The 56,529-nt window shown below is 46.3% G+C and carries 64 protein-coding genes and 2 pseudogenes (1 of these 66 running past the window's edge); 25 read left to right on the forward strand and 41 right to left on the reverse strand.

What is annotated here, in order from left to right; genetic code table 11:
* Together OVA10_RS24495 and OVA10_RS24500 are read right to left on the reverse strand one after the other, a co-directional pair.
* A protein-coding gene (locus OVA10_RS24495; protein WP_109728069.1) for an ATP/GTP-binding protein crosses the window boundary here: on the reverse strand, positions 1–1,105 show its 5' portion. The gene continues 101 nt to the left of window position 1, outside the view; the window shows 1,105 of its 1,206 coding nt (coding positions 1–1,105); the start codon lies at positions 1,103–1,105; the stop codon falls past the left edge of the window.
* Positions 1,102–1,920 carry a DUF4942 domain-containing protein gene (locus tag OVA10_RS24500; protein ID WP_109728067.1) on the reverse strand — a complete coding sequence of 273 codons (819 nt, stop codon included), beginning with the start codon at positions 1,918–1,920 and terminating at the stop codon, positions 1,102–1,104. Before OVA10_RS24500 ends, OVA10_RS24495 begins: the two co-directional genes overlap by 4 nt.
* 641 nt (positions 1,921–2,561) lie before the next feature.
* Here OVA10_RS24500 and OVA10_RS24505 point away from each other — a divergent pair.
* The 6 genes from OVA10_RS24505 to OVA10_RS24530 all read left to right on the forward strand — a co-directional run bounded on the left by OVA10_RS24505 (position 2,562) and on the right by OVA10_RS24530 (position 5,359).
* Positions 2,562–2,942, forward strand: coding sequence for a hypothetical protein (locus tag OVA10_RS24505; RefSeq protein WP_109728065.1), 381 nt, complete (start codon positions 2,562–2,564; stop codon positions 2,940–2,942).
* A gap of 57 nt (positions 2,943–2,999) precedes the next feature.
* A complete protein-coding gene (locus OVA10_RS24510; protein WP_268197124.1) occupies positions 3,000–3,665 on the forward strand; it encodes a hypothetical protein in 666 nt (221 codons plus the stop codon).
* A 59-nt stretch (positions 3,666–3,724) separates the two neighbouring features.
* Complete coding sequence (locus OVA10_RS24515; protein ID WP_268197125.1) at positions 3,725–4,180, forward strand: hypothetical protein; 456 nt, start codon at positions 3,725–3,727, stop codon at positions 4,178–4,180.
* A gap of 41 nt (positions 4,181–4,221) precedes the next feature.
* On the forward strand, positions 4,222–4,458 hold the full coding sequence (locus OVA10_RS24520) for a hypothetical protein (protein ID WP_024143026.1): 237 nt from the start codon (positions 4,222–4,224) through the stop codon (positions 4,456–4,458).
* A 25-nt stretch (positions 4,459–4,483) separates the two neighbouring features.
* Positions 4,484–4,777 (forward strand): hypothetical protein, encoded by a 294-nt coding sequence (locus OVA10_RS24525; protein WP_139569868.1) that lies wholly within the window; start codon positions 4,484–4,486, stop codon positions 4,775–4,777.
* 177 nt (positions 4,778–4,954) lie between these two features.
* Positions 4,955–5,359, forward strand: a complete 405-nt coding sequence (locus OVA10_RS24530; protein ID WP_001287391.1) for an H-NS family histone-like protein — start codon at positions 4,955–4,957, stop codon at positions 5,357–5,359.
* A 607-nt stretch (positions 5,360–5,966) separates the two neighbouring features.
* On the opposite strand, the gene OVA10_RS24535 is transcribed toward OVA10_RS24530, so the two are convergent.
* From OVA10_RS24535 to OVA10_RS24595, 13 genes are all read right to left on the reverse strand, one after another.
* Positions 5,967–6,824: an HNH endonuclease signature motif containing protein gene (locus OVA10_RS24535; protein ID WP_268197126.1), complete on the reverse strand. Its 858-nt coding sequence runs from the start codon at positions 6,822–6,824 to the stop codon at positions 5,967–5,969.
* A gap of 15 nt (positions 6,825–6,839) precedes the next feature.
* On the reverse strand, positions 6,840–7,148 hold the full coding sequence (locus OVA10_RS24540; RefSeq protein ID WP_001224686.1) for a hypothetical protein: 309 nt from the start codon (positions 7,146–7,148) through the stop codon (positions 6,840–6,842).
* A gap of 549 nt (positions 7,149–7,697) precedes the next feature.
* On the reverse strand, positions 7,698–8,123 hold the full coding sequence (locus OVA10_RS24545) for a hypothetical protein (RefSeq protein ID WP_109728052.1): 426 nt from the start codon (positions 8,121–8,123) through the stop codon (positions 7,698–7,700).
* Positions 8,124–8,374: 251 nt separating this feature from the next.
* Positions 8,375–9,163 carry an HNH endonuclease signature motif containing protein gene (locus OVA10_RS24550; RefSeq protein WP_268197127.1) on the reverse strand — a complete coding sequence of 263 codons (789 nt, stop codon included), beginning with the start codon at positions 9,161–9,163 and terminating at the stop codon, positions 8,375–8,377.
* A 39-nt stretch (positions 9,164–9,202) separates the two neighbouring features.
* Entirely contained in the window at positions 9,203–9,613 is a 411-nt protein-coding gene (locus tag OVA10_RS24555; RefSeq protein ID WP_268197128.1) for a hypothetical protein, read from the reverse strand.
* A gap of 101 nt (positions 9,614–9,714) precedes the next feature.
* The gene (locus OVA10_RS24560; RefSeq protein ID WP_000134171.1) at positions 9,715–9,921 is read right to left on the reverse strand and encodes a hypothetical protein; all 207 of its coding nucleotides are present in this window, start codon (positions 9,919–9,921) and stop codon (positions 9,715–9,717) included.
* Between the two features lie 60 nt (positions 9,922–9,981).
* Positions 9,982–11,307 carry a type II toxin-antitoxin system HipA family toxin gene (locus OVA10_RS24565; protein ID WP_109728046.1) on the reverse strand — a complete coding sequence of 442 codons (1,326 nt, stop codon included), beginning with the start codon at positions 11,305–11,307 and terminating at the stop codon, positions 9,982–9,984.
* A 4-nt stretch (positions 11,308–11,311) separates the two neighbouring features.
* Positions 11,312–11,605, reverse strand: a complete 294-nt coding sequence (locus OVA10_RS24570) for a helix-turn-helix transcriptional regulator (protein ID WP_024143021.1) — start codon at positions 11,603–11,605, stop codon at positions 11,312–11,314.
* A 420-nt stretch (positions 11,606–12,025) separates the two neighbouring features.
* Entirely contained in the window at positions 12,026–12,883 is an 858-nt protein-coding gene (locus tag OVA10_RS24575; RefSeq protein WP_268197129.1) for a hypothetical protein, read from the reverse strand.
* A gap of 715 nt (positions 12,884–13,598) precedes the next feature.
* Positions 13,599–14,987, reverse strand: coding sequence for a hypothetical protein (locus tag OVA10_RS24580; protein WP_268197130.1), 1,389 nt, complete (start codon positions 14,985–14,987; stop codon positions 13,599–13,601).
* Positions 14,988–14,991: 4 nt separating this feature from the next.
* Complete coding sequence (locus OVA10_RS24585; protein WP_268197131.1) at positions 14,992–15,489, reverse strand: hypothetical protein; 498 nt, start codon at positions 15,487–15,489, stop codon at positions 14,992–14,994.
* A 201-nt stretch (positions 15,490–15,690) separates the two neighbouring features.
* Entirely contained in the window at positions 15,691–16,338 is a 648-nt protein-coding gene (locus OVA10_RS24590) for a hypothetical protein (RefSeq protein WP_112823632.1), read from the reverse strand.
* Between the two features lie 1,118 nt (positions 16,339–17,456).
* Complete coding sequence (locus OVA10_RS24595; RefSeq protein ID WP_268197133.1) at positions 17,457–17,888, reverse strand: hypothetical protein; 432 nt, start codon at positions 17,886–17,888, stop codon at positions 17,457–17,459.
* 544 nt (positions 17,889–18,432) lie between these two features.
* On the opposite strand from OVA10_RS24595, the gene OVA10_RS24600 reads away from it, so the two are divergent.
* From OVA10_RS24600 to OVA10_RS24615, 4 genes are all read left to right on the forward strand, one after another.
* On the forward strand, positions 18,433–18,588 hold the full coding sequence (locus OVA10_RS24600) for a hypothetical protein (RefSeq protein WP_251254293.1): 156 nt from the start codon (positions 18,433–18,435) through the stop codon (positions 18,586–18,588).
* Between the two features lie 330 nt (positions 18,589–18,918).
* Positions 18,919–19,260 (forward strand): hypothetical protein, encoded by a 342-nt coding sequence (locus OVA10_RS24605; RefSeq protein WP_251254292.1) that lies wholly within the window; start codon positions 18,919–18,921, stop codon positions 19,258–19,260.
* A gap of 91 nt (positions 19,261–19,351) precedes the next feature.
* Positions 19,352–19,543, forward strand: a complete 192-nt coding sequence (locus OVA10_RS24610; protein WP_251254291.1) for a DUF7706 family protein — start codon at positions 19,352–19,354, stop codon at positions 19,541–19,543.
* 49 nt (positions 19,544–19,592) lie between these two features.
* A complete protein-coding gene (locus OVA10_RS24615) occupies positions 19,593–19,874 on the forward strand; it encodes a hypothetical protein (RefSeq protein WP_000077926.1) in 282 nt (93 codons plus the stop codon).
* Between the two features lie 615 nt (positions 19,875–20,489).
* Here the strand turns inward: OVA10_RS24615 and OVA10_RS24620 are convergent.
* The 3 genes and pseudogenes from OVA10_RS24620 to OVA10_RS24630 form a co-directional block, all read right to left on the reverse strand.
* The gene (locus tag OVA10_RS24620; protein ID WP_251254290.1) at positions 20,490–21,029 is read right to left on the reverse strand and encodes a type II toxin-antitoxin system RelB/DinJ family antitoxin; all 540 of its coding nucleotides are present in this window, start codon (positions 21,027–21,029) and stop codon (positions 20,490–20,492) included.
* Positions 21,030–21,205: 176 nt separating this feature from the next.
* Entirely contained in the window at positions 21,206–21,661 is a 456-nt protein-coding gene (locus OVA10_RS24625) for a hypothetical protein (protein ID WP_268197134.1), read from the reverse strand.
* A gap of 90 nt (positions 21,662–21,751) precedes the next feature.
* A pseudogene (locus OVA10_RS24630) lies at positions 21,752–22,120 on the reverse strand (VWA domain-containing protein); the annotation flags it as partial.
* A 74-nt stretch (positions 22,121–22,194) separates the two neighbouring features.
* Here OVA10_RS24630 and OVA10_RS24635 point away from each other — a divergent pair.
* Positions 22,195–23,369, forward strand: a protein-coding gene (locus tag OVA10_RS24635; RefSeq protein WP_416079273.1) for an IS3 family transposase whose coding sequence is annotated in 2 segments (ribosomal slippage) — positions 22,195–22,453 and positions 22,453–23,369 — 1,176 coding nt in all. Because the reading frame shifts where the segments join, the coding sequence is not laid out codon by codon here.
* Between the two features lie 8 nt (positions 23,370–23,377).
* Here OVA10_RS24635 and OVA10_RS24640 read toward each other — a convergent pair.
* The 7 genes and pseudogenes from OVA10_RS24640 to OVA10_RS24670 all read right to left on the reverse strand — a co-directional run.
* A pseudogene (locus OVA10_RS24640) lies at positions 23,378–24,253 on the reverse strand (TerD family protein); the annotation flags it as partial.
* 431 nt (positions 24,254–24,684) lie between these two features.
* Complete coding sequence (locus tag OVA10_RS24645; RefSeq protein WP_139569170.1) at positions 24,685–25,260, reverse strand: TerD family protein; 576 nt, start codon at positions 25,258–25,260, stop codon at positions 24,685–24,687.
* Between the two features lie 68 nt (positions 25,261–25,328).
* Positions 25,329–25,907 carry a tellurium resistance membrane protein TerD gene (terD, locus tag OVA10_RS24650; RefSeq protein WP_000116680.1) on the reverse strand — a complete coding sequence of 193 codons (579 nt, stop codon included), beginning with the start codon at positions 25,905–25,907 and terminating at the stop codon, positions 25,329–25,331.
* 48 nt (positions 25,908–25,955) lie between these two features.
* Positions 25,956–26,996, reverse strand: a complete 1,041-nt coding sequence (gene terC / locus OVA10_RS24655; protein ID WP_268197135.1) for a tellurium resistance membrane protein TerC — start codon at positions 26,994–26,996, stop codon at positions 25,956–25,958.
* 22 nt (positions 26,997–27,018) lie between these two features.
* Entirely contained in the window at positions 27,019–27,474 is a 456-nt protein-coding gene (locus OVA10_RS24660; protein ID WP_000007449.1) for a tellurite resistance TerB family protein, read from the reverse strand.
* 22 nt (positions 27,475–27,496) lie between these two features.
* Positions 27,497–28,654: a TerD family protein gene (locus OVA10_RS24665; protein WP_112823623.1), complete on the reverse strand. Its 1,158-nt coding sequence runs from the start codon at positions 28,652–28,654 to the stop codon at positions 27,497–27,499.
* The gene (locus OVA10_RS24670) at positions 28,654–29,235 is read right to left on the reverse strand and encodes a TerD family protein (RefSeq protein WP_000254136.1); all 582 of its coding nucleotides are present in this window, start codon (positions 29,233–29,235) and stop codon (positions 28,654–28,656) included. The genes OVA10_RS24665 and OVA10_RS24670 overlap by 1 nt, the downstream gene beginning before the upstream one ends.
* A 322-nt stretch (positions 29,236–29,557) precedes the next feature.
* Between OVA10_RS24670 and OVA10_RS24675 the strand changes: the two genes are divergently transcribed.
* From OVA10_RS24675 to OVA10_RS24735, 13 genes are all read left to right on the forward strand, one after another.
* On the forward strand, positions 29,558–30,616 hold the full coding sequence (locus tag OVA10_RS24675) for an ATP-grasp domain-containing protein (protein ID WP_268197136.1): 1,059 nt from the start codon (positions 29,558–29,560) through the stop codon (positions 30,614–30,616).
* Positions 30,617–30,625: 9 nt separating this feature from the next.
* A complete protein-coding gene (locus tag OVA10_RS24680) occupies positions 30,626–31,768 on the forward strand; it encodes a phosphoribosyltransferase domain-containing protein (protein ID WP_268197137.1) in 1,143 nt (380 codons plus the stop codon).
* A complete protein-coding gene (locus tag OVA10_RS24685) occupies positions 31,761–32,534 on the forward strand; it encodes a hypothetical protein (RefSeq protein WP_268197138.1) in 774 nt (257 codons plus the stop codon). Before OVA10_RS24680 ends, OVA10_RS24685 begins: the two co-directional genes overlap by 8 nt.
* A 1-nt stretch (position 32,535) precedes the next feature.
* On the forward strand, positions 32,536–33,615 hold the full coding sequence (locus OVA10_RS24690) for a cysteine protease StiP family protein (protein ID WP_268197187.1): 1,080 nt from the start codon (positions 32,536–32,538) through the stop codon (positions 33,613–33,615).
* Positions 33,615–34,571: an HpcH/HpaI aldolase/citrate lyase family protein gene (locus tag OVA10_RS24695; protein ID WP_268197139.1), complete on the forward strand. Its 957-nt coding sequence runs from the start codon at positions 33,615–33,617 to the stop codon at positions 34,569–34,571. The genes OVA10_RS24690 and OVA10_RS24695 overlap by 1 nt, the downstream gene beginning before the upstream one ends.
* A gap of 10 nt (positions 34,572–34,581) precedes the next feature.
* Positions 34,582–35,790: a DUF4236 domain-containing protein gene (locus OVA10_RS24700; RefSeq protein WP_268197140.1), complete on the forward strand. Its 1,209-nt coding sequence runs from the start codon at positions 34,582–34,584 to the stop codon at positions 35,788–35,790.
* Between the two features lie 17 nt (positions 35,791–35,807).
* Positions 35,808–36,275 (forward strand): tellurium resistance protein TerW, encoded by a 468-nt coding sequence (gene terW, locus OVA10_RS24705; RefSeq protein WP_268197141.1) that lies wholly within the window; start codon positions 35,808–35,810, stop codon positions 36,273–36,275.
* A gap of 463 nt (positions 36,276–36,738) precedes the next feature.
* A complete protein-coding gene (locus OVA10_RS24710; RefSeq protein WP_001388628.1) occupies positions 36,739–37,377 on the forward strand; it encodes a vWA domain-containing protein in 639 nt (212 codons plus the stop codon).
* Positions 37,378–37,399: 22 nt separating this feature from the next.
* Positions 37,400–38,041 carry a TerD family protein gene (locus tag OVA10_RS24715; RefSeq protein WP_268197142.1) on the forward strand — a complete coding sequence of 214 codons (642 nt, stop codon included), beginning with the start codon at positions 37,400–37,402 and terminating at the stop codon, positions 38,039–38,041.
* Entirely contained in the window at positions 38,041–38,679 is a 639-nt protein-coding gene (locus OVA10_RS24720) for a vWA domain-containing protein (protein WP_001253658.1), read from the forward strand. Before OVA10_RS24715 ends, OVA10_RS24720 begins: the two co-directional genes overlap by 1 nt.
* Before the next feature lie 85 nt (positions 38,680–38,764).
* On the forward strand, positions 38,765–39,805 hold the full coding sequence (locus tag OVA10_RS24725) for a TerY-C metal binding domain-containing protein (protein ID WP_023332846.1): 1,041 nt from the start codon (positions 38,765–38,767) through the stop codon (positions 39,803–39,805).
* A complete protein-coding gene (locus tag OVA10_RS24730) occupies positions 39,805–41,442 on the forward strand; it encodes a PP2C family serine/threonine-protein phosphatase (RefSeq protein WP_268197143.1) in 1,638 nt (545 codons plus the stop codon). The genes OVA10_RS24725 and OVA10_RS24730 overlap by 1 nt, the downstream gene beginning before the upstream one ends.
* A gap of 25 nt (positions 41,443–41,467) precedes the next feature.
* Positions 41,468–42,967, forward strand: a complete 1,500-nt coding sequence (locus OVA10_RS24735) for a helix-hairpin-helix domain-containing protein (RefSeq protein WP_001284314.1) — start codon at positions 41,468–41,470, stop codon at positions 42,965–42,967.
* Positions 42,968–43,132: 165 nt separating this feature from the next.
* Here the strand turns inward: OVA10_RS24735 and OVA10_RS24740 are convergent, their stop codons facing one another.
* Both OVA10_RS24740 and OVA10_RS24745 read right to left on the reverse strand, forming a co-directional pair.
* Complete coding sequence (locus tag OVA10_RS24740) at positions 43,133–44,215, reverse strand: competence protein CoiA family protein (protein ID WP_268197144.1); 1,083 nt, start codon at positions 44,213–44,215, stop codon at positions 43,133–43,135.
* A gap of 360 nt (positions 44,216–44,575) precedes the next feature.
* Entirely contained in the window at positions 44,576–44,788 is a 213-nt protein-coding gene (locus OVA10_RS24745) for an Hha/YmoA family nucleoid-associated regulatory protein (RefSeq protein ID WP_001285422.1), read from the reverse strand.
* A 169-nt stretch (positions 44,789–44,957) separates the two neighbouring features.
* Here OVA10_RS24745 and OVA10_RS24750 point away from each other — a divergent pair, with 169 nt between their 5' ends.
* Positions 44,958–46,133, forward strand: coding sequence for a tyrosine-type recombinase/integrase (locus OVA10_RS24750; RefSeq protein ID WP_268197145.1), 1,176 nt, complete (start codon positions 44,958–44,960; stop codon positions 46,131–46,133).
* A gap of 21 nt (positions 46,134–46,154) precedes the next feature.
* Here OVA10_RS24750 and OVA10_RS24755 read toward each other — a convergent pair whose 3' ends face one another.
* The 14 genes from OVA10_RS24755 to OVA10_RS24820 form a co-directional block, all read right to left on the reverse strand.
* The gene (locus OVA10_RS24755) at positions 46,155–46,499 is read right to left on the reverse strand and encodes a hypothetical protein (RefSeq protein WP_112823611.1); all 345 of its coding nucleotides are present in this window, start codon (positions 46,497–46,499) and stop codon (positions 46,155–46,157) included.
* Entirely contained in the window at positions 46,435–47,340 is a 906-nt protein-coding gene (locus tag OVA10_RS24760) for a hypothetical protein (protein WP_001198595.1), read from the reverse strand. Before OVA10_RS24760 ends, OVA10_RS24755 begins: the two co-directional genes overlap by 65 nt.
* 9 nt (positions 47,341–47,349) lie before the next feature.
* A complete protein-coding gene (locus OVA10_RS24765) occupies positions 47,350–48,312 on the reverse strand; it encodes a DNA replication terminus site-binding protein (protein ID WP_268197146.1) in 963 nt (320 codons plus the stop codon).
* 90 nt (positions 48,313–48,402) lie between these two features.
* A complete protein-coding gene (locus OVA10_RS24770; RefSeq protein ID WP_268197147.1) occupies positions 48,403–48,849 on the reverse strand; it encodes a hypothetical protein in 447 nt (148 codons plus the stop codon).
* Between the two features lie 16 nt (positions 48,850–48,865).
* Entirely contained in the window at positions 48,866–49,402 is a 537-nt protein-coding gene (locus tag OVA10_RS24775) for a hypothetical protein (protein WP_268197148.1), read from the reverse strand.
* Between the two features lie 73 nt (positions 49,403–49,475).
* Positions 49,476–49,733 (reverse strand): hypothetical protein, encoded by a 258-nt coding sequence (locus tag OVA10_RS24780; RefSeq protein WP_001371933.1) that lies wholly within the window; start codon positions 49,731–49,733, stop codon positions 49,476–49,478.
* Between the two features lie 7 nt (positions 49,734–49,740).
* Positions 49,741–50,331 carry a hypothetical protein gene (locus OVA10_RS24785; RefSeq protein ID WP_000578892.1) on the reverse strand — a complete coding sequence of 197 codons (591 nt, stop codon included), beginning with the start codon at positions 50,329–50,331 and terminating at the stop codon, positions 49,741–49,743.
* A gap of 36 nt (positions 50,332–50,367) precedes the next feature.
* A complete protein-coding gene (locus OVA10_RS24790) occupies positions 50,368–50,643 on the reverse strand; it encodes a hypothetical protein (protein WP_001004201.1) in 276 nt (91 codons plus the stop codon).
* 265 nt (positions 50,644–50,908) lie between these two features.
* On the reverse strand, positions 50,909–51,865 hold the full coding sequence (locus OVA10_RS24795; RefSeq protein ID WP_268197149.1) for a hypothetical protein: 957 nt from the start codon (positions 51,863–51,865) through the stop codon (positions 50,909–50,911).
* Between the two features lie 170 nt (positions 51,866–52,035).
* Positions 52,036–52,974, reverse strand: a complete 939-nt coding sequence (locus OVA10_RS24800; protein ID WP_268197150.1) for a hypothetical protein — start codon at positions 52,972–52,974, stop codon at positions 52,036–52,038.
* Between the two features lie 66 nt (positions 52,975–53,040).
* Complete coding sequence (locus OVA10_RS24805) at positions 53,041–53,961, reverse strand: hypothetical protein (RefSeq protein WP_268197152.1); 921 nt, start codon at positions 53,959–53,961, stop codon at positions 53,041–53,043.
* Between the two features lie 68 nt (positions 53,962–54,029).
* Positions 54,030–54,965, reverse strand: coding sequence for a hypothetical protein (locus OVA10_RS24810; protein ID WP_268197153.1), 936 nt, complete (start codon positions 54,963–54,965; stop codon positions 54,030–54,032).
* 69 nt (positions 54,966–55,034) lie between these two features.
* Positions 55,035–55,913 carry a hypothetical protein gene (locus tag OVA10_RS24815; RefSeq protein ID WP_268197154.1) on the reverse strand — a complete coding sequence of 293 codons (879 nt, stop codon included), beginning with the start codon at positions 55,911–55,913 and terminating at the stop codon, positions 55,035–55,037.
* Between the two features lie 78 nt (positions 55,914–55,991).
* Complete coding sequence (locus OVA10_RS24820) at positions 55,992–56,513, reverse strand: hypothetical protein (RefSeq protein ID WP_251254269.1); 522 nt, start codon at positions 56,511–56,513, stop codon at positions 55,992–55,994.
* Positions 56,514–56,529 lie beyond the last annotated feature (16 nt).

Consider the following 56,529-nt stretch of genomic DNA (forward strand, 5'->3'; position numbering starts at 1 on the left):
TTGTTTTCTCCGCCTCCAGGGTAGCTTCCAGCTTCATTACTTTGGCCTGGAGCGTTTTTAGTTCATTGCTTTGTTCAGCCATTTCCGCTTCATAGCCATGGCTAACCAAAGTTACTTTTTTCAGGTCGGCGCTCAGCGACTCGTTTAGCTTATGGAGTTCAGTAAGCTCGGCATTCACCGCCACCAGGTCACCCTCTATTCCGGACAGTGTACTTTTCAGCTCAGAACAAAGGTTCTGTGCAGCAATCAATTCCTGTTCAAACCTGTCCCTCTCTGCCTTTGTATCTGACACAGTCTGACTTAACTGGTCGCATTGTCTGGAAAGACCGGCGTTATCAGAACGCTGCGTGTTGATCTCTTCGTTCAGCTTTTTTTGATATTCAAGGTGACCAGCGATCTCTGTTTTACGTTCAGCCAGTTGCTGGGAGAGTGAGTCATTTGACTGCTGTGCGAGGCTTAATTCATGCCGTGCACTATCTAACTGGCGATGGCAAGTTTCGAGATCTGCTTCGGCAGCAGTCAGCTTTGTTTGTAACTCCAGAACAGTACTGTTCCGGATCTCTAATTGTCCCTGTAGCGCCTGATTCTCAAGTTTCAGCTCATCCATATCGGTAGCGTTTTGCTCAAGCCGCTGTAACAGCTGCGTCACCTCCTGCTCCAGCTGCATGCTACGTGCTTCAGCTTTTTTAACGCTGTCACTCTGTATTTCGGTATAGCTCATACGGTAGTGCCAGGTAATGAACGAGATAAGGTCGCCGAGTGCAACCTTTACCGGGTCGGGTATGTCCAGGTAACGGGCCTCTTCAGGAACCTCCTTCACATACTCCTGGTACTTACCGAACATCTCCTGTGACCTTGCAAACGAGCCGCCAACAGCGTTCCTGAGCCAGTGAACTTTGAAGCTCAGATCGATATTTTCCGGGTTAATTTTTTTCTCTTCGCACAGACGTTCGATTGCATTGAAGTAATCGATCATCGCAATAGATGAGTACCTTGAACGGCCCAGTTCCTTTGTGTTTTCTGCGGATTCGCTGATGATGTCATCTTGAACCCCTGGCGGGGTAGCATCGATCAGGCTTTTTTCTTTATCGTTTTCGATCATCATTTTTTTCCTGCGGCCGGAAGCTGGTTTGCAAAATATATGCTGATAAGATCGTTCAGAGCATTCAGAAGCGAGATACTGTCGATGCAAATATGAACGTTTCCATTCTCAAACAGGCGACACCGCCAGCCATTCTCATCGCAGACCTCGCCTGTGAATTCTGTATTTCTGAAGGCCGTCAGCCTGTCGACCATACTCAGCCCACCGCCGGTTGCAGGTGTTGGAGTATCAGAACAGATGCATACAATATTCTCAAAGTCGCGTAAACAAAAGTGATTGTCCTGCGAGAAACCGTTGTACCTCAGCATGTTCACACCAGGAAAAATCCCCCTAAGAACAAGCTTTTTTGGCATTGTATATTGCCGGGCATTGCTTTTGAAACTTCGGTCAAGCTTGTTGAGAACATCAACGAAACCTTCTGCAAGCGTGTCCCGTCTGTTAGCCAGTGCATGCTGTAATGTTCCCTTAACAATCTCCAGGGAAGCGACGGGCGGATCTGAACGTAGTGATTCGTTAAAGGCTTCTTTTTGTTTATGGTTCCAGTACCGGTCCATACCCGTTTCTTCAAAGAGCCTTTTCCACGTTTTACGGTCAATTTCCTTACGCCCTTCCTCGATGGTGCGATCCAGTGAGGCCGGAAGACCAAATGCGTTTGGCTGCATAATTCTGCTGGCGAAGAGAGAGAGCCCGCATAGTTCCGACGCTTCCGAGATTAACCGCATCCCTTCTTCGAATTTCTGCATGGCCATATCCCGGGCGCTGATGAGCTGCCCTGTCCGGCTCACCGGTACTGGCTCAGAACCCTGGTTTTGAGTCATTTCACACTCCATTTTGGTATGTCAGAAGATATTAATTTGAGCAAAGGTAAGACCCTCTCAAACCTATAGGATTAGCGTAGAAACGCATTTAGTAAAGGCTTTACTATTTACTAATGACTAACATTTTAACACTTTCAGATATGCCAGCAATAACCCCGGGCGGCCAAATAATGTGAAGAGTTCCTCCAGCGAGCCCCTCCTCTCTATCCGGTTGATTTTTAAGGTTTTTAAATGTCAGCCTTATGTAAACCTGTGGGATTTACTCCTAATTAAATCCCATAGTATAAAAAACAGGCATTTATAAGCTTTAATGGCGTGACGTTGTCACGTATATCCATGTAATTTAGTCACTAGTAAAGAGTTAACTAGTAACTATCTGCCTGATCGGTGTGCTTGAACGGTGCACTCCAGGCCGGATATAAAAATTGATGAGAGATATACAGAAAATGATGGACTGGCTTAATAAGCCAACCTTTCTTGCGAGGATTGATGCTGTTGAACACGCTATAAAGCGAAAATGCCCCTTTTTAACCTATAGGTAGGGCACTATGAGTAAGATACAATCAAATCGCCAGACAGATGGTTATTACATGATGATCAAAGCGGGCTAATACAAGCGTTATCGCTGAGACGAGGCTTCAATGACAAATACACTTGACCCATCACGCGAGCAAATCGAAATGTGGCGCAGAGCTACCGGTTCCGAAGGTGGACTCAACGAATACCGCAACTGGATTCTGGAAAACAGAATGAGATTTACAGCATACGGTATTCATACCGTTATCGTCGAAGGTGAGGCGAAGCATATAACAGCGCTTGATGATGTTACCCTCTGTAACGAGTGGGCGAAGCTTAAAAGAGAAAACAATAGGCTTTACGCAGCAAATGAAAAAATTTGCTCTGGCTGGCGTGGTTTTGTATTGCGTTTGTTAGGAATAACACTGCCATGCAGAAAACCGGTCATCTTACTGGGGGCAGATGGGAAGAATCAAAATGATGCCGTGAAAGGGGCTGATTTGTAATTTTCAGGCGAACCCACCGTTCTTAGAAAGCTGTTCTATGGGTATGTAAGGCAGATAATGATCTCTGAACGCTCAGTACACTTAATCACTTCCTGTACAAAGGGCAAGAATCATCAGGGCCACGTCTGGCCGACATTGGACATAGATCCAAAACAAACTCCGGACGACGCAGCATATGCCTGGAGTAACATTGTAAACGACGCCAGAAGTAATCAGGCGGTACCGGCGTTGTCCTTGTATTCAGGTAATCACTGGTCTACGGCAAAGGAAATTTTAAACTCAACCAGAAATCTGGAGTTGTGGATAATCTCTGCCGGGATGGGGTTTTTAAATAGTCGAGATCGGGTGCCCTCTTACGAGGCGACATTTCATCAAGTACCATTCAGGCATGATCTCTGGTGGAAAGCCCTCACAAAATCACTAGGAAAGCATAACCTTTGCGCAACTATAAGCCAGTTAATGCAGTCCAGTCCGAATGATGAATATTTGATTGCGGCTTCGCCTGTTTATATTGCTGCTGTCCAGAATGACATCCTGAAGGGCATCGAGAGTTTGACTCATCCTCTTACGCAACTAACGATCGTGACATCAGGGGCATATGCTGGCCCACTTGAAGAATACTTAATTAAGAGTTCTTCAAGAATGATGAAAGACCTGGAGTGCAATATGGTGTGCCTGAATATCAAACTGGCTCAATACATACTTAAAAGTGGTAGTCGTTAGAACTAGCCTGTTAATGATACAATTCTCCTGTATTTTTAGGTTTATAAAAGGTCTTAAATATGTTCAAAAACAGATTCTCTTTCTTGTGTCTTACTGTCGCATCGTCACTTGCGCTTACTGCCTGCGATGTAGTTGATGCAGCCTATGACGAGACTTTCAATGATAATGCACCCGAAATTGTAATAGCTGGAGGATTCAAAATTGATATCCAAGGTAATGCAGTTCCGGTTGAGGGATATGATAATTGCTCTTTGAATACTCTTCAGGGAAGCGTTGATACGGATAAATCAAATTGTATTGTTCTGGATAGAACGCGTAAAAAAGTACCGGTTCTAGTTCATTTGTCATCCGGTCCCGTCAAAGAAGAATGGAAGATCGAGTACCAGGTTGAAAAAAACAAATCCGGCAAAAATTTCATCCAAACTCGTATGATTAGACCTGACGGTAACTTTGTAGTGCCTGCATCCTCAGAACGAGGGATCTTTAGTGGCAAGCATTACAGTCAAGCCAGCTAAGTCAAGTCTGTCCGTTCAAACAGAAAAAAGGTTTCTTAAAAATGACGTTATCCGCTGCGTTGCAAGGCACTTTTAAAGAGATGAGGAAAGACAATACAGTAGGCATCTCAGTTCAAACTTGTTCTGATATTTTTGACAGCAATGTTCCTCCGGCTTATGTTTTCTGGCTTTATCGTCTCAAAGCGGGAGAAACTTTGCCACGCGGAAGGTTTTTCAGAAAAAGAAAGCCAATCATCAATGTCATGGCAGTTGTTCATGATACTGCATCCGAAAAATAAAGGCGCTAGCAGGAAAGTAACTTTTATGAACGTAATTGCAGCTGGGATTTTTTGCTTTATTTTTTACCCTTCAGCTTTCGCTTATGCTTGTTATAAAAAGAGATGGCTAGAGTGGATTTTTCTTACTTTAATTATGATTTTTGCTTCTGCCATTTCGATTCAACAATACAATGATGCGAATTTTGTAAGTGAGTTAAATTACCCTATGTTTATCTCCGCCATATATGGACTGTCACTGGCATGGTTTCCTTTTCCGATTGCTTATATTGTTCTGCGCTTCCTTCTTGATGATTTACAGCATGAGTACCCTAAACAGTGAGCAGATTTTAAGACTCATGAACAACATCGAAAGCACGAATCAGTCTGCAAAAGGAAGATAAGGAGTATTCTTAGCAAGATATCTTTGTACCTGAAGACATAAAGCTGGCATCTTTTTCCTTATAGAGTGTATTATGATTAAGTAAATCCTTATCAAAGAATTAGAAAGTGAGGTCGTATGTCTGAAGCACTCAAATCGTTAAACAATATTCGTACTCTTCGCGCCCAGGGCCGCGAGCTGCCTTTAGAAGTACTTGAGGAAATCCTCGAAAAGCTTAATGTCATTGTTGATGAGCGTCGTCAGGAAGAATCATCCAAAGCTGCCGAACTGCAAGCTCGTCAGGAGAAACTTGACGCCCTGCGTAAGTTAATGGAAGAAGATGGTATCAACCCGGAAGAGCTGCTGGGCTCATTCCAGGCCAAATCTACGGCTACCAAGAAAAGCCGTGAACCACGCCCGGCCAAATACTCATTTACTGATGAAAATGGCGAAACAAAAACGTGGACTGGACAGGGCCGTACCCCCAAAGCTCTGGCAGAACAAATTGCAGCCGGTAAAAGTCTTGATGATTTCCTGATCTAACTTTTGCCACCAGTTTTGAGAGAGGCCACTTCGGTGGCCTTTTCTCATACGGAATCAATTTTCAGGTACAGAAAATATGAAAAATTCAGAACCTAAGAGCTGTGATCCCTATGTGGACAGTTTGATTAGAAATGCAGATGCAAAGGAAGCCCGGTCATTTCTCAAAATATTGAAGCCCTTACCATTCCTTATCGTTATCATCGCTGTATTCTTTTTTTGGGTCTCGTTTTCCCGTTTATTATCCCAGGTCGCGTAAAACCTTTTTAAAGACTCTTCTTCACCAGATACGCTCCCTCACCGGGATGGTTTCAACCTCTTCAGTTTCCCATATTGGCAAAACCGTCAGGAAATAAGACGGTACCCTCCACGCTTTCCATTAAAGCGGGATGACGACGCCCAGTTCTTACGACCAGACTCCACGTTTTCGATTAGGATGCCTTTGGGCCCTTCTAACGAGGCCACCTCAACAACTCGCACTTTCCGGATCAGTCTTGGATCCACTTCTTCCCAGATCTGGCCAACTGTAATTTCTTTTTGGGTTTGCATTTAATCTCTCGCTGTCATTTAGTGAACAAGACTAATCCTCGCCGTGGTTCAGCTTATGGCTTTATTTACGCTGACGATCCTTAGCCTTAAATTTTTGCCATCGTATCCGAAGGTTTTCGATGTTAACCGGAACTTGCATGCGTGTCGTCTCTATCTCATTCCCATGCCATTTCAGGAGATCATCATCCAACTCCCGGGCCTCCCGGCTGAAGTAAATTTTCATAGTGTCAGGGTTTATGGCGCAATGGTCATTGTCGAACAGTGTATGGATATCACGGCGAAGTAAAATTCCGTTCGTTACGTCGGGAATGCCTTCTTCATGACGGGGCGTTAAGTGCGCGGCCTCAGTACGCCAAGGGGACCTTACGCCGGTGACAACACATCGCCCGTAGCAATTCAACCTAACATCCCGGGCGAAAGGACCTTGGTCAGGACTGGTGACAGAAGTACATTCCTGGCCCTCTTTGTAGATACGCTTCGGGAAGTCGATAGTGGTTTGAGCTGTTTGGGAACGTGACACATACGTAACCCCTTTATATCTCCTAACCCCCCCATTAAAAGTGGTAGGAATCGAGCTAGTTATGGCCACCAGTTTCACATCGCCCATTTCGACGATCTTTAGGCTCTTATTAGCGGCTACATGTAACTGGATGAATTTACCTACGAACACATCATGGTTCTCATCTTGTCTTTCAACACACAAAACGACATGGTCGAAGGTTCTCTTGTCAGAGATTACCCAGTTGCCGGTTTTCACACGGCCTGCTTCACTCACCCCTGCGGTAAGATCGGGTATGAGCGTCCCCTGCATGCCGTCAGTTCGAATTGAAAGAATTTCACCCGATAAACCCAGCTCTGCAAGCTCACTAATAAACGGTCTTTTCTTCCGGCTTACCGGTTTTGGCTTCGTCATTTTCATCTTTGCTGTAGCACCTCAGTACCCCATTGCTCGTTCCTGGCGGGACAGCCGTTCATCAGCTGCCTGAAGACGCTCATCACGCCGCCGTGCTGCCAGAACCCGTCGTTCTGAAAAAGACATAGCCGCTACGTTTGGTACGCTGAGCTTACCGTCACCGGCACAAACGTCACAGCGAACATCAAATGCTCCGGCAAAATACTTTTCACGCATTTCTGGCTCCCACTCAGCCATTTCTGATTGGGTGAATCCATTTTCAAAGGCCGGGTTTTCCATGGTCCCGTGGCCTTCGCACTGGTGACAGATTATGTACTTAAATTTGCGCATGTAACGCTCCTGTATATGATGGATGAACCACTCTCGTTCAGGGTTATGGCGAAATGTTTATCGCCGCAGCGAGAGATTCAGTCTTGCTATCAATATTCCGGAAGGTTGTCCGCCTGATTTCAGGGTAAGCATTCATTCACTGGCCGGTTCTACCTTATTATTCATACAGATTAAAGTAGTTGTGCCTGCTACTGCGGTCATCTTCCTTGACAAAGTAAGCAAAGTTTGAAAAATTTAACACCGACGAAAGGCCCATACCTTCGTTAGTGTGCGAAAGCCGCTTGCGAGCGACGGAATAGGTGAAAGCTTTAGTCAGGGTTAATTACCCTGTCTGCGGTGATGGGATGGCTCAGGCGTATATCATCACTCCTTCCAAAGTCCGTACACACTCTTTCAGCCCTTGCAGAAATGCAGGGGCTGTTTCATATCAGACAAGCGCAATGAAACTTTCAAATGCTTTCCAGAAATTTAAAGGCCTTAAGCTATATCTGTATCTTACGGTCCCAGCACGAAAAGTAACTTTCCTGAAGAGGAACCGCATTGCCAGACTTAACTTTCTAAACGATTAAAGTTACACCAGGCTGTAAATGGTGAAACAGTTTTTGAAGCCCATGTAACACCGCTGTCGGAAAGATAACTAGCCCCAAGACGTCTAACTTCTTTTTGATGTAGAGCTAATTCTTTCGGATCGGCAATATCTTCCACCACGCTCATCATGGCCACCTGAACTCCGGGAGATGCCGTTTTATAAGCTGTCGAGCTTGCAACTGAATTTTTCAGGATTGCCACTCTTTCTTTTTCTGGTCGCCCGTTGTCAGACGTATTCGCGTACGTTGTACCCGCAACTAACAATGGAAGACTGGCGTTGGCACAGAACTGCATAACGCGTTTTTGCTGGAGCTGTAATTCAGTGGCTGCGAATGCTTTACTGCATCCGAGGATCCCGATAATCATCACTAACGCTGCTTTATTCATAAAATTGAAACCGTCCTTATTAAACTTTAAATGTTGCGGTTAACACTGTGTGGAGATGTATGGACTGGATAATACTCACACGCCTGCGCCTGCCAGTATACGGGCTCAGGTATTAAACCTAAGAGATCTGGTGCACCGGTTTTTACCTTTTCATTTCGGTTTTATCTTGAGCCTGGCTCTTGAGTTTAAATTTATAGGTTTGGAGCATGCAGGTTTCACTGACGGGTTTTCTCCCATCCTGGTTGTAACCATCATTGTTCCTGAGCCAGGCCCTGGTATCCTGCCCAGCGTACGGCCAGCCGCTCTAAGTCCAGATCGTACACCAGCGGTGTGATTTTACGGCCTTCGAACAGCTCGCCCAGCTCAATGCCTGGCTTAAAATGAACGGTCAGGGTGGCCGGATCTATGCCCATGAGATCGGCATCAAACAGCGCATGCATTGTTGGTGTCATCAGGATACCGTTAGACGGATTGTACCGGGTTCCATGTTCAATGTGTGCCGCATCCAGGACACCGCCATTAACCCAACCGGTTACCGCACAACGGCCCGCGAAATTCTCGATGAGCAGAACTTTGAATTTACCCTGTGCCACGCCACTACGTTGCGTCACTACACGCTCGCAGTGCTCACCCATGATATCTACGTCAGGTTTACGCATCGGCTCGCTGGTGGCTGTCTCAGCTTGTTTAAGGCTGGAACGTGGATAGGCCAGGTTATATGCTGCGCCTGTGGTCATTTGCTCGATAACCGCAGGCGCATATCCTTCGGCTTCGAGCTTACGATATGCAGCCCGGTAGTCTCTTTGGGTTTTTAGCGGGTAAATGTTTCCGCCTTTACCATCGAAAGCGATAAACCAGAAATCGTCCGTGCCAGTTTCCAGATTTCTGCAACGTTTCAGATGCCATCCGCCTTCTCTCGCCCAGATGGTACGGTTATTTCTGGCATTCGTTTTGTCATAACCGTTCTCGTCAAGCCAGCTATCAAAGCTGGTCAGCCCCAGATCCTGAACCTCCAGAGAAGGCACTCGAATGACTTGCAAGGTATGGCGGGGTCTTGGCTCTCTCATCTTGATCTCTTTCTAGCGCTGGTCTGGGAAATACGGATATTGCGGGCCATATTCATAGTCATGTGGGCCTGGCTCAACTTCCCAGAACGGACGCCCGTTAATAGTCTTAGGGCCGCGCTCGTTTACGATATCCTCTACATCCTGGATATGTGTCGACATAATTCCCAGTAATAGTTGATCTTCGGCAGTCAGTGTCACGGTTGCACCGTCGATACGGCTGTAAAGGTCGGCAAACTGTTTACCTGCACCGTGCAACCGGTGCTCCGCTACACTTCTGATTGCGTGTAAGTCCAGCTCCGCCGCTTCCATGCGATCCATGTATAGTTTCATTTCTTTACGCAAAGCGCTCAGCTCACGGGCTTTAATAAATCCGTAGGCGTACCCACCCAGGGCGATAACTGCAATGATTGCTAAAATAGCCATTTATTTTCTCTCACGTTATTCAGGCCGCCGCTTTAGTCTTAATGTGAAGTCTGGGAATTCGCTGGATTTTAAGTACGTTTTCATCCCCAGACCGACAGATGCTAAGGCGCGATCCCTACACTCCATTTGTAAGTATCAGGCCCATCTTCTCCGCTGGTGGCATCAGCTACAATCTGTGCATAACGTTCTCCAGCAAGTTCTCTTACCATCTGATCCACGACCCATTGCAGATGATGCATTTCATCGGTTCCGCCGTAACGACAAGCCAGCTCAATAGCCCGCTCTATTCTTTTTTGTTCTTCAGTCATCCTGAATCCTCACGCTTACATCAGCTAATCTGAAAACATGCCCACTATAAATTGCGGCTGTTATTTCTCAGCCAGGCGCCTGCATTGCTGCCTCATTCCATCAAAAATACTTTCCGCAAGCTGCTGGGGGAACTGGTCCGGAAGAAGCCCGCTAACACGTTCAATGACACCTGGGGTTCTGGCGATGATTTCCTCTATCATCGCCTCTGTCTGCTGTTTACTCAGGCCGGTTATCTCACCATGTCTGATCCAGTGGCGTCGTTGTATTCGATATATCTGGTAATAGTTGCTACTGCCACGTACGGCCATCGCCAGTTTGCACTTCTGCCAGGATATCTGATTGTTCCCATGACCGATCACCGGCCATGCCGACAACACATCATAGAGTGGTGTTAGGTGATATCGTCCCTGTGGCCCAATAGAAATACTGAAATTTTTAGCGTGGCCATCTGTTGCGGCCATCATCCAGAAAATTATCTGCGTCATAAAAAACTGCGCTTTGTCATGCTCAGCGCGGTCTGAATTACTCAGAACTTCCATAATTTCCGATATACCTGGCCCGCCGTCCGCCTGATATTTTCGTAATGGCGAAACGCCCAGGGCCTGACACATATCTTCCTGGGGTAAACGAATGATCCATTGTCCGTCTCCTGACCATTTTCGGTCAAAACGTTCTACCACCAGCGCTTTCTGATCTTCAAAGTGAGCAATCTGCGTTCTTGCCACGGGGAGCCCGTACTGTTCGAGAAGTACCGAGCAGAGCCATTCATTTTCAACCGACGAGCTCATGTCGGCTTTCATGTTCCCCACAAGTCCGAGCGGTAGCTTGAATATATGCGTCGTTGGTGTATTACCCTCCGGCATACACCACCGATCTTCATGCCACAGTAGGGCTGTTTTCTCCTGAGCACCGGCAATCGATAAACGTAAGTCGTCGTTATCTTCTGGCCTGCCCGGTAGCAATGTCTCCGTGGTATTACGCAAAGTTGCCGCAATTTCTGATTCAGTAAGAGGGTGATACTTCACGGAATATAAATCTGTGGGTTCGTCTCCGTCATGAAGCAGCTGTATCGCGCCCACGCAGTCTTTTCCCAGCTCCGTCAGCAGATCAAAAGGCTCCAGGCTATCGGCCTTGTAACGCATTGCCAGACGTCTGCGTATGCCTTCGCTGTCCGGGAGTAAATTATCAAAATAGTCACGTACCACATTTCCACGCCAGACCTGGTTCCCGGGAGTAAAAGGAAGGGACAATGACAGCGGCCTTCCCTGTTCGTCAGCAACCCATTCAGGAAGGTATTCTAAGCTGTCTACCCCTTTGCTTTTTTCCCAGTACCCGACTTTGATGCCGTTCATCCAAATTACCAGACGTTGCTGTTTCCGGCTCATATCGTTACCAATCCTCCTGTCGTGCAGGTGAATTTAATTTATATATTTCTTCCGTCTGCTTCCTCTCTGAAGAAGTGGTTGCCGAGGAGAAGCTGATTTTTACACCCAGGACGGAAAACACCTTGAATAGCCGTTCAATGCTCGCACTGGCAGGGTTGGCTTCCAGACGTGAGTATGTCTGTTGAGTGACCCCTAACCTTTCGGATAGGTCTTTTTGCGTCAGGCCATTCGCCTTGCGAAAACCAATGAGCAAGGGACGCAACTGGTTGAGCGTGTTTAACGGGTAATCATTATTGATCATAAGCTGGCCTCGGCAGTTCCTCTGATACACCTTTCAGGCTGTTTTCTAAACATACACCCTAAAAGCTGTAATATCAAATTAACAGCCTATAGGCTGTTAAATATAAATACAGCCTTTAGATTGTTAAAAAAGTGACACCATAGAGCTTTTAGTCGGGTTTGGGGAGTATGGAACCTTTTGCGATATGCTGTCTGCACTTATCGAAACGGTAAAGTGACGTTTACGCGGTCTATAGGCTGGAACACCAGACGGAAGCTGGTAACCAATTACGTTTGGTATAACAGGTGGAAAGGCGTATGAATGGCAGTAACATCGGAAAATGGAAACTATCTGGTTGTATTAGCACCCATATCTGAGTTCAAATAAGTAGCTGCCGGGAAGACCTCCCGGCAGGTGTTCAGACAATAATTCTCGGCTTCAAATTTTATTTCTGCGTATCTTCATCTTGCTCCAGCAAAAAACGAAGCAACCAGATATGATAAAAGCCAGCCCACACAGGAATGATATGACCGCAATGCGGTTGAAAATACCAGCAGTATTACTTTTCTTTTGCGAATAATGAATCGCATCCGATGTTACAGGTTTTTGAAAAGCTGACATTTCAATAAAGTACTTTACATCTTCAGGTACAATATCGACGAGCGGCCCATACTGATAGTTTTTAACAACGCGTTTCAGTTGCTGGACATCTGCATAGCCATTTTTGATTTTGATTTGTGCTGAAACATAATCAGCAACCGGTGTGCTAACAATATTTTTGCCAGTAATATTTTCAATAAAATCAGAAACTTTATTTGCTTCGGCATCGTTGGTTAATTCCAGCAGTTGTCTATAGCTAAAAAGCTTACCATGTGCGAAATCTGGATCTGTTTTTTTAATTTCATAAATTGTCGGGGCAAAAGCTATCATTACACCAGCAATTAAAACACCAAGTGTTCTGAAACCAAAATGTCCGAGAATAAGTTTTCCTATCGACAAGGCTACGAAAATGCTCGCTATCAATTTCGCGATCCCTATTACAATAGGATGTTGATAGGTAATGAGTTCACGAGGAGAACCATAGACTGGCTCCAGAGACGGCGGAACAGCAACGACGAAACTTTTGAGGTGAGGTGTAGATAAAAGTGAAAACATCAGCGCTATAACAGTCGTGGCGATAAGATAAAGTCCGCAATAAAAAAGATTTTCTTTTTTTAGCCAACTCTTAATTTTTTTCCTTGAAAGGTCAGGGAATTTTCCCATCATCATTTTTTTGTTAACCATTTTGGAGTTCATTATTATCACCTGTAATTATCAGTTACATAAAGATGCCCACAAATAGGGCGTGTTTTACAGAGCCGTGAAACAAATGACTGACAGGCTTTTTCCAATGCATGGCGGTTTTAGTGGCTCATAGCTCTCAGGACGGGCAGTGTGCCTTGCGTGGAAATTTAAAGTCAGTTACGTCGCTACTGGAAAATGTGGTCATGCTACGCAGTCATATACGGCTCCCGGTGTTAGGTATTTTAAAAAACAGACTAACATTACACTGGGAGTAAAAAGGTTCTATAACTGCCTAATTTTGATTTATTTCATACCCCATAACGTTAGCTTCACCAGGTGATGTAATAACTTCCCATGTTAGTCAGTTTTTTCCTTTGTGCGGTTCCAGCCCAAGACCCGTTTACGTACCGGAACCAAAGCCACCCACGCAAATATGGCATTTAAGCAATAGGAAAAGATGGAGGAACCTGTTTTTTAACAAAGGGGGGCGCGTCTCGATGCAGCAACAGCTGGATTAGCATCGAGTGAAAATCTGTACCTCAGTAGTGTCAATGAACGTTAGGCTCGATTGAACCGATTTGGTTGTTTCACCACACTCAGGTAAGTGCTGTAGAAATAGATATATTCTGCCTAATGCTTCCCGAAGGAAGCAGGCAGAACATTAAGAGCATTGGGAGGGTTTTAGAAGCTGGTGGGCTATGGAATCCCAGAGGAACTCCGGAGAATATTACTTTACTGGCAAGCTTCCTGCTCTGATGGTCAATGCCTCAATGCTGTTTATATTGTTCTGAAGCCGTTCCAGTTCCGCCTTATCAATACCGGCCCAAAGCTTTAAGTGTCGCTGATAAAGGGACCACTTGAGTGAGTGAAAACCATTCCAGGCTAACCCCATCCAGGAGGCGTAATTCGCATTGAGAATATTGCCGGTGATATACATTTTACCTGCGTTAACAGCACTGGAAGTTCCATAACCCAGGGCAAGCATCATCCGGAAGCGCGGATTTAGCCGCAAAGGCATGGTATCCAGTAAGGTCTCCCCAAAAGCTCCTTTTCCCAGCGATACCTGTTTCGCCACATAGAAAACCCGCATCAAAACTTCCATTATGGTCATCGGAATACTTGTCACGATAAACTGACGAAAGTCATACCCGTTGACATACATGTACTCTATTTGTTTGCCGAAGTTAGAACTCCCCACAGGGATCCCCTCAAGCATACGAAGTAACCCCATAAAAGGAGCCGGTAAACCCATGCCACGGTTTCCTTTTGCTGAGGGGGCATTAACATCCGATGCCAGGTGTCCAAACATTCTGGCGATGAGCCTGAAAATATTGGTTTCGTCGGTAACGCCTTTACTGGAAGGATAAACCACGATCTGTCCATTCTGAACCACCGTACAGGTCCCGTTCAGCATATCCTTTATGCCGAAAATAATGCCCAGTATGGGGTCGTGTGATAAAGCTCTTAAGCGGTGATTTGTGGGAGACAAAACGCCACCGGCTGCACCCACTAAATCGCTGCTGATCGAACTGTCTGGTGCCCCTATAGGGAACAAATCTGAGAGTTTTGTACTCAGGTCCTCCGGCAAAATGGCATTGAAGGCTTTCTGCACCTGTTTATTGAAAATACCATCCACTTCTGTCGTAAAGCTCACCGTAGGTTTTGGCGGGGCTCTGACGCAAAGTAAATCCAGCATGGATGCTATGAGCCCGCATCCGCAGGCAATAGCATAATCCCAGGCGTCGAGTGCGTAGCGATCATTAAATTCTTTAATATGATTCTGGATCCGGGCATCTACGACAGCCAGGTCATCCGTGGAGAGTATTGTGGCCAGTCCAATATCACCGCATACACGCTGGTTAGCCTCGCTATATATGGTCTTGAGACCAGTAGAATGCATGGCAGTATCTGAGGGGGTCATTTCTCGCAGATGATGTTCTTTAAGCGCCAGATGCTCCGCTTCATCAAGTTCAGTGCCGCTGATTAGCCCGGTCAACTGTGCCTTAAGGCTCTCTATATCACTGTTAATTGTCTCGTGAGCGTTCGCGATATCCTGACCACGGAGCTGAATATAACGGATGGCCCTGAGCTCATCATCATAAGGAGACTGACTCATGTGTTTACCTCACCGCGACCAGGCTACCTTTTGGAGCTTTCTTAGTAAGCATGTCGATTGTTGCCTTGATCCCAGCAATTTCTGCCTTAAAAAACTCCGCATTCGACATTAACCTTTCCTGTACTTCATAGAGCTTTTGAATGGCCTGACTGAGGGCGGCTGTCAGTTTCGTATTTTTTTTGTGTTTCACTATCGCGTACCCGCCAATCCCTAACACAGCTACAGGTGCGGCCAATACCGCAATGCCTGCAACCATACCACCACCGACGATAGACCCTGCTGTAGCGAGCCCGGAGGTTATGCCTGCTGCTGACACTCCCGTTGTACCAAGCGTATAGAGAGCACCGAAGGAAGCCGCAGCGCCTACGCCTGACCCCGCCAATGCTGCTGCGCCCTCAGTAATCCCAGGGTACTTATTTTCAAGCGCCTGAAGAGCGCTTGTAACTTCATCCATTGCCTTCTTGCGCATTTTTTCGAGCTCTTCAGTTTCGGTAGCGTCCATTACAGGCCTCGTATTCATAACTTGCTGTGTGATAGGTGAAAAAGTGCACCATAAAAGTGATGAAGAAATCATGACTTACTATAGGTGCACTTTCCAGTTCACGGTGGTCAGATTCAAAGCGTTTTGCTGATAGTAAATGCTGACACCGCATTGCCCGGCCCCGAAAATTATCCAGCCGGGCACCGTCGAAAACTGGTAGTGCTAAAAATCGGTCGATGACTGAACTGACAGGGTTGGAGGTGGACCTGGATGAATTTCACCAATGAGACTACCTATAACATAATACTCACCTTCATCAGATATGATATAGGGCCCCCCTGAGCATCCTTGCTTGTTGTAATGCGAAATTTCAAAACGAGATGTGCAATGCTGGTTAGAGTGTTTAGCGCAGTAGCAGGAAGTGACACTTTGAATTTTCCCAAGGACCGTTGAAAGTGCAGTCTGGCCCAATGGATATCCGACCCCAAATGTTTGCATGTTGCCGACGGGGGGGCGGCGTTTAAAATAGTGGGATACAGGCTGTTTCATTCCAGATGGCAAAATCATTTTCGCACTATCTACAAACGGCATATTGCCTTGAAAGTTGCTTTGGTCATTACAGTCCTTAAGAATGAATTCCACAGGTACGGGGATGGTGTTTACTGGTCCGAGATGATTGTGGAATATCACGTAAAGCTTTTGGTTGTTGCTGCTGGGGTATTTCTTGCCAAGAACATCCGTAACAACATGGGCTGCGGTGAGAAGGTGTTCACTCGTACCGTCATCGAAGCCAAATGCCGTTGCTTCGCGAAATGAACTAGGGTTTGGATTATCACTCACATAGATTTTGCAGACGTAGTTTTCAAGCATTTTAACTTCTCCTTCAGAAGGCAGGTAACCACCAGGTCATACGACCGAAGATATGTCTGCTGAACAAGTCAGGGCAAACAAATGCCCTGGGTGATTTCCCGCCAATTCGATTAGTCTGACCCTCTATGGTACTGCCGCTCCCCCGGACGGGTATGCACAACAGCGTAGGTAAATGACGCCTTCTATTTAGAGAGCAACAGACAAAATTATCGGCAATGTACATGAAAGCATTAATCCATTTATCGGTGTACCAGGCTCAACGTATGATCTTGAACCAACCGGCGAGGGCAACGGAGTGCAAACAAAGTAGTAACTGTAAATCAGGCAGTCAGACATTCGTTAGGTCCATCGACAACAAATTATCTTCCTTCCCTGTCTGTCACTAAAATCATCAGCTATCTACTTACTCAGTAAAATGCTATAAATTCAATTAGTTAAATCTTTGAAGAGCTGTAAGTATACAACTTTAATGTCACGACACGAAAATAGCGATACAACTTTAATGTTAGCGATACAACTTTATTGTCTCATCGCTCCTCCTTGCAATCAGCTGCATACGATCATAAGTGACACAACTTAAATATGACGTGACATCCACCTGAGCAACCTTCGTCATTTCAGATAGTTATCTTATTTGCATGTCCTCATCCCATGAAGGGGAGGACCTACCCCTGGCATCGAGCAAACCTGACCACCCTGCCCTCATTTAGACCCCACATGCGGCAATGGTGCCCTGTCCACGCCGCCCGCGATTTTTGAGGAAATGGGAAGAAAATAAAAAGAAAACAAAAAGATATCGGCTTAAGTACAGGCGCAGAACGGGAATCAGGCGAAGCCTGACAGCACGATGGGGCCTGGCAGGGGGCTTGAGGGATGAGGACATGCAATTGTGATAACCTTCCCGCCACGGGGTCGAATAATTCGTTATTTAGTGTCATATTAAAGTTATGTCACTAATCACAGAGTTATGTCACTAATCGCGTTTATCATAATAAAGTTATGTCACTATCCAGACTAAAATTCTGATTTAAAAACACTTTTATAGGCATCTTCATTTTTTTGTTACCTGTGCAAACAGGTCAAATTCGTATCCTGCTGCTACAATGCCAACGGCCGCGTTACCAGTTCGCCGGGTAGCATGGCCAGCAAAGCCAGGCATCGAGCACACGGGTTTCACTGACGGCCGCTGCATAGACGCCGGTATCCGGGAAGAAATATACCGGGGTGGCGTTGTTCAGCTGGTCGCCTTCATCGGCCAGAGCGCCGATCACCTCATGAGGCTTCAGCAGCATATCCGTTAAATATTCATCCGGGTGGATGGCATTCAGCGATATGGCCATCTCCAGAAATTCATCCAGGGTGTGGCGGGTACGATACCCCCGGAAAACCTCGTATGAAGGCGTGACGCATTCACCATCCAGAGAACAGGTATCGTAACCGGCCAGTTGCTCTTCGGTGAGTCCGGAGGCATGCTTTGCCACAAGATTCGTAAACTGCTCTTTATCGTCCATCACAATCCTTACGCTGTAGGGGCCTGTTTGTTTTATCACTGCTTCCGGTTTTTACTTCGCACAACCCGGCAGGTATCCGGTCGCCCGGGCGTCCTTTGCGGTCTTGTTCGCCCTTCGCCTGAATTACGTCAAATCACTTTCACTACCCGGCCGCAGGGTGACACCTCCCCTTTTATCCGGAAGCGTAAGAGGAAGAACAGTTTAACAGCCCGGATCCTCAATAATTTTCGCGTAACGGACTAAATGACCGGTTTATGCAGCTTCTGATAACCACAGACCGCGATAGAATAAAACGTCTGGTGGGGAACCGGAGTGTTATGTAAGCCGGGTTTAACTGGGTATCTGTGTAGTCCTGTTTAGCCAGATATCCCGAATAAAAACCTCAACGATTAGGTAAACGAAATTGTTGGATTCTGGTCGCTGTTCTGTTTGTTTGTCGTGGTAGTTTCACTGCATAAAGCCCTTTCTGTAGCAGCAGCACGAGCAGACGCAGCAAAATTTAATATGCTTCTCAGAATGAGAAAGTTTAAAAAGTAGCTTTCAAGACATCTGAGTATTCTTTTAAATCCGCAGAGGAAGTTATATGTTTATTACAGATGGTGTGGTTCGTGTTTTTGTTTATTCGATGGCAACTGTACTCTTTCTGCCGCTTGGCTTGTTGAAAAGCACGTGGTGGTTTTCACCATTGTTTGCGATAGCTGCTATTGATTACTTAATGTTTCTGCGTCGACAAGGCTAGTTGCTGAATCTCATACCTCAGAGCAATCTGTATGTTTTTTACACCACTGGTTAAACGGTCAGGCTACGTTCCTGACGTGTTTTAAATAACAGTTTTATGTTTGATGCGTTACTGGTCTGTCAGGTAACCCAGTGGTACATTACCATTATTAAGGCTGGCTGGCGGTGGAGCATCATGCTTAAACGACCCTCTCTGAGCGTACTTTCCGACAGTCCTGTGCACCACTTACCCGGCAGGCCTATGTCTTGGTTATTCTTCGTTGTACCTTTTTCTTCAGCTTTATCCCTGAGATGTCTGTCTGAACAGTTCTAAGCAAACCGGAATGTTGTCATGGCCAAAGTACAAGGGCTCTTTGTTGGATACCGAAAATTCGCTGTTGATCGCGACTGGCTTCGTCAGCAGGAAGAACAACGTTATCGGGATCGCCAGCGACAATTCGATGAATGGTCCAGAAAATGGGTCACTGTAACCAGGCTCAAAGAGACTCGTTTATGGACTGACGGAGCCATCAGGCGATGGTTGGGTGAACCTCAGCAGCAGGGTAAATATAAAGTTTTCCCCGTTGAAGCGGTTTTGGCTGCTGAGAAGTTGAATGAGTTTCGGCTCTGGCTTAAACCCCGGCTGGAAAAGAAACTTGCCCAGCATCACCACTTTTTAATTCCATTTCTGTAGAGTAGAAACAACGGCAGTTCCGGCCGCATTCAAGGCTTCGGCATCTGGTCAGAACTAATGCGCCATTTTTCAGTATAAGGGAGGTTAGATAGTGGAAGGTATTGAGACACTGAGTTTGCGGCTTGATGAGAACGAAACTATGGCCCTTGCTCAATTAGTTAAACGTCTGAGCTGGAGCGATCTTCGTGGCTGTGCTGTGAGTGACGAAGAAGCCTGGGTAATGAAAAGCGCAATTGATAAATTACAACAGGCGTTAAGGGAAGAAGGTTATGCGCCTCGATGAGGCTGGCTTCGTTCTATATTCCGATAACAAATTTGCTTAAGGACTAACTATGAGCCAGCACTGGTATGAGGTGAAAAGCAATCAGGGAATTGTTCAGGTGATGTTAGGCTGGGATCCACCTTTGCAGTGGTTTCATATGTGCATTGATTATGACATTAATGCAGCAGAAGACCCACTCTATACTAATCTGGCTGAACCTGATCCCTACTACGTTACTCCAGAATATCTGCAATTTGTACTTGAACGCTTCGAAATAACGGATATTGTAATAAAGCCCGATACCTCTGGGCTTTACGAAGAATTATTAATGGATCAGCTTTTAGACCGATAGCTAAGCTGCCAGCAACAGACGTGCTGGCATAACCTTCACTTAACTGTAATGTCAGATACTTCAGGTACAAATGTTTGGACTCGTTTGAAACCTATCCAAAACTATAAATCTATTTTCGTTATAATATAACCTTAATTGAATTGCTTTCTAACAGCTCCCACTCTTCTTTTTTAAGTACGTTTTTAATTATTGTTCCATTGGCAAGCGTCAGCTAATATTCCCTGTCACTATAAATAAGGTTTTTATTTTCGACTCGTCGAAAGCTGGTAATGGCAACCTTTCTGTATCCACCTAACGAATAATTATCTTTGATTTCTGCGAACATTTAAACTCCCGTATATTAACGTTTTAAAGACAACTGAACCTTCTCGGCCCTTTCTGCGCCCCGACTAATGATACTATCGTAGTTGTCAATTTCATCATCTTCGCCATGCACTGACCAGTCACAACTGGTGCATTTAAGGCCAAACCGCGACTCCCCCGTTGTGTCCGTTACGATAGCCGGTCTGGAAAGGTTACCGTCGGGTTTCACGTCATACCTGACCTCTACGTTAAGGTCAAACCAGACAGTTATGGTGCTAGAACATTGAGGGCATACAGCGTTGCTTACCTTTTTCATCCTGCTACCTCAGCTTTATTTTCAAGGCTATCTTTAAGCCTTTTTTCAAAATCGCAAACAGAAGATTCGAATTCTTTTTTTTCTGGATAAGAGATTTTTACTTGCGCATATCCGTATCCAAAATTATTGAAATCGACAATTATCGTCAAAATTTTATTAAGGGCATTTAAAACCTGAGCTGCTTTTGCTCTGCTTTCAAGGAAGTCCAGCTGGTCTTTAGCACTTCTATAATAGTTATCAAGGCGGCGATAATATTGCTGAATTTTTTTGCCATCAATAATATCTGATTTATTAATCCATACCTGTAAGTTTAGGGCGATGGCAAGGGCTTCCGATAAAATATCGTTGAACTTTTTTAAAAGATCATCCTGAGTTTTGAAACTCATGAGTGCAGTAAAGGGAAGCTTTTTGTTTTCAGCGATGTACTGATAGAACGCAGTGATCGCCTGTGTCTGACTGACATCGAGGTTTTTTAAAACCTCATCAGCAGTCATTTTGATTGCATCGTCAATCCGAACGTTTATCGTTGCCATCATCTCAGTTCCTGTTGGGAGAAGATATCAATGTAATGCGTTTCTGCATTACACGCAACCAGTAATGCAGAAATGCATTACATCAAGCGGATTAGCTTTTTCTGGTCAAAATAGACGTTGTGATTTTTCTTTAGCCGAGGCCCATCCGAGCCCTACGCAACCGGTAAACGTTCGCAGGTTTAATCAAGATAGGTTTCGTATCTCCCTAAGGCTGGGATGGATAAACTCATAATGGCATCAGTGTTTACTATGTACGTATCCGGATAAAATTCATCTAATACAGTAAAGTTTAGTTTCTTACAAAAGCTTAATAAATATGGATTTTTTACGTCTTCTATTACAACATCACGCCAGGGATTCGATTCACAGCATAGCTTCAGAAAAGATTTATACCATCCCATATTTTGTATTTCTTCCGGGAGCTGAACCACATGTATGGTCAGACAATCCCCCTCGTAACAATTGGTACTTTGTCTCAGTCCTACAACAATCCCCTTTTCTTGAATCTGTACCCCTGCCTGGTGCTCTTTCATGTCGGGCGTATAGTGCCTTGCTCTGTTTAACCAGGCCACCAGCTGCTGAGCCGTAGTTGGTGATTCTTCAGCTATCCATTTCATGTACTTGATGCGGTCCATATGCTCCTCCCTGTACGATTTCCAGTGAATAAAGGCTCTACAGTATTAAGCTGCTGTAGAGCTCATTCAACCATGCTCAAACTATGCGTTTTAAAGGATGCCTAACCTTTTTGTTTCATCGATCCACGGTCTGAATTCTTCCAGTAAATTATCATATAACTTTTCATCGCTAATCGAACCGAAATCATCCATGGCGAAGAAGTGGGTGTTATCAACCCGGCGGTCAGTAAAGTCATCCAGATTTTTGAGGATACCGTAGCTTGAACCACCCAAGCCGACAAACTTCCAGAAGATGGGGTAGTTGGCAGAACGCCGGATTGCATCTTTAATCGCCCGGGTCTTGCTGATCCCGCCATCGGTAATAAATACAACATATACCGGGATTTTCGAATCCTTAAAGTAGTCGACTATTTCTTCCATCACAGGAGGCTCGTTGTTTGTCCCCCCAAGGCCCGGCAGTGTAGTGGCACACTGAATTTGGCCACCTGAATAGAGGTGATATCATCGCCTCATAGTCAAAAACAGGTGACATTATGACCGGACGTAACAGACGTAATTTTAGCCCCGAGTTTCGCCTCGAAGCTGCTCAGCTTGTACTCGATCAGCACTACACGGTTGCAGCCGCTGCTACGGCAATGAATGTCGGTAAATCCACGATGGATAAGTGGGTCCGACAGTTAAAAGAGGAACGAGCGGGAAAATCCCCCACAGCTTCACCAATGACGCCTGAGCAGATTGAAATACGCGAGCTGAAGAAAAGACTTCAACGAGTTGAAATGGAAAGGGATATATTAAAAAAGGCTACCGCGCTCTTGATGTCAGACTCCCTGAACAGTTCTCATTAGTTGAGAAGCTCAGGGCGCGGTTTCCCGTTGCCGTTGTGTGCAATGTGTTTGGGGTTCATCGCAGTAGCTATAAATACTGGCGGCGACCAAAGAAGCCTGATGCCACGCGCGTGTCATTACTCAGTCTTGTTCGTGAAAGCTATCGCGAAAGTAATGGTTCCGCAGGTGCACGTAATATTGCCGTGATGGTCACAACCAAAGGCGTAAAACTGAGTCGCTGGCGGGCAACAAAGCTGATGAAAGAACTTAATCTCATCAGCTGTCAGCAGCCTGGCCATCGATATAAGAAGGCGTCTAAAGAGCACGTAGAGATCCCCAATTATCTTGAACGCCAGTTTGCAGTAACAGAGCCTAATCAGGTCTGGTGTGGCGATGTGACTTATATCTGGACGGGTAAACGTTGGGCTTATTTAGCCGTTGTGCTTGATCTGTTTTCCCGTAAACCGGTTGGCTGGGCGATGTCATTTTCCCCGGACTCTGCACTGACAACGAAAGCGCTATCCATGGCCTGGGAAGCACGAGGAAAACCCGCTAATTTGCTGTATCACTCGGATCAAGGTAGCCACTATACCAGCAGAGATTTCAGACAGTTACTGTGGAGATATCAGATAAAACAAAGCCTGAGTCGCCGGGGAAATTGCTGGGATAACAGCCCAATGGAACGGTTCTTCAGAAGCCTGAAAACGGAATGGGTGCCGGATAATGGATACGCTAATTTTAGCGAAGCCAGCGCAGCAATAACAAACTACATCATGGGATATTACAGCCAGCTCAGACCTCATCAATATAACGGTGGTTTGACGCCGAATGAATCAGAACGATTGTTCTGGAAAGACTCTAAAGCCGTGGCCAATTTTTGTTGACCACTACACAGGTTCTCCCAGGATGAACGCTTACCAGCCCCTCGAATGGACTGAATATACGTGTCCAGATTGTCCAGAGTGACGTTTGGATACTTCTTATGCTTCTCTCCAAATCCCCAGACATCCATTTCACCGTCGTCGTCGAACTGGGCGGCAAGAACGGCGATGCGGTCCAGCACAGACTGAACGTTACCCTTACTGAACTGGCCACTCATCGAGCCGGATGCGTCAAGTACAAATGCAACCGCTGCCTCAAGGGTGTCCAGTTTATTTTTAGTGAGACTGACCGAGGCTTTTTTAGCGAGGCTTACAAGGCGCGGAGATCGGGTTTCCAGTTTCTTTTCCAGACTGATACGAGCTGGCTTTGCTGGCTGCGGAGCTGGCTGTGCGACATCAACGCCATAGCTAATGGCCAGAGGCTCAAGTCCACCGTTGAAACCCTGCCCGAGCGCACGAAGCTTCCAGGCGCCATTGTGCCGATATACTTCACCCAGGATGATTGCTTTCTCACTGCGGCCCTGAGTCTCAGCCTGAAAGTCAGCGATACCAGGAGCCTGAATGCTCAATAAACTGAGCCCACTGATGGTATCTTCACCATCAATGACAACGGTGATTGCAATTTTACTGACGTTCGCCGGAACACGATCCAGTGCTATCTCAATGCTGGACTGCTGCGAACCGGTAACGAGCTTGACTGCCCCCTCAGGAGAAGACAAATTATTATAAAAGATAAAGTCAGAATCGCCACTGACCTTTCCCTGAGCATTAAGCAAGAACAGGCAGGTATCGGGTTCGCCTTTAAAGCCGGATTTGGCTGGGTACTGAAGATTCAGCCTGATCGCAGATTGCTGAAGGGGTATGTTTTGTCCGGATTGTAGATTCATATTAACTCTCCTGATTTTTGATTATTTTTAAAGCGCAGCGTTTATATATGTTCCCCAGGCTTAGTTCAGGACGCTGGATATTCGGTGAGGCGTAAATATGGTGTGACACCATATTTCATCACGTTTAAGTTTCTATACCTGTTGAATTGGAATTTTCATTGACCGGGTATCTTATGTTCCAGATCCCTTTCCTTCATAAATCACAAAAGTAACATATATCCGAGGGGCATGCTGTTGATATACGGCACGGAATACTGGCTTTAACCAGCAACCATAGATAAACCCGGGTCCTGCATAAAAGACTCACGCCAGAATTAACATTACTCTGCTTTCTGAAAATGCCCGGCCCCGCTTTCTCAGATTCAACCGCTGATAGCGGATCGTTACCCAAAAAAAAACCCCGGCATTGCCGGGGTCAGACTCTGCGTCTTTTAGACATTGACGCCGTGCTGGGAAGCAAGCGCTGACAGGCCACCGGCAAAACCCTGGCCGACAGCTTTAAACTTCCACTCAGCGCCATGGCGATACAGTTCACCGAAGACCATTGCGGTTTCGGTTGAGGCGTCTTCAGACAGATCGAAACGGGCAATTTCCGTGCCGTTGTCGTTGTTGTAAACGCGCATGAAGCTGTTGCTCACCATGCCGAAGTTTTGTTTACGCGCTTCTGCATCATAGATGGTAACGGCAAACACCAGTTTTTTGATGTCTGCTGAGACTTTGGTCAGATCGATTTTGACCTGCTCATCGTCGCCGTCGCCTTCACCAGTACGGTTGTCACCCTGGTGCTCTACTGCGCCATCAGGGCTGGTTTTATTATTGAAGAAAATGAAATGGGCATCTGACAGCACTTTACCGTCTTCACCTACTGCGAATACGGAAGCGTCCAGGTCAAAAGCCTGACCGTCAGTTACACGGGCATCCCAGCCCAGGCCAACCATAGCGACATTCATGGTTGGTGCTTCTTTGGTCAGAGATACGTTGCCGCCTTTTACGAGAGAAACAGCCATTTTTAGCTCCTGCAAACAGTTGAATGAGGCTGAATTAACAGCCCCGGATATGAAAAGTTACTTTTCGATCAGGACGCGTTAATGCCGTACTGAGCACATACAGATGCCAGACCACCAGCATAACCCTGGCCTACTGCACGGAATTTCCACTCACCATTGTGGCGATACAGCTCGCCAAACAGCATGGCGGTTTCAGTGGACGCATCTTCGGTCAGATCGTAGCGAGCAACTTCAGTCTGGTTATCGTCATTAACCAGGCGAATAAACGCACCGGATACCTGACCAAAGCTCTGGCGACGAGCCTGAGCATCGTGGATAGTCACAACGAAAATGATCTTGTCAACTTCAGACGGGACGGCGTCCAGTTTAATTTTCAGCGATTCATCATCACCATCGCCCTCACCGGTGCGGTTATCGCCGGTGTGCGTTACGGAACCGTCGGATGACGTCAGGTTGTTATAGAAGATGAAATCTGAATCGCCGCGCACTTTGCCGTTTGAGGCCAGCAGGAATGCTGAAGCATCCAGGTCAAAGTCCTGACCGTCTGTTGAACGCGCATCCCAGCCAAGGCCCACCAGGACGTTTTTCATTGACGGAGCTGCTTTACTCAGGGAGACGTTCCCGCCTTTAGAAAGAGAAACACTCATAAAATAACCTCTTCGATTAGTAATTGTTCAGGTTAACACTTAAGGGGATTAACTCCCCTTTTCCTCAGATTCAGGTTTGCCCGGGAACATGACGCTTGCGAGAATGCCCAGCGCCAGCACACCCAATACAACATACAGGCTGGTTGTTGCCGCGATGCTGTAACCATGATGCCAGATGTGATCGGTCGCATTAAGGCCGAGTTTTGCCGCGATGAAGAACAGCAGCACGATAACGGCTTTCTCCAGATGAACCAGGTACTGTTTCAGTGCCTCAAGGACAAAATACAGAGTACGCAGGCCCAGGATAGCAAACATCATGGCACTATAGACGATAAGCGGTTCACGACTGACGGCAATGATTGCCGGTACCGAGTCAAACGCGAACATGACGTCCGAGAGTTCAACCACAGCCACACACAGGAACAGCGGGGTCGCATACAGCGCCGCTTTTTTACCACGGCCAATGGTGACATCGCTGTTTTCTGGTTTCGCCAGTTCGGCATCCACTTCCTTCTGGTTAAGCAGGAAGGCATGCCCTCTGAGCTTCGGCCAGATAGGGAAGAAGCGTTTAACCATGCGGTAAGCCAGATGCTGGGAGTAATCCTCAATTTCATCATCGTCATCACCGCTTTTAAGCATCATGACCGCCGTCCAGGCAACGATAATAGCGAAGACAACTTCAACGTACGGTCCCAGACTCAGCAGGCTCGTACCGATGGCGACAAAGATGCCCCTGAAGACAATGGCACCAATGATCCCCCAGTAGAGAACGCGGTGGCGATATCGATCCGGAACGGCGAACCAGGAGAAGATGGCCATCATGACGAACAGGTTATCGACCGACAGCACTTTCTCCAGCGCATAACCCGTGACAAACAGACTGGCAACCTCAGCACCGTGGTGGATATAGAGGAAACCGGCAAATGCCATCGCAACCACAACCCAGAATACAGACCAGAGCGCCGCACTCTTCAGGGAGATTGGCTTGTCATCACGGTGCATAAACAGGTCAATAATGATGGCACCGACTGAAAGCGCAATAAAAACAATGACCGTTTCAGTCGGGAAGCCGATGTGTGTGGAAACCATATTTTACCCTTAGGGATGTGGATCAGAGGCCAAATTCAGCCGGGTCGAAGCCCAACGCGATAGCGATCTCGCGGGAGGCCAGTTTCTCGTCCTGATCGAAGTTACCGTCACTTTTCGCAACGGCAATACCAACACGTAAGGCCAGCTGAGCGGCCTCAGGCTGATCTTTCAGCGCCAGGATGTATTTCATGGTTTCGCCCTTGCCGATTTCAACATCGAAATCGAAGCTTGAAACCAGTTTATTGAAGAACTCGATCACCTCATTGGTATCGAAGACCTTCAGCTCTTCTGAAGAGCGCAGAAAGCCCATCATTTTCTGCTTTTCTTCTGAACTCACGCCGTCACTCGATACGGCAATACGGGCACATACAGCAACGGTGCCCTGCATGAATTTTTTGTTTTTGAAACGGCCAACCTGGCGGGTCAGTTCGTCACGGCCTGAGTTAATGGCACCTTTAACTTTGTCGAAAAAGCTCATACCTGTTTCCTTTGTTGCTGTGTTATTTAGAACCGGCGCTCCAGCGAAATCCCCAGCCAAATGCCCGGTCCATTTCGTCCTGGCCTTTGAAGTACTGGTTGATACGCTCGACTTTAATTGCGCCGTTTTCGTTTACGAGTCTGGCAATGGCGCACAATGTGCGACGGTTTTCACCTTCGGTCAGGCGGGTTTCAATGGGCGGTTGATCCGGCACATGAATGGTGACCACACCATCAGTTTTGTCCCAGCTGGGAACACCTTCATAAATAAAGGCGTAAATCAGCACTTCGCGGATATGCTTCCATTCACGTCCATTGATATGCAGCCACTCGCCGTCTGATACATCACCCGTCCGGTCATCGCCCTTGAGCTGAACATAAGGTTCATCTCGATAATCACCGAATGCATTACCCAGCGCCTGAATGACCGATTTGTACCCGTCCTGAAGCTCAACAAAGGCCCCCAGATCCAGGTCGATTCCTTTGGAGCCGAACATGCCTGCGAAGCCCGATTTGCCGCTGCCCCGGTGCCAGTTCAGGTTGATCCGGATTTCACCGAAGTTATCCCGTTTGGTCAGGCTGATTGCTGGCTTCTCTTTTGTCAGAGATACCTTACTCAGGCTGATTTTTGTCTCAACTGGCGGAGGAGTTACAACCGGAGGTGTCGGGGCTGCGGGAGCAGGTTCGTCGGCAATATTTACGCCGAAATGCTCTGCCAGCGGTTTAAGACCACCGTTGAACCCCTGTGCAACGAAGCGGAATTTCCAGTCATTATTACGACGGTAAAACTCACCCAGAATTAAGGCTGCTTCCTGACGGCCGCTCAGTTCGACAATGCCGCTAACCAGGCCGGTAGCCCCCTGCTCCACGTCGATGGAAAGATTACGAAGACCGGACACCGTCTGCCCTCCGTCACAGGTCACGGTGAACGCAATTTTCTGGACATCAGATTTCAGCCGGTTGAGCGCGACAGTAAAAGTTGAGTACTGGCCTTCACTGACCAGGCTGACGGTACCATCATCGTTACGTGGCTGACCATAGAACACCATGTCCGCATCACCCTGCACCTTCCCGTCGGCATACAGGCGAAACGCCGAAGCATCCACCTGACCGCCCGAGGTGATCCGGACCCGCAACTCCTGGGCTGGAACGGGGGCATTGCCCCCCGGCGTCAGGTTCATTAGCGAATAACCGCTGAAACGATATCGGAGTGCATATCGTCAATTGTGCGGCCGCGACAGGCATGGCCAAGGGCGGTAAAGTCCCAGTTGCCGTTATTACGGCGCAGCGAAGAAATAACGATCCCGGTATGTGAGCCCTGCTCAGTCAGCTTGTAGCGAGCCAGCTCTTTGCCGGTTTGATCGACCACGCGGCAGAACGCGTTTTCGACGTCATTGAACGACTGGCCCCGGAAGCTGTTTACCGTAAACGCCAGGTATTCAACGTTTGCAGGCAGTCGGGAGAGGTTGACCTTAATCACTTCATCGTCACCGTCACCCTCACCGGTCAGGTTATCGCCACTATGCACAACAGCGCCGCAAGTGGATTCCAGTTTGCGGAACCAGATGGTGTCAATTGTTTTACCGGTGCTGTCCATTAATACGCAGCCAGCATCGAGATCGATTGAGTCGTTGCCTCCAAACAATCCTCCAAGAAGACCTTTTTTCTTAACCGGATCCCAACCGAGACCGAAATGAAGCTGGCTTAATGCAGATGATTCTTTGCTGAGTGATACCGTCTGGTTCTTAACTAATGAAACCATGTTTTATTCCTTAAAATGGTAATGACCGAGACAATCAAAGGTATATTTAGTAACTGACGAAGAAAATCATATCATGATGAAGTTCTCTGACAAGGGAAATTTTGGTAGTTTTATGTAAAAACACAAAATAAAATCCTTTTTAGGATGAGCCAATCCCTGAACTTTTATTAAATATCAATACATTACCGGAAAATACAAAAACACTTGCACACTCCATATCTTCAGGAGTTATTAATCATATTATGATTGACATCTAGAATAGACACTCATAGACTCACTTCTCAATCATAAATTTGCATGGCGTTCCGGATAATTAAAAAAAATGAACAAAAAAATTTGGTTTATGGAAGGTTTGTCCTCCCAGCGAGATATTATTCAGGGGGTAAAATCATTTGCACAAAAAAATAATTTTGCAATTACCGTTTTTGCCTCCCACCGTAACGAAAGAAATGAAATTCTTTCCGTTGCCGATTATTCTTTGACTGAACCTGAAGATCCTCAAAAACGTCTTCAGTTTATTCAGGAAACCATTCAGACCTACGGCATCCACCATATTCATACTGGCCGTAACAGCCAGTGGTTTGAAGAACACCGTTCAGCCATTGAATCGACCGGTGCCACCCTTACTACCGGTGCAACGGGCGTCGACTGGTTAACTCTGGCTGACGAAAAAGTTACTTTTGCTCAGTTTATGGAGCAAAAGGGGCTCCCGGTCGTACCATCCTGGCGGGTGAATACGCTAGCAGAATTAAAGACACACCTCGCGGCCCCGCCGTTCACTGACAGCCCGGTATGCGTGAAGCCGGTGACGGGTATCTATGGCATGGGATTCTGGCGCTTTGATGACAGTGCTTCGCCTATGGCCGTCTTTAATCATCCCGAACATCGCCTGGTCAGTCCGCAACAGTATATTGCAGCAGCATCGGCTTCTGAGTCGTTTAAACCCCTTGTTTTGATGCCGTACCTGCCAGGCCCGGAATTTTCCGTCGATATCCTCGCGGATAAGGGCGAAATACTCGCAGCCGTGGGACGCCGTAAGGAAGGGGCTATCCAGTATCTGGTAACCGAAGGAAGCGCCTGGGAACTGGCGTGTGACTGCGCCCGGGTTATGAAGGCCGACGGGCTGGTGAATGTTCAGACACGAAACGATGTGAATGGCAACCCGGTGCTGCTTGAAACCAACATGCGTCCGTCAGGCGGGGTGGGTTATACCCTTCATAGCGGGGTTAACCTTCCCGGGTTGTTTGCTGCTTTTAAGCTAGGTCTGATGTCTGAAGATGCGGTGATCCAGAGTGCCAGAAATACCTTTTCTCCGGTTGCAGTGAGATCCCTCACAGATGTCATCGTTTACCCGGAATCACTCTCTAACCTTCTGAATTAAGGCGTGTTTATGTCTGATACCCTCGAAGATATGATTTATCGCCGTACCCTCTCATGCGGTACGATTCAGGTAACCCGCGACCAGGGTGAAGTTTCGCTCGATGACCTGTTTGATATCGCTGAAAGACGCAACCCGAAACGCGCCTTTCTGTTTGTCAGCAAAGTACTCGGCAGGCACATTCCCGTGCCACCCTCAGTCATGCGGCAGGCCTACAGACAGCTTGCCAGCCAGTTCCCCTCAACGCTGACAGGGCCCTTACTGTTTATCGGTATGGCTGAAACCGCCGTTGGGCTTGGGGCCGGTGTGTTTGATGAAGTGCGCCACCAGCATCGTGAATCTGTCTATCTGACCTCTACCCGTCACCCGGTTGATGGCACGTTGCTTTGCGAGTTCAAGGAAGAACACAGCCACGCCACCGATCATCTGATCTATTTGCCAGATGATGAAGAGAAAAGACGTCGTGTTACCAACGCGCGAACGCTGGTTTTAATTGATGACGAGGCAACCACCGGTAATACCTTTATTAACCTTCTTTCTGCCCTGCGTAGTACCGGAAAACTTCAACATATTGAACAGATTATCGCCGTCACGCTTACCGACTGGAGTGGCAATGCCCTGTCCGAGCGCAGCACCTTACCCGTCACTTCGATTTCTCTTGTAAGCGGTCAGTGGGGATGGACCCCATTACCAGATGCACCTGTCCCGGACATGCCGAAGGTCAACGTAACTTCACGCGGAGAATGGGACATCCAGGGAAAACAGTCATGGGGTCGACTGGGGATGCTCGCACCTGCGGCCGATCTCGGCCATGAGGTCTCCGTCCGCAAGGGGGAGCGTGTTCTGGTTCTCGGGACAGGGGAATTCGTCTGGGAGCCGTTCCTGCTTGCTGAACGGCTCGAAGCTGCCGGAGCACAGGCATTTTATGGTTCGACCACCCGCTCCCCTATCGCCGTTGGTTATGCCATTGAGTCCGCAATTTCCTTTACGGATAACTACGGGCTGGGCATCCCAAATTTTGTCTATAACGTCGCCCACCAGCAGTTTGACCGCATTCTTGTGTGTACTGAGACACCCGCAGAAAGTATTGACACGCAGCTTCTTAAAGCACTGGCTGAGGTTGCGCCCGTCGTGGAGATTGTTACCTATGAATAAACCCGTTGTTCTGAGCGACCTTGACGACACGCTCTTTCAGACCCGTCGTAAAATGGTGGACGAGCTGGCCCTGGAGCCATTCCGTACCGGTGCCGTTGATCGTACCCTGAATCCACGAAGCTTTATGACGGAAGAACAGTCCATGTTAGTGGACTGGCTCCTGGAGCAGGCTGAACTCATTCCCGTTACCGCACGGGGAACTGAAGAAATCAGCCGCGTACGGATCCCTTTCCACTCCTGGGCAATCACCACGCACGGAGCCGTCATTCTCACGCCTGAAGGCAAACCCGACGAGGAGTGGAAGACCCATATGCTCTGCCAGCTGGCTCCCTACCAGGAAAAGCTGACATCGATGCAGCGTCTGATCACTGAAATGATGGACGCAAAAGGGATCAATGCCTGGGCAAGACTGAACTTCGAATACGGTGATACGGCGGTTTATATGGTGATGAAACACCGCGACAGTACCCGCCTTGACGAACTCAATGCCATTGCGGATGAGATAGAAACGGTGTTTTCGACTGAGGGCTTCTACATCCACCGCAACAGTAATAACGTGGCCTGGCTTCCGACCCCGGTTGAGAAAGGGCTGGCCGTCAGCTGGCTGCTTGAAAAACTTCGGGCTGAACGCGGAGTTTTCCCCGTAATTGGTCTGGGCGACAGCCTGAGCGATCATCGTTTTATGAAACTGTGCAGCTGGTTTGGTATCCCTCGACAGAGTCAGTTTGCAGATGCCATTTCACAGCGAATTTTTGGAGAAAATTAAAATGCAGCCACATGAAACATTTACCGGCTCATACCAGCCCGGTGACGTGGAATTTCTGCTAAAGCCGGTAGTCATTGAGATGACGCCAGTTGATCAAAAAGAAGAGCTGATTCAGTCCGGAAAGAAACATTATTCGGACATGCTTAGCCAGGAGCCAGCGCCAACACAATGGCATCTTGATTTGTTTCACCGGGCGCTGGATCGGGGCGCAGAGAGGCTTGCAAAAGAAGTCACACAGCTCGCTATTGCTCTGGCCGAACGCTTCGGTGATGAGCCCATTGTACTGGCCAGTCTTGTCAGAGCTGGCGTACCGCTCGGCGTTATGCTGCACCAAGCCCTGCGTGACATGGGGAAAACCTCATGGCATTACGGTATCAGCATCATCCGGGATCGTGGAATTGACGGTGCTGCACTCGACATCATTGAAGAGCGGCATGGTACCAGCGGTATTGTCTTTGTTGACGGATGGACAGGTAAAGGCGCAATTACCGGAGAGCTTGTACGCGCACTGAAAGATCGCCCGGGCTATCCTGAGCAGCCGCGACTGGTTGTCCTGGCCGATCCCTGTGGCTGTTCCTGGCTTGCTGCCAGTGATGATGACTGGCTCATCCCTTTTGGCATCATGGGTGCGCCAGTGTCAGGCCTTATCTCCCGGTCAGTATGGTCCTCTGAAGGGTTACATGGGTGCATGGTTTGCGAGCATCTCAGTGAATTCGAATGCAGCCGGATGCTTGTCGATACCGTCGCTCATTTCCGTAAGAAGTTAACACCGACATCCCTCGCTCCCCTGAGCTGGAATACGGAGTCAGCCCGGGTCTTATGGCAGACAAGTCGCGACGTTATCGCGTTTCTGGCCGATGAATTTAAAGTGGACAGCGTCAATCGTATTAAACCCGGTATTGCTGAAGCAACCCGGGCTGTATTACGTCGGGTACCGGACCATGTATTTGTGCGTTCGATTGCCGACCCGGACGTTGCACTGCTTGTTGGGCTTGCTCGTGAAAAGGGAATAGTTGTTACAGAAATGGGGGGAACCCTCGGCCAGTATCGGGCTGTAACCATTATCAAGAAGGTGCTCTGATGAAAAATCGTCTTTCTCCCTGGAATCTGGGAGCCACGCTATACATGCCAGCAACAAGGGAAGATATTGCTGATGCCGTCCTGAACAGAAAAATACCTGGTTTGCGCTCTCTGGTGATTTGCCTAGAGGATGCTGTCAGTGAAGCAGACATCCCTGTAGCCCTCAAAAATCTTGAGCAGCTGCTGCACGAACTCAGTAACAGCATGCGTAGCCTAGGTAAAAATGACTGGCCTCTGGTGTTCATTCGCCCCCGGCATGCCGAAATGGGCAAATGGTTAAAAGCACATTATGATCTTTCCGCTGTTGACGGGTTTGTATTACCAAAATTTACCCTCAGTTCGTTATCTGAATGGTGGGATATCATGGGCGAGACTCACCTGTGCATGATGCCAACGCTGGAAACAGAAGACGTCTTTGACGTGGTTCAGATGCGCGAGCTGGCCACCCGCCTGGTGGAACACCCCTGCCACGAACGCATTATTGCGCTTCGAATCGGCGGCAACGATCTTATGAACGTTGTGTCGCTTCGCCGTCCCCGGGACCTGACGCTGTATGACAGCCCGATGGGCTACGTCATCAAAATGCTCGTTTCAGTCTTCGGCCCGCGTGATTTTGCCCTAACCGCGCCCGTGTGTGAGCATATTGACGATCATGCCGTTATGGCCAGAGAGCTGGCTCTTGATATGGCACATGGGCTTGTTGGGAAAACAGCCATTCATCCGGGTCAGATAGAGGTCATTCAAAACGCGCTGATGGTCACTCAGGGTGAGCACTCCGATGCTCTGCGGATCCTGAACTCTACCCAGGCCGTGTTTAAGTCGCAGGGGGCAATGTGTGAACCCGCCACACATCGCCGGTGGGCGGCTGGCATTCTGGACAGAGCTCGTTTTTACGGATTACAGAACGAGCAAAGTGCTGATGGAATCAGATTACTTACCATGACCCAGCATCATTAAGGAAATCATAATGGGGTTCAGGTTCAGAAAGTCGATCAACATTATTCCTGGCGTTCGCCTCAACCTGAGTAACGGTGCACCGAGCCTGAGTGTCGGGCCGAGAGGTGCTTCCGTTTCTTTTGGAAGCCGGGGGACCTATGCCAATCTGGGCTTGCCCGGTACCGGGCTGAGTTACCGTACCCGGCTTGACCGGGCCGCGCGTTCCGGAGGTGGGAACCGGACGGCAACCGACCCGGGGCTCAGACAGGCGCTTGAGCAGGAAGCCGCTGAACTCATGTCAGCGGTGACCGCAATCCGTAATATTCACGAGCTGACGCCGGATCCAAAAACAGGCATCAGCTGGGCAGAGCTGGAAGCAGTATACCTGCATAACAGAACGTCGCCTTTTCAGGTTCCGGCACCGGTGCGTCCAGAAAAGCCAGACTATCTTGCATTGCCGGAAAAGCCTGCCGAGAGCGAAGGCATTAGTTTTCTGGGTAAATGGTTTGAATCGGAATCAGCTAAAGCTGAGCGCCACGCCGAAAATCTTCGCCGGTGGCAGCAGGAGCTGATTGATGTGGAGCGTGAGAACACCCTTCGACAGCACCGGTACCAGCAACAACGGACGGCCTGGGCCGAACAGTATGCAAACTGGAAGTTTGAGGCTGAAGAACATGAAAAACGGCTCGCCACGGCTCAGGCAGATGCCCGGCAGCAGTTCCGGACAGACGCCGCGTTTTTCGAATCATACCTGGCGGGTGTGCTTGCAGAAACTGAATGGCCGCGTGAAACGCTTGTTGCCTTTGAAGTAAAGCCGGAGCTATCAGCAGTCCTGCTGGATGTTGATTTAGCTGAGATTGAAGATTTCCCTGATAAGATTTACGGGGTTAATGCCCGGGGCTCGGAGCTGACGGAAAAAGCCATGACGCAAAAAGCCGTACGCGAAAACTATGCCCGCCACGTCCATGGCTGCTTGTTCCGCCTGGTCGGTATCGTTTTACATACGCTACCGTTCGACAACGTGATTGTGTCAGGCTTTACGCAACGGGTCAGTAAGCGGACCGGCTATCTGGAGGATGAGTATATCCTGTCCTGCAAATGCACTCGCAGCCAGATGTCGTCAGTAAATTTTGAAGGCATAGAACACATTGATCCGGTTGAAGCGTTAGGCGATCACCCGGTTATTCGAAAGATGAGCAGTACCTTCATTTTTCAGCCTATTGAACCACTAACCCTTTAAGCAGGCTAAATCTTACGATGCAATTAAATACCAGACAGGCCCGGATTTTTAAGCTTGCCAACTTACTGGGCACCGGCAAGCCCGTTTCCGCTGCCGACATTATAACCAGTCTGGAATGCTCAGAGCCGACATTAACCCGGGCCCTCAAAGAGCTACGCGAGTCATATTCTGCGGAGATCAAATACAGCAAGGCAGGTCATTCCTATCATCTCGTTAATCCGGGCCAGCTGGATAAAAAGACCCTTCGCCGGATGAATGAAGCGCTCGCACAGAATACTGAACTGAAAACCGTTGAGTCCACAGGGAAGGTCGTACTCGATAAGGATAAAAAAACAGCCGTGTCATTATCGCTACGCATGCGGATTTTAAGAAAAATTGACCGTCTGGCTGCGCTGAGTGGCTCGACCCGAAGTGAAGCGGTAGAGAAGCTGGCTCTGCACTCCGTTGATGAAATGATAAAAGAATACAGCGCTAAAAAGTCCTGACGCTAAGTCTCATACCGGGGTGAAAACCCCGGTTTTGTCATATTTCACCTCTGTATTGGCGTGGCGTAGTTTTGATCTATTCTCCTCCTGTAATGTCAGCAGCGCCTTACTGCCTACAAAACCTGGTGTCTTGACATCCTCTTGTGCTACACATCAATCTTTGGGCGATTTACACTCCATTCATGCAGATCTGTGATGTATGATGATTTTCAGACATAAGACAGTTTATTTTTGCCCGAGTTTTTTCAGAAACCTTATATTCCAGTCCTGTCTGAATTATTTTCTGTTGATAAGAGGCCATTCACATGTCGGTAATTCAATGGTGGTTAACTTATTTCTTTAATGCCGCTTCTGAGTATTTAATCTCCACCCGACAGATGTCGTGCCGTTTTATCAAATCAACAAACTCTGGCCTCTTCCTGAAACTATTCTCCTCTTCCGATCTCTTAAGAAGGAATTACATTTGAGACGCTTACCCGTATATCTGCTACTCGACACGTCCGGCTCTATGCACGGAGAGCCTATCGAAGCGGTTAAAAATGGCGTTCAGACGCTGCTTACCACGCTGAAACAGGATCCGTATGCACTCGAAACGGCTTACGTGTCAGTGATCACCTTTGATTCTTCAGCCCGACAGGCAGTCCCCCTGACAGACCTCCTGAGTTTCCAGATGCCAGCACTAACAGCCAGCGGCACCACGTCTCTTGGCGAAGCGCTTACCCTCACGGCCAGCTCCATTGCCAAAGAAGTACAGAAAACGACGGCTGACACTAAAGGTGACTGGCGTCCCCTTGTATTCCTGATGACGGATGGAAGTCCGAATGATGACTGGCGTAAAGGCCTGAATGACTTTAAAGCGGCCAGAACCGGCGTTGTTGTGGCATGTGCAGCCGGGCATGATGCCGATACCAGCGTCCTCAAAGAAATCACTGAAATCGTGGTTCAGCTCGATACAGCTGACAGTTCGACGATTAAAGCTTTCTTTAAATGGGTCAGTGCGAGCATTTCGGTAGGCAGTCAGAAAGTGGAGTCCAGCAAAAAAGAAGTGATCGGTCTTGAAGACCTGCCACCGCCGCCGCCAGAAGTAAATGTGGTCTTATAAATTTATTAATTAAGGGGATGTCATGTCTGTTAGTCTGAGCAAAGGCCAGGGCGTAAGCCTGAAAAAAAATGAATACGATCTCTCGTCCGTTACTATCGGCCTCGGTTGGGATATTAATGAGGAAAAGAAAGGTTTCCTCGGCGGGATCTTTGGTAAGAAAGAAGAAGAATACGATCTTGATGTGATCGCTTTCCTGTGTAATTCAGCCGGAAAGGTGACCGATCTTGGCACCGTGGAAAATGGTAAACCGACGCTGGTAAATGGCGATATCATCTTTTTCAACAGCCTTCGCCATAAGTCAGGCAATATCTGGCTGACGGGCGATAACCGAACCGGAGCCGGTGACGGTGACGATGAGCAAATTATTGTGCGCCTGAATTCCCTTGACGCTCAGTACGAGAAAATTGTGTTCATCGTTCAGATCTACAATGGTGAAAAGCTCCAGCAGCACTTTGGTAAAGTTCAGAATGCCTTCATCCGGGCAGTAGATGCCCGTAATATTGAAATGGCACGATTCGATCTTTCTGGCGGACCCGCCTTCGCCAGCCAGCGCTCCATGGTTTTTGCCGAGCTGATACGCGAGGCTACAGGCTGGAAACTCAGGGCAATTGGTGAGCCTTCAGAATCAGATTCATTTGTCTCGCACCTGAGGAATTACATGTGATGCGCCGCCTGCCTGTTTACCTTGTTATCGACACATCCGGCTCGATGCGCGGTGAGTCCATCCATTCCGTTAACGTTGGAATTCAGGCGATGCTTAGCGCTCTCCGCCAGGATCCCTACGCCCTCGAAAGCGTTCATATCTCCATTATCACCTATGACAATGAGGCGCGTGAGTTCATTCCTCTCACGCCGCTGGAAGACTTCCAGTTTTCTGACATCGTTGTGCCAAGCGCTGGCGGGACGTTCACCGGTGCTGCCCTTGAATGTCTGATGCAGTGTGTTGAACGGGATGTACGTCGATCAGATGGTGATACCAAAGGAGACTGGCGTCCTCTGGTATTCCTGATGACTGATGGAACCCCTTCTGATGCCCTGGCGTACGGTGAAGCGGTAAAAGCGATTCGCGGCCGGGGATTCGGATCCATCATTGCCTGCGCCGTTGGTCCTAAAGCAGGCCATGAGCACTTAAAACAGCTCACCGATAAGGTTGTGTCTCTGGAGACGCTAGATTCAACCGCGTTTGCAGGTTTCTTTAAATGGGTATCGGCCAGCGTGTCTTCCGGCAGCACAAGCGCGGGGATCAATAACGGAACTGATACCCTTCCCCCTCCTCCACCAGAAATCCAGCTGGTGCTCTGACAGACAGAAAGGTGCTGCTTTCCGGGCAGCACCTTTCTGTACAGCAACGTTTTCTGCTGGCCGTACCAGCCGTACGAGGAAAATTATGAGACGCCTTCCCGTGTTTTTTGTCCTGGACTGTTCAGAGTCCATGATTGGTGAAAACCTGAAAAAAATGACTGATGGTCTGCAAATGATCGTCGGAGATTTAAGAAAGGATCCACACGCACTTGAAACAGCCTGGGTTTCGGTAATCGCATTTGCCGGTGTAGCCCGTACGATTGTACCTCTTCACGAAATTGCCTCGTTCTACCCTCCCCGCCTTCCCGTTGGCGGCGGTACGAGCCTTGGGGCCGCATTGCGTGAGCTGACCGTACAAATTGATACCCAGGTCAGAAAAACCACTCATGAGGCTAAAGGCGACTGGAAACCCGTCGTGTACCTCCTTACCGACGGACGTCCGACTGACGACACAACCGCAGAAGTGAAGCGCTGGAAGGATCACTACGCGAGTAAAGTGAATCTCATTGCCGTTGGCCTGGGGCCGTCAGCGGACCTGAATATCCTGCGGCAACTGACAGAGAATGTCATGCTGTTCACCGAGTCTCAGGAAGGGGACTTTACCCGCTTCATCAAATGGATCACGGCCTCGGTTACGGCGCACAGCCGCAGCGTCGGGGACGACAAACAACCTGAGCTCAGCCAGACTGAATACATAGTCCGGCTGGCCAAGGACGAGCCAGTAAAAGCGTACGACGAAAACTGCGTTACGCTTACCGGCCGTTGCAGCAAGACCCGTCGTCCGTATCTGATGAAGTATGAGCGGCCACCAGCAAGGGTTTCCGGGCTCGATTTCAGCCTGAACCTGAACAGCTTTAATATTGCCGGATGCTATCCCATCGATGAGGACTATTTTGCATGGTCAGATGCCACCGCTACCGGTTTGCAGGTAAACACCAGCGAACTGCATGGCGTACCGGGTTGCCCTCACTGCGGTAATGCCAGTGCGTTTGCCCTGTGCTCATGCGGAAAATTGCTGTGCATTGACGGCCCGGATGACGTTATCTGCCCGTGGTGTGAAAAAGGCCTGTCATTCAGCAATGATGGCGGAAACACTAACTTCGACGTAAACAGAGGAAGAGGTTGATGTCGCAAGATGCTTCACTTAAAGAGAAGATTATCCGCTTAGTTCTGTCTGAGCTGGGCCACCCTGTAGAAGGTGAGCGGCTTTTTCTTCTATCGCAGGACCCATCCCTTACCGAAGAGATTATGCGGCTTAAAAAGCGGATTGAGAGCCTTGCACAGGGTTTATCTGCGCGGGTTAGCGAAGATGATAACGACGCAGAGATTGCCGCCTCGTCAGCTTCCAGTCTTTCCGATCAGCAACAAACGGTCGTAAGTGTTGCTGATAACCCGGGCATTGACGCTACCGATACACCAGAACTGCAACCCCTGCCAGAAAATGAGCCTCATCCTCCGTTCTGGAAGCTGATGCCTTATTACGAATTTGATAAACCAGCACAGAGAGAAGACGAAAACCTGTCTTCCCTGGTATTAAAACCCGGGCAGATACCGACAGGCCAACAGCGGGCCAGCTTAGCAGTGCCACCTGCCGTTCCCCCGAGAGCTAAAATAACGATCCCCAACGCCCGCGCAGGCGAACGTTTCTCTTCGCCGGTTGCTATCGTTCTGGGTGAGGGCCAGCAGGCTACTGTCAGGGACGTTGTCTTTCCCCGGAACATTGGCCTGTCCTTTGACAAAGAACAGGAGTTGCTGACAGGTACGCCCACCGAAAGCGGCGATATAGAGCTTTCAGTAATCTGGTCATGCGCGTCGCACGACGAATGTGAAACAAAACAGCTATTTATAATCAATCCCGATCCGAGAAGCCTGTGGAAGGTAGTAGAGCCACCAGCAGACGCTCCCTACCCTAAGTCCCATCTGGACGCTGCTGGCCTGGTCAGGGGTGATATACGTATTGCTGCCGCCAGTCGCCGGGGACGCTCTCATGAGCATGCCGGGAGCTTCAGAGATGACGACTTCTACATCAACCACTGCCAGGAAACAGGATGGTCTGTCATGCTGGTCGCAGACGGAGCCGGTAGTGCGGTAAATTCCCGGGAAGGCTCCCGGATTGCAGTCCAAACGGCTGGCGATTACCTTTTCAATCAGCTCAGTGGTTTGAAAGGCGTCCATTTAAAGCAGCACATCACGGCGTGGGAAGGGAGCGATCAGCAGGCAACCATAAACGCCATGCTTCATCATTTTAAACAGGCAGCTACGCTCGCGGTCAACAGTATCCAGAACGAAGCCATTTATGCAGAACAACCTGTGAAATCCTATTCAACAACCCTACTGGCAACTGTAGCGCTACGAACTGATAAAGAGCTGTTTGCGGCTGCATTCTGGCTTGGTGATGGTGCGATAGGTGCATACAGCCCTTCCGGTAAAGTCAGGATACTGGGAAATCCCGATAGCGGAGAATACGCAGGACAAACCCGTTTCCTTGACCAGAGCATTATCGCAGACCCCTCGTTTAGCGGCCGCATCAGCGTGGGTAAATGGAATGATGTATCTCACTTGATCCTCATGACAGACGGCGTATCAGACCCTCTGTTTGAGACGGATAACGGGCTTCGCAGTGACGAAAAATGGACCCGTCTCGTTGATGAGCTCAACCCTGTCCTTACAGACGCCAGTATTGCGCCTGAGAGGTTAGGCGACTGGCTTAACTTTTTCTCCACAGGGAACCATGATGACCGCACTATTGCGGTGTTGTGGTAAGGGATACGCTTTTTCGGTGATCAATATGGCAAATATCGTTACGTGCAAAACAAAGGACGGCGAAACAGTCCAGTATGTTGACGAGGTAATTGGTTCGGGCTCGATGAAGGATGTTTACTTTTCGCCTGATAAATCATACGTCGTCGCTTTTTATCATAAACCGCAGAACGAGCAGGCCCGGGATCGGATTGATATGATCACCGGACGCTACAGGCAAAACATTTTTGGCCAGTCCGGAGGTGAATACTGGAAGGACCTGTTTTGCTGGCCGACCCACGTTGTTGAGCATGGGGATAAAATCGGCATCGTGGTTCCAACCTACAAAAGCTACTTTTTCTTTAAATACGGCTCTAAAAACGATGATTTTCTGGGCATAAAAGGCCGTGAAAAGGAAGGCAAATGGTTTGCCAGCGCCAGCAACCAGAATAAATTTCTCGACCCACGTGAACGAGGCAATACGCTTACCTATCTCAAGGTCTGTCTGCTGCTGACAAGAGCCGTTAGAAGGATGCATGCGGCAGGTCTCTGTCACAGCGATCTAAGCTATAAAAACGTGCTTATCGATCCAGAAATGGGACATGCCTGCATCATTGACGTAGACGGCCTGGTTGTTCCTGGAAAGTATCCTCCCGACGTCGTGGGCACCCCGGATTTTATCGCTCCGGAGGTGGTGAAAACCAGCCATCTTTCCAAAGAGGATCCGAACCGCGTATTGCCAAGCATTACTACTGACCGTCATGCGCTGTCAGTGCTTATCTACATGTATCTGTTCTTCCGTCATCCGCTACGTGGCGGAAAAATACATGACATGTCGGATGAAGTACGTGATGAGACCTTATCTATGGGTGAGAAGGCACTCTTCATTGAACATCCGACAGACAAAAGCAATGCAGTCAAAGTCAGTCAGCTATCCTCCTTTTCACTGCCCTGGGCTGACCCGGAGAAAATTCCTTACACCATCATGGGCCCTTATCTGACGCCTTTGTTTGAACGCGCCTTTATTGATGGCTTACACGATGCCACTAAACGCCCGACCGCCGATGAGTGGGAAAGTGCCCTGGTTAAAACAGTCGATCTGATACAGCCCTGCCAGAACAAGGCGTGTGAACAGAAATGGTACGTTTTCTCAGGTAAGACAAAGCCGGTTTGTCCCTACTGCGGTACGCCATACAAGGGTAAATTACCGGTTCTAAATTTATATTCATCCCGAAAGGAAGGCAGTTATCGTCCTGACGACCACCGGTTGATGGTGTGGAGCGGGCAGTCAATCTATGCGTGGCATGTGAATCGCCTCATTGCGCCAAATGAGCGCACAACCGATGCACAAAGGAAGCGAGTTGGGTATTTTGTTTTCCATAACGATCAGTGGTGGTTAGTAAATGAAGGCATAAATGGGCTTATGTCATTACCGGATAAACGACAGATTGCCATTGGGGAAAAAATTGAACTGACGAATAACGCTCAGTTTGTCCTGTCAAAGGAGGAAGGCGGCAGGCTGGTCGTCGTTCAGTTAGTAGAAAACTAACGGACGCCCATAACGACTAAAACGTTCTGGCAGCATACTGAACCTGTTTAATGAATCACTATATTAAGCTGTGTCAAATTTAAGCTGCCAGAAAAACTGACTGTCTGTGCCGGATATGCGGTTCACCGCCTGCGGCAAGGGTTTAATGCGCAAAGCCCAATTTATTTATAAGAGTGAATAGTTTTGTGGCTCTACCCTGCCGCTCTCCTTTCCTGTGTCATGGTTTTTAACATCTGAAATACTGACATTGTTAAGCCGGTGATTGTATAAGGCGATGCGGACAATCTCATGAAGATATTCAAGTTCGTTTTGTGTCAAGGACTGGCCTTCCTGGGTTTTAGAAATCATTTCCTGCCAGCAGATCACTCTTTCGTAACTGACATGTTCGCTGTTTTCCAGGCAGTGCAACCTGAAATAGCGAAGAAACAAAGGAAATTCATCGGTCTGAGCGATGTCATAAGCCCGAACCGTTAACCGACACAGACATACAATCGTATCCTGCTGTAACCTGACTAGCGCGTTATGACTGCCCGGAAGGATATCAGGCAATTTCATCTTACAGTCAGCAAGGCGCTGAAGAAGAGGCCCTTCCTCTGAAGGCTCCCGTCCCCGATACTCCTGAAGAGGTTCAGATTCAAGTTCATGCATTAATGGATGATATAGCCATTCCCGGGAACTGGTCTCATCAATGATCAGGCTTTCAATGCACTCACTGTATGTTGTTTTACGTCGCCCGAGCTGCACCTGACTGATTTCATATTCAATATCAGGAAGATCGATACGCAATGCGGCAACTCTTTCGGAAGGATGAAGATGGTCAAAGGTTAACTTCTCTGAAATGCTGCGATCCCTGTCCAGAAAGACGGCCACACATAAATCATTAACCTTTACGAACAGATCAGCTGTGCCTCCGAACATACTGCCGCTTCCACTAACCTCATTCAGTGAAACCGGCCCACCATCGTCGCCAGCGAGAAGATTTGGGAAACCAAGAACCTGGTGCTCGTTGATGACTTCAATTATTTTTCCCCGGATGGCTTCCATCAGACCATCACAGTCACCGGCAACAGCTGTACTGTGTGAGAAATGCCAAAGCTTGACCTCCCCCTGCTTTGCTAACAGATCAGTTTTGCAAGCGGGGCAGATGCAGTTACAGTCAATACCTCTGCTGACCTCTGTAATATCTAAAAAGAGTCCTGATTCTCGCTGGAGTCCAAATGGAATACCAAATGTATAACTCTTACGCATGGCTGCACCCCGTTTTTGATAATGATTCAAACTATATCCGAAATAACGGAGGAGGATTTCTGTAAAACGTATTAAAAGAAATGATTTTTTAGTCTTCCAGATTAATGTTTGACAAAAATCAAATGAGAGCCTTACAAATATGGAGAGAGAAGTTTAGGTAAAGTAACTTTTATCACTTCTAATAAAATGAAGGAGAATATCGGATGTATTTAGCAGTGGGCTTGGCTTATGATTAAAGTTTTTCTCCGAACTTAATAAACAAGTTAAAAAGACAGGCTATTACAATGCCTTTAGCCCCGAAAGGGGCATAAACTATTTTCAAATCCAGGCACAGTCTTTTTGTTGTGCCAATATTAATAATTACTCGCGAACAAAGGTCCACACACTCGCAGGAACTTTGTCATATAACTTTTTCATTGTCAGTTCGGCTTTACGATGATCATAAGCACCAGAAATTTCAAGAGAGGCGACACCCGAGTTTTTTTCACATAACCTTTCAAATACTTTTTCGAGCGTTTCGAACGAACTACACTTACGGAATTTCATTAAATAAGACTGCTTTGTGTCAGACATAATCAACCTTCTTTAGACAGGCCTCAACTGGCCAAGGATAATCTTAATATCATTTTTCACTTAAGCCTAACGATTTCACAACCTTTTTCGTTGTTTCCACCCTGTTCAAAACCAGGTACATGAGTGCTAAAATGACTGTAAATAAAACCAGTGTATCCCGGTGAGCAGGATGAAGAATCAATCAGTGATCAGACAGTTTTCGGAAAGCGAATTGCATCAGCAGCTGGAAACGTTCGGCAACCATGATAAACAGCTTTCACGCTTGATCCGTTACTTTTCCCATCTGAGATACAACACAGCTAAAACATATCTGCACTGGCTACGAGTATGGAACGAATGGTATCTGGCGAATGCCCGGTTGCATACAGACTGGCCAGTAAGTTCGCTCCCCGTGTCTGAGGAAGCTCTGCTGGCGTTTATGGGGCATCTTGAAGGCAAATTGTCACGAAGCAGCATAAACAGCTGTCTTCAGGCCTTAAACAGTATCCATAAAAAAGGGCTTAACCTGCCCGGGATTATTACGTCTGAAGCATGGTACATGCTGGAAGCCTTAAAACAATCGGAAGCCCGGAAGCGAAAGACGACTAAACAGGCAACTCCCTTTCTTATTGGCGATCTCAAGGCTCTGATAAAGTTACGCAGTACTACAAACTCAGTTCGTAAACTTCGTGACCTGTGCCTGATCTGGACAGGCTTTGAAACACTGCTCCGTTCATCCGAAATTCGCCGTATACGTCTGAAAGATCTGTCTCTGGATAGTATGACCGGTGAATTTAACCTGACGGTATACCGTACAAAAACGAACATCAGTACACTTCTTACCTACCGGCTGACACGTCAGTTAACTAACTGCCTCTTGAGATTGATGAACCTTGTGAAAATGGATCAGCACAGTCATCCGGATGAATACCTTTTCCAGGCCGTAAATTTCCATGATACAGGCTATATGCCACCCGGCTGGAAGCTTCGGAGTAAAGGGAATGAGCTATCTGAGCTTCTTAAACGGCATAACCTGCCCTACCGTGCTAAACAAAGTCTTCTGAACGATGAAGATGAGGAAGACACTGTGGACGATGCCGGTATGCTCAGCAAAAATTCCCTTTTACGGGCATTTAAAGAAATGTGGAATGAGCTTTATCCAAATGAGACTAAAACCCGTTACTGGACAGGGCACAGCGTTCGTGTAGGCGGTGCGATACAGCTGGATATTGAAGGTTACTCGCTACCACAGATTATGGAAATGGGGAACTGGTCGAATGAAGAAATGGTTATGCGCTACATTCGCAATATTGAAGCTGGTAAAAAAGCCATGATCAAGCTTATGCGAAATGCCTTTGATGAATAGCGCCCTCACGGGCGCATAACTTTATTTTTTCTTGAACGGGTTAAGTCTGGTGAGATTAGAGAGTGCCCCTCCCGGAGGCAAAATTCCCGTCCTTTTATATTTGTACACGCCATTTAACTTCATTGTCTGGATTCCAAGATTAATAAGCGTGACAAGTTTAAGGGTATACAGGAGTGTAAATTGTGGAGCAACCTGAATAAAAACTAATAACAAGCCCGCACACACTACACGTAGCCATGCCGCGTACTCCATGCTCAGCGGACGCTTGAAATAGAATCTTTCGAGCAAATCAACTGTCTTATTACTGATCCACGCCGCCGCCACTGAGAGTAACAACACGATGCACACCATAATGCCCAGTTCCATTTTCACTCCCTTCTCTTTTAGTCTGTTTTAGTTGAGGCTTAGCCACAGTAGTTTTGTTTTTTGCTTTTTTCTTGGGTTTGGTATGATGAAACAGAAAACAATCCACCATTACCCAACCATTTTTATATCGAGCCACCAGCATCTTCTGGCTGGGGTAATGAGCATGAAACAGCATTTTCACGTCCATGGTGCCCATCAACGACTGTTTGCGCTTTAGCTCATCCTCAGCCATCTGAAATTCTTGTAAGAATTCTGAAGACAGACGCTGACGCAGGATTCTTATGGCACTGGAGTTTTCATCATTCTTTGCCAGGTGCCCGAAGCGTACTAGTGCCTTGTGGGTTATCTGGATGGGTCCCAGATGAGAGCTGAGCTGTTCGTACTGCCAGAAGTAGGTCAAATCCACCTTAACCCAGCTGATGCTGTCCAGCAGAGCCTCGTTCATGATGGTTCCGGACATTGGTACCATTGTCAGCCTGGCCAGACGCATATGTATGTAGTCCGTAAGCAACCTCAGCGACTCAGGAACGTTTTTATTGAGTAGGAGATGCTGAAGCACCGGGGTTGCGGTCTGCCAACACAGATTGCGCCCGTCAGGCAGGAAAGCAAACTTTTGATCGTCAGGCGCAGAGTTCGAAGCGTTTTCCTTACGAAGCAAAAAATAATGGCCGCACAGCAGCTCTGCTCTTACCTGGTCCTCGTCAGGGTCATGTCGGGCTTTACTTAGATCAACGGTAAGCACAACGCGGTTAATCGCATCAGCGTGATATTTTTTTACCCAGACGCAGACACGATAGAGACGCTCATCGATTTTCTGGCTGGCTGTGGAAATCCATTGCATTGTTGTTCCTTAATTTTCGGGGCTGACAATGAAAATGCCCAGCTCAGCCCCCGGCACGAGTTCTGTATATTTCAGGCTCAGCTTCCGTTGGTTGGACGGACCCTGGCTGTTTTCAGGAGCCCAGTTAGAGAGCGTTTTTAATTGAGGTATGTTGCCTGCTGCGAAAATGGGCAAGGATGCTTTTACTACTGAATAATCAGTCTCAGCATATTTATTCCCGTTTCGTTCCTGACCTTCAGGCCTAAATGCAAAAATGTGAGCAATCGGAACAGGAAAAGAGTTAGTTCGACAAAGGCGATAAGATTCGCCCTGCTTCAGTGGGTGAAATTCAAGACGGTGTAAAGCCTTATCGATATTAGACACGACATTCAAATTGGTAGTTGCTACATTTTTTACTTCTGAGGCTCTCCTGCGCTCCAACAAACTCACAAGTTGCTCTGCTGTTTTAACTTCCTGGTTTCGGTTTAGCCGCCATGAAAAAGTAACTTTTTTAAGCTGGGACTTGATGAAAAGGATATTTCTTGTTGAGTGCATAGCGACAAGGCCCGGGAGCTTCTTGTGCACTTTATCAAAACGGACATTCTTTTTATTATCGATACGCCTCATTGCCGCAGCAAAATCATTTTTTGCTTCGTTTATAGAAGTGATCAAGCTTTCGAGAAGATCTGCTCTTTCTGGGACAATGATTAGACCCGGGTATTTTGTGGTTACTTTGGTGGAATCATGACTTAATGACTCTATGTCATCCACACAGATGTCAGTAAGTGCCTGAATAATTTCCTCAACCGAAGCATCGTCTTTAATACTAACCCTGATGGGTTTAACCTGCTTCAGGCGCTCTTCTGTTCGAGATACGGTGGAGACAGTCATCAGGTTTGCCATCATCGGGGGGGTGTTCGAAAGAAAACACTTAAGCGAGTCGATTCGTTCCAGAATCTGGTCACGAAAATAGGGCAAATCGTCATAACTCATACGTTTCTCCAGGCTCATGTTATTTCCAATCAATTTTGCTGCCCAGGCTGACCTTGCAGAACATAAATGTCATGTAAACCTCTAAAGAAGTCATTTTGAAACAGCTTTCACAGCATGCGATTTATGTTCGATAGGGCTCATGAACAAAGGATGATAATGGAGACGCCATGGATAGTGGATAGTCTTACCCACCTGGGTGATCCGATTAAGGCGAAAACGACCATTTATACAGTCAACTGACCAAAGCCCGGGAGAAACTAACCTCTTCCAGCGGTAAAAAGAGAAACCCGCAACACAGAGGTCATGCTCCAGGAAATGATGAGTTTCGACGACGCGAACTTTTATCAAAAACCCCAGCATTGGCGAAAACCAGATCAACAACCATGTTGGCGGCAGGATGACTTTGTTCAGGAGATGATCTGTCATAAGCAAGGCAGATAACATCAGAAAACTGATAGTCAACCACAGGGCCATCCAACCTGCCCATACGCGGCTCTGACAGGGTTTCCATTCGAGAAGAAAAAGTTTTTTATGCATTCTGCCCCGCCTAATTTTAATGTATTGCCGAAGTATGCTGCATCATGATGGTGGTGCGGGGAAAGATTTCAAACTTCCACAATTCTGAAGCCGTGTTCCAACCATGAAAGATCCCGTCTCCACAGCGAGTGTTAAAAGCAAGAATTTCATCCCTGACCTGGTAAGCGAGCACTTCTGGCATATCAATAACTTCAGGTAAGGAAAGAAGAATCCCATGGATAACTTCTCCGGTTAACTTACTCATAACCTCTTCCTCAGACAGGGCAGCGTCCGGGAACAAACACGACGGAAGTGAAAAACAACATAGGTCAAGACCAAGAGCAGCCCTTCCTGCGTCGTAGCCTTCTTCATTAACGACAAAACGAAAGAATTTTTCTGTCTCACCCCGTAATGATGACGGTCCTTCAGACGGAACTTCAATACCACTGAAGACTTTATCGGTCCAGTTGGTAAAAGGACTGGTGAAAACCCAACAAATTAAGGATAACGCCAGCTCTTCCTTAAACATACGTTCAGTGCCGGTTGTTCTGGAAAGTTGCTTTTGAGTACTCATGTTTTACCTGTTGCATGAAATTATTGATGTTATATAAACACAACCGGCATTATATCTAATAGGTTTGAAAACACTAAAAATCGCAAATGCTGGTACCTTTCTGTTTTAAGAGATTTTCAAGGTAAAGTGAGGCGAGATCAATTGGCTGGTTCTCTTCAAGACAGGCTCGCACAAGATCTTCAATAGAGACCGAATCAACCCCCCTTCCCTGTAAAATTTCTTTAGCAGATGCCAGCGTTTTATGAACGCTTCGACTTAGTTGTAATCTGACTTGTGTGCGGGTATCAAAAAGACAATCTTCTGTGACACTTTGTGAAACGGTTCTACTCATTGAAAAATCACTCCATTTCTGGGATCGAATGAAAATTAACAGCTATAGATGTATCAGGTTTCCCATTTTCTACGATGCTCAACCACGTACGCGCTGAGATTTGTTGTTCACAGACGAGTATGTAACCTGTTCCCTGTTGATGATGTAGCTCAAGAGCTTTTAGGATAGGCCCTGAATGAGGTCCGAGAGCATCACGCGTGTGAATAAGCGTTTGCTCTGGCAATACGTTGCTAAGCATAGACAGCAGAACATTACGCTCATCCTCATTATCCGACAAAACAAGAATTATACGAAAACCCGTTTTTATACGAAATCTGATTTCTGAAACTAACTTTCTTAATCTTAATTTATATATGACCAGGCGGAATCGAGTCATCAGTAAAGAAACCACTGTGAAGATAACGATTACTGCGCCATATTTTGACCTGTAGAACCACCAGTTAAGGCCTCCAGCAACTATCAGGATTAACATTAAAATTAAACTCCCATAGAAAAAAAGTGCTGGGTAGCGAGTTGTCTTTCCTTCAATTAGTGCTGAGGCAAATATCAAAATGGATATTCCGTAAATTACCCAGTCAAAAATACTTTCTCCAATCATTCTTTAGTGAACATCCTTAAAAGTGGAAATGTGGGTTTATGCATTTTCCTGATGGCCTTGACAACCAAGGATTTCACAGAAATTGTCACAGTGTGAAGCTGTAACAAAGCGCTCTCCACGTTCGAATCGCTCAACCAAATCCTTTCTTACTTCACTTCCAGGTTTCTGGAAGATGTACTCAAGCTGGAGATCCTCGGCCGTTGAAAGTAGTCGTTCTATGCTGAAATCAACATGGTAAAAGCAAAACTGATTATCAACCGGGGGAAAGTTGCTTTTGGTACTGTTCTCGTTTTTGGATTTTAGTTCATTCATGAGCTCTCCTTGGTTGAGAACAGTATACAAATCTCTTTAGGGATTTTTTTTCGTTAATAGCACTTTTTTGAGTTTAAAGAGTATGTTCATACCAGGGCATTAGAGGCTACGAAAAGGATAATGGAATTAGAAAGATAGATTTTAAGTGGTGATGTAAGGCGGGATAGGTAGAAGAGGAGTAGACGCTTGTAAGCGAGGCAAAAAAAAAAGGCACGGAAACCGTGCCATAAGAGTATGTGAGAAAAAATCAAAATCAGGGAAAGAATCAAGCAGCTTGTGAAACTGAATCTCCAACTGCAAGATTTAAATTTCTTAGGTTATCGAAAACTTCAGATACTAAGTCATTACGGTCGTGGATTTTAATCCGCCCACCGGTTAACTCTGAAACATAAACGGTATGGCAGAGGTCAGTAACCACTTCGCCGTATTCATCAACGACTTCCAAAGATGCAATCATCGGAATATAAGAAGTCGCAGCATAGCTCTCATAAATACTTATTATGGAGTCATTGTTGCGTCGAGAAATTACCCTACCAGAAGGTAAAGCCTCCTCTTCCATATAGCAGTCAGATAGGTCCTCACAGAAGTCATTTTCTTTAAGTGAAATATTAAGGGTCAATTCACTGTTGATAGAGCGTGAATAAGAATATTCACTCAGTTTATAGCAAGCCAAACTAATATCACTAAAAGTTTCATAAGCTTTATAGAGGCTCGATGTTATAGACTCAGATACAAATGTTATTAGTCCAATAAAATGAGTATCCCAGAACTGTTGCAAAGCAAAACGGGCAATCATAACCTGACCATCAACCTGCATCAGTCTGTTATATTCATCCCGGTCATAACCTTTCGACTGAGAAACATCATTAGACATGCTAAGAACTTCACTACAAACATCATCATATTCAAAACGACTAGTTGCAAAGTGTTTTCCTGAAATTTCAAGGTACTGACCAGAGACTGCGTCAAACACCTCAAGAAAGTAACAGAGTCTCGATTTTAAAGATTCTCTGTTTAAAGCTTCTATTTCACTCTCAGAGATACTATCGACATATAAATCAACAGCATTCTTGAGTTCAATAGCTTTGATATTACAGGTAAACGAAAGCTCGTCACTTTGACAATGGCAAACACTTAATACTATATCCGCCTCATCAAAATCTATGCCAAGATAACTCAGAACTGCTCGGACATAGTTTTTATCATCAGATGAATGTGTCATATACACTACCTCGAATTTGAGAGGAAGTGCCCCAGAAGGGAAGCGACTTCCCCACTGGGTTAGATAAAATTTGGTTACGCTAGAAGAAGATGCCAGCGACAGATTTTACATTGTCATAGACAAGTGTCTTCAGCCAACCAAAGTTACTTTTTTGGACTGAAGCAAAAGTGTCATTGAGACGCGTTACGAAAATCGTCAAAAGCTTCAGTTATTAGTAATGTGCGATCAGTTACTATGTATCGGTCATTACTTTCGAGAGATACGTAAGTTGAATGCGAAGAATTACAGACAACACGCCCTCTTTTATTGATCAAACTTACTTCCATCATCACCGGCACATTGATAATTGAAGCAACATCGGTATAGAGGGATATGAGGGCATCATTGTCACAATATAACGCCCCGTTCCCATCAAATGTATCGTTAAACTTAAGATATGTATCTGGCATATTTGCCGGATATTCATCCGTATTGAAATCAATGCATAACTTTAAGTCATCATTAATACGGCGATTAATCTTATGCTGCCCAACACGTTCAAAGGCATGTTCAACAGCTTTGATGATCCTTAATGATTCTTGGAGACAAACTGTTATTCTTTTCTCGACAAAAGAGATAAAGTCACCAAAGTCGGAATGAAAAAATTGTCTAAGTACAAATCTCGCAACTAACACTTTTCCATCAACTTTCATTTTATCGAGATAAAGATTCCTTATAGAATCAGAAGATGAATTAGCTTTAGACAACTCTTCACAGTCATTAAGAATCATGGAAACGATATCAATGACTTTAACTGGGCTTAAACAATTACTAAAACCACGCATATCAAACGTACAAAACCCGAAATTCTTATAGACTTCTAAAAAGTAAAGAATTTTTTGTTTTAAAAGTATTGATTCAGAATAAGATGCGTTGTGATTTATTAGCTCAGCTATATAGAGATCCAACAGACACTTCAAATTATCGATTTCTACATCATAGTCGAAAGTAACTTTGTCAAATGAAGTACCAGATAACTGAATAGATATTACGTCAGTTGGAATATCAAGACCTATATTATGAAAGAGAAAGGCACTAGCAAAATTCTCATGGTCCGAAATTTTATACATATACACTACCTCATGACTAAAAAGGAAGTGCTTCCCACCGGGAAGCAAGTTCCCGGATGGGTTAGATTAATTATAAAAGAGTTCTTCAGAAGGTACATGCATTTCTGGTTTGAACTGTTTTAAGGAGTTGTTTATAGCTTTTCGATATAGCCCTGAAGAGTGTGGCTTAAACATTTGATATTCCGTAACGAGCAGAGGAGACGTAAAGCATCCTAAGTTCACTATTGAAATATTTGATGTTTCTTCACAAAAATCTAATTCAGCGTATATCCGCCTCTTCATTACCCTGCCTGCTAAATAGCGACGAACATGATTTATAAACTTGTCCGCATCTGATAAAGAATTAACTACATAATCAGATGTGACTATCTGATTAGATACAGTTTCAGGTATAGCTTCGGCTATTATTTTTACGTTCATTTCATAATCAACACTATGGAAGCAAGCAAGAATTTGTGGCTTCGCGCTTTCTAAAATCTTTTCAAAAACAGAAAAAATCAGAGAGAACTCGTTTAAAATTCGCTTTTGTATAAGTCCATGTAGATGTTTTATGAAAGGAGAACCGTGTTCAACAAGGCCTAGTATAAGATCCTTAGAGGCCAAATCTGAGCGGTAATAAACGTATTCTAGATTATCCCGGTTAAATCCTTTGATAAGCAAATCAGGCTGCTCTGAGACCAATCGTAAATGAGTTGAAGCTATAGAAACTTCAAAACGAAAGTTCGCGAGATTTACAGGGCCTGCTTTTAATGTAGCCGCTTCGGCAAAATAAATGAAAAGAGGATGCAAATCATCGTTACCACAGTAAAGATGCTCTGTACCCTTAAGATATTTCACCAAATGAGGTAGAAAAGATATTACTGGAATATCGGCCACAAATCGAATATGCCGAAATGGTTTTGAATCCAAATATATATTTTCCACTACAGCGCCAACAAAACCCATTTTAACAAGAATAGATTCAACTAACTTTTGTATAGCATTCATTTCAATACCCTCTTAATAGAGGGATTTCTCCCATAGGGAGAAATCCCTATGGGAGAAAATAATTTTAATTAATAATTGTAGCGAAGCGCATGTTCTTTTTCACTAAGTTGGTTTTCATATTCCGACTTACCAGAACTTAAACACTCTTTGAAAAAGACCTTTGAAAAATTCTTCAAGTCACTTCGGTTATTAATTTCTATGTCAGACATCAACTTAGCTGAGTGTGAGGTATCCACAGGCCCCAACCACCATTCATATTTAATATAAACACAATTGGTTTTTGTATGTCCATTTAGAAATCGTTTTGCATTTCTAAGTATTTTTCTACAACCGTTAAGGTCTGAAAGTAAGATATCTGGAGCAATAAGCTCTTCCAGAATATGACCAGGTAAGCCTTTCCTAAAAAGCTCAACATCGTAACTACAATACCAGTCACGATAATTAAAAGCTTTAATAAGTCTTTCAGGTGTATCCAAAGATATCTTATTCAGGATTTTTAATGCAAAGCATACAGCATCTTTTAACAACTCGTGCACCTCAACATTGATAAATGAGAAAAACGAGCTTAATTCTTTCTCTAAGGAATTATACAACTTACCGTAAATATCCTGAGAAAAAAGATACTGCAATCTTTCTTTATTATAAGTGCAATTCGAAATTGAATAGACTTCTCCTCTTTCGATTTTGCACCCTTCCCTTAAAACTATAGGAAACCTCAAATGGTTAACGATGAAAGAATGATTCTTTCTTTGCTTCAAAGCATCTAATTGAAATTTCGTAATTTCCTCCAGATTTGCATCTTCAAAACCTGGAAAGGGAATATCACAGAAACAGGAACTATATGCTTTTGCTGATTCATACATAAACTCCAGTGAAACATCAGCATCAAAAGACATACCAGAGAACATGCCCTGCCCATTGTCTAAAAATGTAATGTTTTTAACCTGTATTTTTTTATGTTGAACAACCAAAAAGGCATTAATGATTTTTTCGATAATTTTCATGTGATCCTCTCTCAATAAAAAAGGGATCACTCCCATATGAGGTGTGATCCCCACATGGGTATAATTTAATTAAAAATCTGTAAGACCTAAATCTTTATTTTTACCACAAACTGTAGAAGATATAAGACGTTTTACTCGCTTTCGAGCACTTCGGCCTGACGTATCTTTCAAGTACATCGGTAATGACAACGATGAGATTTGATTACTTCGCTTATGATGGCAGACTATATAGCCCTGCCTCCACCCCGAACGCACAAACTCACGGATGCGGTTAATATATGCCGAAGCTTGAGATTTTGTACTTATCGATTCAGAACACTTTAAGTTCTGTTCGATAGAGTAAAGCTCAGCCGCCATGAATTTCACCTCATACAGGTCATCGCCATAAGTTATAGTTTTCAACAGCTCTTCCTTTTCCCGAATGAAAAATACTTGCTGCATTCCAAGGATCAGGTCATAGGCCTCTCGAAAGAGGTCGATAAGCTTATTACGAACATAAATCATAAACTCCTCAAAGTGCTGAAGCCAGAAATAAGCCGCATTACTTATTTGTGAATTGTGAGAACAAACAAGCCCTTTAGCAAGCTCGACCTCTTCCTCCCGAAAAGTAAAGTTACTTTTCTTAAACCGACTTTGTTCAAAAATGCTTTGATGCATTTCTATCCATACAGAAACAAAACCGAGGGATTCAAATTCTTCGTTTAACAAATGTAAACTTTCGAAGATTTTCTGAATTTCGATCCCGATGTCATATGACAGTGGACATTCTTTTATAGAATAAACATAACCGGGTAGGAAGTGAGATAAATGCTCAGTTCGCAAATATAAACTGAATTTAAGTTCTGTCAGTGGTTGTTTCAAAGATAATTTAGATGATTCGCTTATATTTACTGGTTCAACACCATTTCTAATCAAAATAGCTTTTACCAGGTCCGTAGCTAACTTCATACAGCCTCCAGTCGTTATTGAGGCCTCCCTGATGCAGGTTGGCCATCAGGGAAAATATGTAAATCAATTAGCAACCAATCAGACCGTTGCCATTACATTGTCAATGTATCTGACAAGGGATGGGCGGTCGTCCTGTAAGGCAAAACGGCGAAGGTCATCAAGATTATACGCAGGAAGATAATCAGCGTAACCTCGAATACGAAGGTCCTCAACCACAAGTTTTATATACTCAAATCGTCCAAGATTTCCTTTTAATGGGGGTTTTCCTGGACTAGACAGCATATCGTCTGCTTGCTCCCATGTGATTTCTTTAGCTTCACCACTATGTAGATCAAGATGGACATATATGAATGACTTATAATCTCCACGGCAGCGAAGATAATATTTCGGATAGAAATATTTGTCACAACGCAACAAACACGTTCCTGAAGGACGAACTACGTACAACAGGTTTCTGTCATTTTCTAATATGCTATGTTTCAAAATCGTTATATCTATCTCATTATCATGCAGCAAATAGCATGACGATGGTTCATTGACGATGCGCGATTTTATAACAGCAGCAAATTTATTAAAAACTTCGTTAGTTTGAAAATTCATTAAAATGCTCTCCGAT

Origin of the sequence: Lelliottia sp. SL45 (assembly GCF_026672535.1) — a bacterium.
Taxonomy (GTDB): Bacteria; Pseudomonadota; Gammaproteobacteria; order Enterobacterales; family Enterobacteriaceae; genus Enterobacter; species Enterobacter nimipressuralis.

Bases quoted from the DNA above. Each gene is read 5' to 3' on its own strand.
- OVA10_RS24500 (WP_109728067.1), bottom strand. From the start codon at position 1,920: ATGACTCAAAACCAGGGTTCTGAGCCAGTACCGGTGAGCCGGACAGGG.
- OVA10_RS24505 (WP_109728065.1), top strand. From the start codon at position 2,562: ATGACAAATACACTTGACCCATCACGCGAGCAAATCGAAATGTGGCGC.
- OVA10_RS24510 (WP_268197124.1), top strand. From the start codon at position 3,000: ATGATCTCTGAACGCTCAGTACACTTAATCACTTCCTGTACAAAGGGC.
- OVA10_RS24515 (WP_268197125.1), top strand. From the start codon at position 3,725: ATGTTCAAAAACAGATTCTCTTTCTTGTGTCTTACTGTCGCATCGTCA.
- OVA10_RS24520 (WP_024143026.1), top strand. From the start codon at position 4,222: ATGACGTTATCCGCTGCGTTGCAAGGCACTTTTAAAGAGATGAGGAAA.
- OVA10_RS24525 (WP_139569868.1), top strand. From the start codon at position 4,484: ATGAACGTAATTGCAGCTGGGATTTTTTGCTTTATTTTTTACCCTTCA.
- OVA10_RS24530 (WP_001287391.1), top strand. From the start codon at position 4,955: ATGTCTGAAGCACTCAAATCGTTAAACAATATTCGTACTCTTCGCGCC.
- OVA10_RS24535 (WP_268197126.1), bottom strand. From the start codon at position 6,824: ATGAAAATGACGAAGCCAAAACCGGTAAGCCGGAAGAAAAGACCGTTT.
- OVA10_RS24540 (WP_001224686.1), bottom strand. From the start codon at position 7,148: ATGCGCAAATTTAAGTACATAATCTGTCACCAGTGCGAAGGCCACGGG.
- OVA10_RS24545 (WP_109728052.1), bottom strand. From the start codon at position 8,123: ATGAATAAAGCAGCGTTAGTGATGATTATCGGGATCCTCGGATGCAGT.
- OVA10_RS24555 (WP_268197128.1), bottom strand. From the start codon at position 9,613: ATGGCTATTTTAGCAATCATTGCAGTTATCGCCCTGGGTGGGTACGCC.
- OVA10_RS24560 (WP_000134171.1), bottom strand. From the start codon at position 9,921: ATGACTGAAGAACAAAAAAGAATAGAGCGGGCTATTGAGCTGGCTTGT.
- OVA10_RS24565 (WP_109728046.1), bottom strand. From the start codon at position 11,307: ATGAGCCGGAAACAGCAACGTCTGGTAATTTGGATGAACGGCATCAAA.
- OVA10_RS24575 (WP_268197129.1), bottom strand. From the start codon at position 12,883: ATGAACTCCAAAATGGTTAACAAAAAAATGATGATGGGAAAATTCCCT.
- OVA10_RS24580 (WP_268197130.1), bottom strand. From the start codon at position 14,987: ATGAGTCAGTCTCCTTATGATGATGAGCTCAGGGCCATCCGTTATATT.
- OVA10_RS24585 (WP_268197131.1), bottom strand. From the start codon at position 15,489: ATGGACGCTACCGAAACTGAAGAGCTCGAAAAAATGCGCAAGAAGGCA.
- OVA10_RS24590 (WP_112823632.1), bottom strand. From the start codon at position 16,338: ATGCTTGAAAACTACGTCTGCAAAATCTATGTGAGTGATAATCCAAAC.
- OVA10_RS24600 (WP_251254293.1), top strand. From the start codon at position 18,433: ATGTTTATTACAGATGGTGTGGTTCGTGTTTTTGTTTATTCGATGGCA.
- OVA10_RS24605 (WP_251254292.1), top strand. From the start codon at position 18,919: ATGGCCAAAGTACAAGGGCTCTTTGTTGGATACCGAAAATTCGCTGTT.
- OVA10_RS24615 (WP_000077926.1), top strand. From the start codon at position 19,593: ATGAGCCAGCACTGGTATGAGGTGAAAAGCAATCAGGGAATTGTTCAG.
- OVA10_RS24620 (WP_251254290.1), bottom strand. From the start codon at position 21,029: ATGATGGCAACGATAAACGTTCGGATTGACGATGCAATCAAAATGACT.
- OVA10_RS24625 (WP_268197134.1), bottom strand. From the start codon at position 21,661: ATGGACCGCATCAAGTACATGAAATGGATAGCTGAAGAATCACCAACT.
- OVA10_RS24645 (WP_139569170.1), bottom strand. From the start codon at position 25,260: ATGGCTGTTTCTCTCGTAAAAGGCGGCAACGTATCTCTGACCAAAGAA.
- terD (WP_000116680.1), bottom strand. From the start codon at position 25,907: ATGAGTGTTTCTCTTTCTAAAGGCGGGAACGTCTCCCTGAGTAAAGCA.
- terC (WP_268197135.1), bottom strand. From the start codon at position 26,996: ATGGTTTCCACACACATCGGCTTCCCGACTGAAACGGTCATTGTTTTT.
- OVA10_RS24660 (WP_000007449.1), bottom strand. From the start codon at position 27,474: ATGAGCTTTTTCGACAAAGTTAAAGGTGCCATTAACTCAGGCCGTGAC.
- OVA10_RS24665 (WP_112823623.1), bottom strand. From the start codon at position 28,654: ATGAACCTGACGCCGGGGGGCAATGCCCCCGTTCCAGCCCAGGAGTTG.
- OVA10_RS24670 (WP_000254136.1), bottom strand. From the start codon at position 29,235: ATGGTTTCATTAGTTAAGAACCAGACGGTATCACTCAGCAAAGAATCA.
- OVA10_RS24675 (WP_268197136.1), top strand. From the start codon at position 29,558: ATGAACAAAAAAATTTGGTTTATGGAAGGTTTGTCCTCCCAGCGAGAT.
- OVA10_RS24680 (WP_268197137.1), top strand. From the start codon at position 30,626: ATGTCTGATACCCTCGAAGATATGATTTATCGCCGTACCCTCTCATGC.
- OVA10_RS24685 (WP_268197138.1), top strand. From the start codon at position 31,761: ATGAATAAACCCGTTGTTCTGAGCGACCTTGACGACACGCTCTTTCAG.
- OVA10_RS24690 (WP_268197187.1), top strand. From the start codon at position 32,536: ATGCAGCCACATGAAACATTTACCGGCTCATACCAGCCCGGTGACGTG.
- OVA10_RS24695 (WP_268197139.1), top strand. From the start codon at position 33,615: ATGAAAAATCGTCTTTCTCCCTGGAATCTGGGAGCCACGCTATACATG.
- OVA10_RS24700 (WP_268197140.1), top strand. From the start codon at position 34,582: ATGGGGTTCAGGTTCAGAAAGTCGATCAACATTATTCCTGGCGTTCGC.
- terW (WP_268197141.1), top strand. From the start codon at position 35,808: ATGCAATTAAATACCAGACAGGCCCGGATTTTTAAGCTTGCCAACTTA.
- OVA10_RS24715 (WP_268197142.1), top strand. From the start codon at position 37,400: ATGTCTGTTAGTCTGAGCAAAGGCCAGGGCGTAAGCCTGAAAAAAAAT.
- OVA10_RS24720 (WP_001253658.1), top strand. From the start codon at position 38,041: ATGCGCCGCCTGCCTGTTTACCTTGTTATCGACACATCCGGCTCGATG.
- OVA10_RS24725 (WP_023332846.1), top strand. From the start codon at position 38,765: ATGAGACGCCTTCCCGTGTTTTTTGTCCTGGACTGTTCAGAGTCCATG.
- OVA10_RS24730 (WP_268197143.1), top strand. From the start codon at position 39,805: ATGTCGCAAGATGCTTCACTTAAAGAGAAGATTATCCGCTTAGTTCTG.
- OVA10_RS24735 (WP_001284314.1), top strand. From the start codon at position 41,468: ATGGCAAATATCGTTACGTGCAAAACAAAGGACGGCGAAACAGTCCAG.
- OVA10_RS24740 (WP_268197144.1), bottom strand. From the start codon at position 44,215: ATGCGTAAGAGTTATACATTTGGTATTCCATTTGGACTCCAGCGAGAA.
- OVA10_RS24745 (WP_001285422.1), bottom strand. From the start codon at position 44,788: ATGTCTGACACAAAGCAGTCTTATTTAATGAAATTCCGTAAGTGTAGT.
- OVA10_RS24750 (WP_268197145.1), top strand. From the start codon at position 44,958: ATGAAGAATCAATCAGTGATCAGACAGTTTTCGGAAAGCGAATTGCAT.
- OVA10_RS24755 (WP_112823611.1), bottom strand. From the start codon at position 46,499: ATGGAACTGGGCATTATGGTGTGCATCGTGTTGTTACTCTCAGTGGCG.
- OVA10_RS24760 (WP_001198595.1), bottom strand. From the start codon at position 47,340: ATGCAATGGATTTCCACAGCCAGCCAGAAAATCGATGAGCGTCTCTAT.
- OVA10_RS24765 (WP_268197146.1), bottom strand. From the start codon at position 48,312: ATGAGTTATGACGATTTGCCCTATTTTCGTGACCAGATTCTGGAACGA.
- OVA10_RS24770 (WP_268197147.1), bottom strand. From the start codon at position 48,849: ATGCATAAAAAACTTTTTCTTCTCGAATGGAAACCCTGTCAGAGCCGC.
- OVA10_RS24775 (WP_268197148.1), bottom strand. From the start codon at position 49,402: ATGAGTACTCAAAAGCAACTTTCCAGAACAACCGGCACTGAACGTATG.
- OVA10_RS24780 (WP_001371933.1), bottom strand. From the start codon at position 49,733: ATGAGTAGAACCGTTTCACAAAGTGTCACAGAAGATTGTCTTTTTGAT.
- OVA10_RS24785 (WP_000578892.1), bottom strand. From the start codon at position 50,331: ATGATTGGAGAAAGTATTTTTGACTGGGTAATTTACGGAATATCCATT.
- OVA10_RS24790 (WP_001004201.1), bottom strand. From the start codon at position 50,643: ATGAATGAACTAAAATCCAAAAACGAGAACAGTACCAAAAGCAACTTT.
- OVA10_RS24795 (WP_268197149.1), bottom strand. From the start codon at position 51,865: ATGACACATTCATCTGATGATAAAAACTATGTCCGAGCAGTTCTGAGT.
- OVA10_RS24800 (WP_268197150.1), bottom strand. From the start codon at position 52,974: ATGTATAAAATTTCGGACCATGAGAATTTTGCTAGTGCCTTTCTCTTT.
- OVA10_RS24805 (WP_268197152.1), bottom strand. From the start codon at position 53,961: ATGAATGCTATACAAAAGTTAGTTGAATCTATTCTTGTTAAAATGGGT.
- OVA10_RS24810 (WP_268197153.1), bottom strand. From the start codon at position 54,965: ATGAAAATTATCGAAAAAATCATTAATGCCTTTTTGGTTGTTCAACAT.
- OVA10_RS24815 (WP_268197154.1), bottom strand. From the start codon at position 55,913: ATGAAGTTAGCTACGGACCTGGTAAAAGCTATTTTGATTAGAAATGGT.
- OVA10_RS24820 (WP_251254269.1), bottom strand. From the start codon at position 56,513: ATGAATTTTCAAACTAACGAAGTTTTTAATAAATTTGCTGCTGTTATA.